The organism is Serratia sp. Tan611 (assembly GCF_905188235.1).
Classification (GTDB): domain Bacteria; phylum Pseudomonadota; class Gammaproteobacteria; order Enterobacterales; family Enterobacteriaceae; genus Serratia_B; species Serratia_B rhizosphaerae.
This window is the reverse complement of record NZ_LR994655.1, coordinates 2,007,607-2,064,535: the sequence shown is the minus strand read 5'-3', so window position 1 is coordinate 2,064,535 and position 56,929 is coordinate 2,007,607. Positions and strand designations below refer to the sequence as shown.

58 protein-coding genes and 1 tRNA gene (1 of these 59 cut by a window edge) are annotated in these 56,929 nt (G+C 55.2%); 25 read left to right on the top strand and 34 right to left on the bottom strand.

Features of this window, described 5'->3' with window-relative positions; all coding sequences use genetic code 11:
- The 3 genes from TAN611_RS09765 to TAN611_RS09755 form a co-directional block, all read right to left on the bottom strand.
- On the bottom strand, positions 1–219 hold the 5' portion of the coding sequence (locus tag TAN611_RS09765; RefSeq protein WP_105230746.1) for a YcfL family protein. The gene continues 171 nt to the left of window position 1, outside the view; the window shows 219 of its 390 coding nt (coding positions 1–219); the start codon lies at positions 217–219; its stop codon lies beyond the left edge, outside the window.
- A gap of 14 nt (positions 220–233) precedes the next feature.
- The gene (gene hinT / locus TAN611_RS09760; protein ID WP_015671968.1) at positions 234–584 is read right to left on the bottom strand and encodes a purine nucleoside phosphoramidase; all 351 of its coding nucleotides are present in this window, start codon (positions 582–584) and stop codon (positions 234–236) included.
- A 65-nt stretch (positions 585–649) separates the two neighbouring features.
- Positions 650–1,084: a helix-turn-helix domain-containing protein gene (locus tag TAN611_RS09755; protein WP_203067628.1), complete on the bottom strand. Its 435-nt coding sequence runs from the start codon at positions 1,082–1,084 to the stop codon at positions 650–652.
- A 99-nt stretch (positions 1,085–1,183) separates the two neighbouring features.
- Here TAN611_RS09755 and TAN611_RS09750 point away from each other — a divergent pair, with 99 nt between their 5' ends.
- Positions 1,184–1,930: an SDR family oxidoreductase gene (locus TAN611_RS09750; protein WP_187043285.1), complete on the top strand. Its 747-nt coding sequence runs from the start codon at positions 1,184–1,186 to the stop codon at positions 1,928–1,930.
- Between the two features lie 113 nt (positions 1,931–2,043).
- Positions 2,044–2,694: a metal-binding protein ZinT gene (gene zinT / locus TAN611_RS09745; RefSeq protein ID WP_197951895.1), complete on the top strand. Its 651-nt coding sequence runs from the start codon at positions 2,044–2,046 to the stop codon at positions 2,692–2,694.
- Positions 2,695–2,992: 298 nt separating this feature from the next.
- Here zinT and TAN611_RS09740 read toward each other — a convergent pair whose 3' ends face one another.
- From TAN611_RS09740 to yceD, 15 genes are all read right to left on the bottom strand, one after another.
- Positions 2,993–3,412, bottom strand: a complete 420-nt coding sequence (locus TAN611_RS09740; RefSeq protein ID WP_203067627.1) for a hypothetical protein — start codon at positions 3,410–3,412, stop codon at positions 2,993–2,995.
- A 572-nt stretch (positions 3,413–3,984) separates the two neighbouring features.
- The gene (gene ptsG, locus TAN611_RS09735) at positions 3,985–5,418 is read right to left on the bottom strand and encodes a PTS glucose transporter subunit IIBC (RefSeq protein ID WP_105230739.1); all 1,434 of its coding nucleotides are present in this window, start codon (positions 5,416–5,418) and stop codon (positions 3,985–3,987) included.
- A gap of 340 nt (positions 5,419–5,758) precedes the next feature.
- Positions 5,759–6,535, bottom strand: coding sequence for a metal-dependent hydrolase (locus tag TAN611_RS09730; protein WP_105230738.1), 777 nt, complete (start codon positions 6,533–6,535; stop codon positions 5,759–5,761).
- Between the two features lie 13 nt (positions 6,536–6,548).
- Positions 6,549–7,559 carry a DNA polymerase III subunit delta' gene (holB, locus tag TAN611_RS09725; protein ID WP_105230737.1) on the bottom strand — a complete coding sequence of 337 codons (1,011 nt, stop codon included), beginning with the start codon at positions 7,557–7,559 and terminating at the stop codon, positions 6,549–6,551.
- Entirely contained in the window at positions 7,559–8,197 is a 639-nt protein-coding gene (tmk, locus tag TAN611_RS09720) for a dTMP kinase (RefSeq protein WP_105230736.1), read from the bottom strand. Before tmk ends, holB begins: the two co-directional genes overlap by 1 nt.
- Positions 8,187–9,206, bottom strand: a complete 1,020-nt coding sequence (gene mltG, locus TAN611_RS09715; protein WP_105230735.1) for an endolytic transglycosylase MltG — start codon at positions 9,204–9,206, stop codon at positions 8,187–8,189. The genes tmk and mltG overlap by 11 nt, the downstream gene beginning before the upstream one ends.
- A gap of 12 nt (positions 9,207–9,218) precedes the next feature.
- Complete coding sequence (gene pabC, locus TAN611_RS09710; protein WP_105230734.1) at positions 9,219–10,016, bottom strand: aminodeoxychorismate lyase; 798 nt, start codon at positions 10,014–10,016, stop codon at positions 9,219–9,221.
- A 123-nt stretch (positions 10,017–10,139) separates the two neighbouring features.
- Positions 10,140–11,381: a beta-ketoacyl-ACP synthase II gene (gene fabF / locus TAN611_RS09705; protein ID WP_105230733.1), complete on the bottom strand. Its 1,242-nt coding sequence runs from the start codon at positions 11,379–11,381 to the stop codon at positions 10,140–10,142.
- A 79-nt stretch (positions 11,382–11,460) separates the two neighbouring features.
- Entirely contained in the window at positions 11,461–11,697 is a 237-nt protein-coding gene (gene acpP, locus TAN611_RS09700; RefSeq protein WP_015671952.1) for an acyl carrier protein, read from the bottom strand.
- A 154-nt stretch (positions 11,698–11,851) separates the two neighbouring features.
- Positions 11,852–12,586: a 3-oxoacyl-ACP reductase FabG gene (fabG, locus tag TAN611_RS09695; RefSeq protein ID WP_203067626.1), complete on the bottom strand. Its 735-nt coding sequence runs from the start codon at positions 12,584–12,586 to the stop codon at positions 11,852–11,854.
- A gap of 11 nt (positions 12,587–12,597) precedes the next feature.
- Complete coding sequence (gene fabD / locus TAN611_RS09690) at positions 12,598–13,527, bottom strand: ACP S-malonyltransferase (protein ID WP_187043289.1); 930 nt, start codon at positions 13,525–13,527, stop codon at positions 12,598–12,600.
- Between the two features lie 16 nt (positions 13,528–13,543).
- Complete coding sequence (locus tag TAN611_RS09685; protein ID WP_105230730.1) at positions 13,544–14,497, bottom strand: beta-ketoacyl-ACP synthase III; 954 nt, start codon at positions 14,495–14,497, stop codon at positions 13,544–13,546.
- A 6-nt stretch (positions 14,498–14,503) separates the two neighbouring features.
- Entirely contained in the window at positions 14,504–15,538 is a 1,035-nt protein-coding gene (gene plsX, locus TAN611_RS09680; RefSeq protein ID WP_105230729.1) for a phosphate acyltransferase PlsX, read from the bottom strand.
- 12 nt (positions 15,539–15,550) lie between these two features.
- Positions 15,551–15,718: a 50S ribosomal protein L32 gene (rpmF, locus tag TAN611_RS09675; RefSeq protein ID WP_015671947.1), complete on the bottom strand. Its 168-nt coding sequence runs from the start codon at positions 15,716–15,718 to the stop codon at positions 15,551–15,553.
- 16 nt (positions 15,719–15,734) lie between these two features.
- Entirely contained in the window at positions 15,735–16,256 is a 522-nt protein-coding gene (gene yceD, locus TAN611_RS09670; protein ID WP_105230728.1) for a 23S rRNA accumulation protein YceD, read from the bottom strand.
- 142 nt (positions 16,257–16,398) lie between these two features.
- Between yceD and TAN611_RS09665 the strand changes: the two genes are divergently transcribed.
- Positions 16,399–16,980: a nucleoside triphosphate pyrophosphatase gene (locus TAN611_RS09665; protein WP_145961135.1), complete on the top strand. Its 582-nt coding sequence runs from the start codon at positions 16,399–16,401 to the stop codon at positions 16,978–16,980.
- A gap of 3 nt (positions 16,981–16,983) precedes the next feature.
- On the opposite strand, the gene rluC is transcribed toward TAN611_RS09665, so the two are convergent.
- The gene (gene rluC, locus TAN611_RS09660) at positions 16,984–17,943 is read right to left on the bottom strand and encodes a 23S rRNA pseudouridine(955/2504/2580) synthase RluC (protein ID WP_105230727.1); all 960 of its coding nucleotides are present in this window, start codon (positions 17,941–17,943) and stop codon (positions 16,984–16,986) included.
- A gap of 665 nt (positions 17,944–18,608) precedes the next feature.
- Between rluC and rne the strand changes: the two genes are divergently transcribed.
- Positions 18,609–21,941 (top strand): ribonuclease E, encoded by a 3,333-nt coding sequence (gene rne, locus TAN611_RS09655; RefSeq protein WP_203067625.1) that lies wholly within the window; start codon positions 18,609–18,611, stop codon positions 21,939–21,941.
- A 52-nt stretch (positions 21,942–21,993) separates the two neighbouring features.
- Here the strand turns inward: rne and TAN611_RS09650 are convergent, their stop codons facing one another.
- Positions 21,994–22,281: a putative quinol monooxygenase gene (locus TAN611_RS09650; protein WP_105230724.1), complete on the bottom strand. Its 288-nt coding sequence runs from the start codon at positions 22,279–22,281 to the stop codon at positions 21,994–21,996.
- Between the two features lie 200 nt (positions 22,282–22,481).
- Between TAN611_RS09650 and pyrC the strand changes: the two genes are divergently transcribed.
- The 6 genes from pyrC to TAN611_RS09620 all read left to right on the top strand — a co-directional run bounded on the left by pyrC (position 22,482) and on the right by TAN611_RS09620 (position 26,811).
- Positions 22,482–23,531, top strand: coding sequence for a dihydroorotase (gene pyrC / locus TAN611_RS09645; protein ID WP_105230723.1), 1,050 nt, complete (start codon positions 22,482–22,484; stop codon positions 23,529–23,531).
- Between the two features lie 76 nt (positions 23,532–23,607).
- Positions 23,608–23,847: a DNA damage-inducible protein I gene (gene dinI, locus TAN611_RS09640; protein ID WP_105230722.1), complete on the top strand. Its 240-nt coding sequence runs from the start codon at positions 23,608–23,610 to the stop codon at positions 23,845–23,847.
- Between the two features lie 149 nt (positions 23,848–23,996).
- On the top strand, positions 23,997–24,275 hold the full coding sequence (locus TAN611_RS09635) for a hypothetical protein (RefSeq protein ID WP_105230721.1): 279 nt from the start codon (positions 23,997–23,999) through the stop codon (positions 24,273–24,275).
- A gap of 215 nt (positions 24,276–24,490) precedes the next feature.
- A complete protein-coding gene (gene bssS, locus TAN611_RS09630) occupies positions 24,491–24,745 on the top strand; it encodes a biofilm formation regulator BssS (RefSeq protein ID WP_015671938.1) in 255 nt (84 codons plus the stop codon).
- A 139-nt stretch (positions 24,746–24,884) separates the two neighbouring features.
- Entirely contained in the window at positions 24,885–26,000 is a 1,116-nt protein-coding gene (gene solA / locus TAN611_RS09625; protein WP_203067624.1) for an N-methyl-L-tryptophan oxidase, read from the top strand.
- 190 nt (positions 26,001–26,190) lie between these two features.
- Positions 26,191–26,811 carry a LuxR C-terminal-related transcriptional regulator gene (locus TAN611_RS09620; RefSeq protein ID WP_105230719.1) on the top strand — a complete coding sequence of 207 codons (621 nt, stop codon included), beginning with the start codon at positions 26,191–26,193 and terminating at the stop codon, positions 26,809–26,811.
- Between the two features lie 37 nt (positions 26,812–26,848).
- Here the strand turns inward: TAN611_RS09620 and TAN611_RS09615 are convergent, their stop codons facing one another.
- Positions 26,849–27,862: an AI-2E family transporter gene (locus TAN611_RS09615; protein WP_232251674.1), complete on the bottom strand. Its 1,014-nt coding sequence runs from the start codon at positions 27,860–27,862 to the stop codon at positions 26,849–26,851.
- Between the two features lie 483 nt (positions 27,863–28,345).
- On the opposite strand from TAN611_RS09615, the gene TAN611_RS09610 reads away from it, so the two are divergent.
- Both TAN611_RS09610 and TAN611_RS09605 read left to right on the top strand, forming a co-directional pair.
- Positions 28,346–28,900, top strand: a complete 555-nt coding sequence (locus tag TAN611_RS09610; RefSeq protein WP_105230717.1) for a cytochrome b — start codon at positions 28,346–28,348, stop codon at positions 28,898–28,900.
- 24 nt (positions 28,901–28,924) lie between these two features.
- Positions 28,925–29,503 carry a YceI family protein gene (locus TAN611_RS09605; protein WP_105230716.1) on the top strand — a complete coding sequence of 193 codons (579 nt, stop codon included), beginning with the start codon at positions 28,925–28,927 and terminating at the stop codon, positions 29,501–29,503.
- Between the two features lie 56 nt (positions 29,504–29,559).
- Here TAN611_RS09605 and TAN611_RS09600 read toward each other — a convergent pair whose 3' ends face one another.
- On the bottom strand, positions 29,560–30,615 hold the full coding sequence (locus tag TAN611_RS09600; RefSeq protein ID WP_105230715.1) for a rhodanese-related sulfurtransferase: 1,056 nt from the start codon (positions 30,613–30,615) through the stop codon (positions 29,560–29,562).
- 207 nt (positions 30,616–30,822) lie between these two features.
- Between TAN611_RS09600 and TAN611_RS09595 the strand changes: the two genes are divergently transcribed.
- The 5 genes from TAN611_RS09595 to TAN611_RS09575 all read left to right on the top strand — a co-directional run bounded on the left by TAN611_RS09595 (position 30,823) and on the right by TAN611_RS09575 (position 36,938).
- Positions 30,823–31,920 (top strand): NADH:flavin oxidoreductase/NADH oxidase, encoded by a 1,098-nt coding sequence (locus TAN611_RS09595; protein WP_105230714.1) that lies wholly within the window; start codon positions 30,823–30,825, stop codon positions 31,918–31,920.
- 261 nt (positions 31,921–32,181) lie between these two features.
- Positions 32,182–33,102 (top strand): Kdo(2)-lipid IV(A) acyltransferase, encoded by a 921-nt coding sequence (locus TAN611_RS09590; RefSeq protein WP_105230713.1) that lies wholly within the window; start codon positions 32,182–32,184, stop codon positions 33,100–33,102.
- A 106-nt stretch (positions 33,103–33,208) separates the two neighbouring features.
- Complete coding sequence (locus TAN611_RS09585; RefSeq protein ID WP_105230712.1) at positions 33,209–33,493, top strand: YciI family protein; 285 nt, start codon at positions 33,209–33,211, stop codon at positions 33,491–33,493.
- Positions 33,494–33,683: 190 nt separating this feature from the next.
- Positions 33,684–34,922, top strand: coding sequence for a multidrug efflux MFS transporter MdtG (gene mdtG, locus TAN611_RS09580; protein WP_105230711.1), 1,239 nt, complete (start codon positions 33,684–33,686; stop codon positions 34,920–34,922).
- Between the two features lie 462 nt (positions 34,923–35,384).
- Positions 35,385–36,938, top strand: coding sequence for a peptide MFS transporter (locus tag TAN611_RS09575; RefSeq protein WP_187043294.1), 1,554 nt, complete (start codon positions 35,385–35,387; stop codon positions 36,936–36,938).
- Between the two features lie 46 nt (positions 36,939–36,984).
- Here TAN611_RS09575 and TAN611_RS09570 read toward each other — a convergent pair whose 3' ends face one another.
- Positions 36,985–37,383: a VOC family protein gene (locus TAN611_RS09570; protein WP_203067623.1), complete on the bottom strand. Its 399-nt coding sequence runs from the start codon at positions 37,381–37,383 to the stop codon at positions 36,985–36,987.
- Positions 37,384–37,840: 457 nt separating this feature from the next.
- On the opposite strand from TAN611_RS09570, the gene TAN611_RS09565 reads away from it, so the two are divergent.
- Positions 37,841–38,218: a MysB family protein gene (locus tag TAN611_RS09565; protein WP_187043295.1), complete on the top strand. Its 378-nt coding sequence runs from the start codon at positions 37,841–37,843 to the stop codon at positions 38,216–38,218.
- Between the two features lie 47 nt (positions 38,219–38,265).
- On the top strand, positions 38,266–38,811 hold the full coding sequence (locus tag TAN611_RS09560; protein ID WP_203067622.1) for a GNAT family N-acetyltransferase: 546 nt from the start codon (positions 38,266–38,268) through the stop codon (positions 38,809–38,811).
- 5 nt (positions 38,812–38,816) lie between these two features.
- On the opposite strand, the gene TAN611_RS09555 is transcribed toward TAN611_RS09560, so the two are convergent.
- From TAN611_RS09555 to TAN611_RS09545, 3 genes are all read right to left on the bottom strand, one after another.
- Complete coding sequence (locus TAN611_RS09555; protein WP_232251673.1) at positions 38,817–39,014, bottom strand: YceK/YidQ family lipoprotein; 198 nt, start codon at positions 39,012–39,014, stop codon at positions 38,817–38,819.
- A 189-nt stretch (positions 39,015–39,203) separates the two neighbouring features.
- Positions 39,204–41,765, bottom strand: a complete 2,562-nt coding sequence (mdoH, locus tag TAN611_RS09550) for a glucans biosynthesis glucosyltransferase MdoH (RefSeq protein ID WP_105230705.1) — start codon at positions 41,763–41,765, stop codon at positions 39,204–39,206.
- Entirely contained in the window at positions 41,758–43,326 is a 1,569-nt protein-coding gene (locus TAN611_RS09545) for a glucan biosynthesis protein G (protein WP_172606289.1), read from the bottom strand. The genes mdoH and TAN611_RS09545 overlap by 8 nt, the downstream gene beginning before the upstream one ends.
- Positions 43,327–43,585: 259 nt before the next feature.
- On the opposite strand from TAN611_RS09545, the gene mdoC reads away from it, so the two are divergent.
- The 3 genes from mdoC to TAN611_RS09530 all read left to right on the top strand — a co-directional run bounded on the left by mdoC (position 43,586) and on the right by TAN611_RS09530 (position 47,300).
- The gene (gene mdoC / locus TAN611_RS09540; RefSeq protein ID WP_105230703.1) at positions 43,586–44,719 is read left to right on the top strand and encodes a glucans biosynthesis protein MdoC; all 1,134 of its coding nucleotides are present in this window, start codon (positions 43,586–43,588) and stop codon (positions 44,717–44,719) included.
- A 353-nt stretch (positions 44,720–45,072) separates the two neighbouring features.
- The gene (locus TAN611_RS09535) at positions 45,073–45,297 is read left to right on the top strand and encodes a hypothetical protein (RefSeq protein ID WP_105230702.1); all 225 of its coding nucleotides are present in this window, start codon (positions 45,073–45,075) and stop codon (positions 45,295–45,297) included.
- Positions 45,298–45,578: 281 nt separating this feature from the next.
- Complete coding sequence (locus TAN611_RS09530) at positions 45,579–47,300, top strand: potassium/proton antiporter (RefSeq protein WP_105230701.1); 1,722 nt, start codon at positions 45,579–45,581, stop codon at positions 47,298–47,300.
- Positions 47,301–47,763: 463 nt separating this feature from the next.
- Here the strand turns inward: TAN611_RS09530 and TAN611_RS23615 are convergent, their stop codons facing one another.
- From TAN611_RS23615 to TAN611_RS09510, 5 genes are all read right to left on the bottom strand, one after another.
- On the bottom strand, positions 47,764–47,895 hold the full coding sequence (locus tag TAN611_RS23615; RefSeq protein WP_015671916.1) for a hypothetical protein: 132 nt from the start codon (positions 47,893–47,895) through the stop codon (positions 47,764–47,766).
- Positions 47,896–47,964: 69 nt separating this feature from the next.
- Positions 47,965–48,468: a YlaC family protein gene (locus TAN611_RS09525; protein ID WP_203067621.1), complete on the bottom strand. Its 504-nt coding sequence runs from the start codon at positions 48,466–48,468 to the stop codon at positions 47,965–47,967.
- A 123-nt stretch (positions 48,469–48,591) separates the two neighbouring features.
- Positions 48,592–48,891, bottom strand: a complete 300-nt coding sequence (locus TAN611_RS09520; RefSeq protein WP_105230699.1) for a hypothetical protein — start codon at positions 48,889–48,891, stop codon at positions 48,592–48,594.
- 113 nt (positions 48,892–49,004) lie between these two features.
- Positions 49,005–49,099: transfer RNA gene (locus TAN611_RS09515), tRNA-OTHER, on the bottom strand.
- A gap of 160 nt (positions 49,100–49,259) precedes the next feature.
- Positions 49,260–49,874: a hypothetical protein gene (locus tag TAN611_RS09510; protein WP_105230698.1), complete on the bottom strand. Its 615-nt coding sequence runs from the start codon at positions 49,872–49,874 to the stop codon at positions 49,260–49,262.
- Between the two features lie 361 nt (positions 49,875–50,235).
- Between TAN611_RS09510 and proP the strand changes: the two genes are divergently transcribed.
- Positions 50,236–51,759, top strand: coding sequence for a glycine betaine/L-proline transporter ProP (proP, locus tag TAN611_RS09505; protein WP_105230697.1), 1,524 nt, complete (start codon positions 50,236–50,238; stop codon positions 51,757–51,759).
- A gap of 134 nt (positions 51,760–51,893) precedes the next feature.
- On the opposite strand, the gene TAN611_RS09500 is transcribed toward proP, so the two are convergent.
- On the bottom strand, positions 51,894–52,139 hold the full coding sequence (locus TAN611_RS09500) for a hypothetical protein (protein ID WP_232251653.1): 246 nt from the start codon (positions 52,137–52,139) through the stop codon (positions 51,894–51,896).
- A 409-nt stretch (positions 52,140–52,548) separates the two neighbouring features.
- Between TAN611_RS09500 and TAN611_RS09495 the strand changes: the two genes are divergently transcribed.
- Together TAN611_RS09495 and hemB are read left to right on the top strand one after the other, a co-directional pair.
- Entirely contained in the window at positions 52,549–52,767 is a 219-nt protein-coding gene (locus TAN611_RS09495; protein ID WP_105230695.1) for a hypothetical protein, read from the top strand.
- Positions 52,768–52,958: 191 nt separating this feature from the next.
- The gene (hemB, locus tag TAN611_RS09490; RefSeq protein WP_172606290.1) at positions 52,959–53,927 is read left to right on the top strand and encodes a porphobilinogen synthase; all 969 of its coding nucleotides are present in this window, start codon (positions 52,959–52,961) and stop codon (positions 53,925–53,927) included.
- Positions 53,928–53,964: 37 nt separating this feature from the next.
- Here hemB and TAN611_RS09485 read toward each other — a convergent pair whose 3' ends face one another.
- Positions 53,965–55,050, bottom strand: coding sequence for a substrate-binding domain-containing protein (locus TAN611_RS09485; protein ID WP_234008639.1), 1,086 nt, complete (start codon positions 55,048–55,050; stop codon positions 53,965–53,967).
- A 401-nt stretch (positions 55,051–55,451) separates the two neighbouring features.
- Entirely contained in the window at positions 55,452–56,654 is a 1,203-nt protein-coding gene (locus tag TAN611_RS09480; protein ID WP_203067620.1) for a BRCT domain-containing protein, read from the bottom strand.
- Positions 56,655–56,929 lie beyond the last annotated feature (275 nt).

Below are 56,929 nucleotides of genomic sequence, written 5' to 3'. Positions count from 1 at the left end.
CGGCTGCGTATTGCTGAGCACCGCGGTAGCGATCACTCTACCGGAGGCATCATTTACCACCGGCCTGTCGGCCAAAATGCCGGCGGTCAGCACCGATGGCTCCATCACCACCGTCTGTCGTTCATTAACCGCGATCCCCTGCGGGCTGCTGCAACCCATCAGTATCGCGGCGGGCAGCGCCAGCGCCATTAGGCAACGCAGCGGTTTGTGATAGCGCATGGCGGCTTCCTCAATCAGTGTGACAGCATAGGGCCGAGGGCATGGCCGCCCACCAGGTGCATATGAATATGATAGACCTCCTGGCCGCCGTGGCGATTGCAGTTGACGATCAGGCGGTAGCCATCCTCGGCGATGCCTTCCTGCTCGGCAATTTTCGCCGCCACGGTCATCATCCGCCCCAGCGCCGCCTCATGCTCGCTGGTCACGTCGTTCACCGTCGGGATCAGTACGTTCGGCACGATCAGGATATGCGTCGGCGCTTTCGGCGCGATATCGCGGAAAGCGGTCACCAGCTCGTCCTGATACACCACATCGGCAGGGATTTCACGGCGGATAATTTTACTGAAAATCGTTTCTTCGGCCATCTGGAATTCCTTGTTAGCGTTAAAGAAAAAGGTATACGCAGTATGAGTGACAAATTCTACCGCTTTCAACCTGATTGCGCACTTTCTACATCGAGTGGCGCAGAATCAGACAATCCCGGCGCAGCACCGCTAATTAACTGCGGCGCATGGCTGCGCATCCAGTCGGCCAGCGAATCCAGCGTCGGGCGCAGCGTCTTGCCCAGCGGGGTAATCTGGTATTCCACCCGCGGCGGCACCTGCGGAAATATTTGCCGCGTCACCAGACCGCGTCGTTCGAACTGGCGCAGCTGACGCGTCAGCTCCTTTTGTGCAATCGGCGCCACGGCGCGCTGCAGTTCCCCAAAGCGCACCGACGCATCCATCAGGATCAGGCGGTACAAAATCGGTATCGCCCACTTGCCGGACAACAGATTGACAAAATCCACCATCGGGCACGGCTGCCCCGCCGCCGGCAGCGCCGCCAAATTTTTTTCCTGCTCGCTATGCGCGGAACCCGTCATTTCATACCTCCCGGCGCCTTGGTATCCATTCGGTACCTACTATGCAAAGGATAGTTTTGCCGTAAATAATGCCAGCAAGCTCAGCAGGAGGAAACCGTAATGACACGATTAGCAGACAAATACGCGCTGATTACCGGCGCAACCAGCGGCATCGGGTTGGAAACCGCCCGTCAGTTTATTGCCGAAGGCGCCAACGTGGCGATAACCGGCCGTTCGTCACGCGGCCTGGAGGAAGCGCAACGGCAGTTGGGCGAAGCGATCGCGTTGCAAAATGACGCCGGGGATATTGCCCAACAGCGCCAGCTGGCGCAGCAGTTGGCACAGCGCTGGCCGCGTCTGGACGTGCTGTATATCAACGCCGGCGACGTCACCCACCAGCCGCTGGAGCGGTGGGACGAGCAGGGCTACGACCGTCTGATGAATACCAACCTCAAGGGGCCATTTTTCCTGATCCAGGCGCTGCTGCCGCTGCTGGCCAACCCGGCGTCGATTATTCTGTGCGGTTCGGTCAGCGCCCATATCGGTCTGCCGCAAAGCAACGTCTACGCCGCCAGCAAAGCCGCCCTGCTGTCGCTGGCGCGCACCCTGTCCGGCGAGCTGCATACCCGCGGCATCCGCGTGAACAGCCTCAGCCCCGGCCCCACCGAGACGCCGGCCTTCGGCAAGCTGGGGCTGCAGGATAAGGATGAACAAACGCTGAAGGACGAGATCCGCGCGCTGGTGCCAATCGGCCGGATGGGCACCAGCTGGGAGTTAGCCAAAGGTGCGGTCTTCCTCGCCTCTGATGAGTCGGCGTTTATGGTAGGCACTGAACTACAGATGGACGGCGGCGTGGGCAATTTATAGCCGCAGCGGCAGTCACCTCCGTCCGCCCTCTGAGTGTACAACGTCACCGTTGCGTCGATAATTGTTATGTTATATTGTAACTTTTCATTTTTTATATCGCTGGGAGATATACGGTGACGATTCATTTTGGCAAGTTGGCGCTCGCGCTGGGAACGCTGCTTATCAGCAGCCAGGCACTGGCGCATGCCCATCATTCACACGGTAAGCCGATGACGGACGTCGAGCTGAAGGCCGCCGCAGGCGTTTTTGACGATAAACAGGTGCAGGACAGAACGCTAAGCGATTGGGATGGCGTCTGGCAGTCGGTGTACCCTTATCTGCTAAACGGCGATCTCGACCCGGTATTTAAAAAGAAAGCGGAAAAGGACAAGAGCAAAACCTTCGCCAAGGTGAAAGCCTATTATCGCCAAGGGTACGCCACAGATGTGGACACCATAGGCATTGAAAACGGCGTGATGGAATTTCACCGCGGCGATAAAGTCAGCAGCTGCAAATACGATTATGCCGGCCATAAAATCCTGACCTATACGTCAGGCAAGAAAGGCGTGCGCTACCTGTTCGAATGCCAGGATGCCGGCAGCCAGGCGCCTAAATACGTGCAGTTCAGCGACCATACTATCGGCCCGCGCAAATCGGCCCACTACCATATCTTTATGGGAAATACCTCTCAGGAGGCGCTGCTGAAGGAGATGGATAACTGGCCGACCTATTACCCGTATCAACTGGAAGGGAAGCAGGTGGTGGACGAAATGCTGCATCACTGAAGGCTAAGGCCGGATGATGACCTGCCGGTTCACCGGGATTCAGGCAATCTAATTACGGTGTACGGTGCTGATTTCATGCTTAGTAACACAGGCTTTACGCATGGCGATCTCCTTCATTGGTAATGATGAGTATGCCGGAAGATCTCTCAATGTGAATGGTTCGATTATGCGGGATACTTACAATACCATCAGACTTTATCCCGCAGGACGCGTTCCCCACATCCCACTACGGGCGCGATCAGTTCAACCTCTCATTTAAGAAGAAGCCCCGCCTATCGCGGGGCTCTTTTCGTTATAGTCAATTACTAAGTATGTCATTCAAGCCAGCAATGAGACCGGGGAAATAGCTCTGATCGATGAGCATCCCTCCTTGCATGGTCCATAAGGTCAACATACTCGGGCAAACCTTGAAGTTGAAACCTATGGTGTCAGTATCTTTAGCCTGGACAATTTCACAGTTAAACGTTGGAACACGAGGAGAATAGTCGATCTCTTCAGGAAAGCGCCCTTGTGATAAAGACTGATAAAACTGCTCTAATTGATCGCGTAATGTCTTAATATCAAACAGACTAAACTCGCACTCGCATTGCAGGCTCATGCCCGATCCCTGCACCTCCAACCAGCAGATAATCAGATCTTGATTTCTGTCTTCAATTTCTTCCAATCTTTCAACGAACGTGAATCTAAACAGGGAATCGTCTGCTTTTATCTCAAACATAATCACTTTTCTCAGAGGAGGTTGTCGTAATGAAAGTGCGTAATCGTCCAGTCTTTTTCTCTGACGACCACGTGCAGTTTATAACGTGTACGTACATATTGAATCTGGTCGCCCACCTTGCGTTTAACCAGTCTGTTCATTTCTGCACGGTAAACAAATTGTCCTGTCACTCCATGAGGGTCGGGACGTCTAACACCATATCGGATAGCTTTCTCCTGGATTTGCAATGGTACAAAACGCCCAGGGTCTCTCATTCGTCGAGCAACGGTTTCCGTAACCTTTAGGTTTCGCGCCGACAGCCCTAACTTTAGGCGTCCACGTAGAAAACTCATCGTTGCATTACTGAGTTTCACAGAGATAGCGGCCTTCGTGCCAGCCTCGAGCAGTGCCCGCCCTGTACGAAGAATGCGAAATACACCAAACGCTATTAGTGCCAGATCGCCCTGCATTAACCACTTTCGTGCTCACCGCGGACACCATGTGGACACTGGAAATGGAAAGCATTAATAAATCAACTATATAATAAATAAAAAAGGGAGGCTTTCGCCTCCCTCCGTTGATGCCTGTCTGAATCAGTGATTACGGATATATTCATCCATATCGGTTTTCAGGTTATCGGACTTGGTGCCGAAGATGGCCTGAACGCCGGAACCGGCAACCACCACGCCGGCGGCGCCCAGTTTCTTCAGACCGGCCTGGTCAACCTTGGACACGTCGGCCACGCTGACGCGCAGACGGGTGATACAGGCATCCAGGTTAGTGATGTTGTCTTTGCCGCCGAATGCCTGCACCAGCGCAGCGGACATTTCCGTGCCGCCCTGCGCACTTTGGTCAGCAGAGCTGTCTTCACGACCCGGGGTTTTCAGATCCAGCTTGGCAATCAGCACGCGGAAGATGGTGTAGTACACCAGACCGTAAACGATACCGACGATCGGGAACAGCCAGATTTTGCTGCTGTTGCCGCTCAGTACGATAAAGTCGATCAGACCGTGTGAGAAGCTGGTGCCGTCGCGCATGCCGAGCAGAATACAGATCGGGAACGCCAGGCCGGCCAGAATCGCGTGAATCGCATACAGCACCGGCGCCACGAACATGAAGGAGAATTCGATCGGTTCGGTAATCCCGGTCAGGAACGAGGTCAGCGCCGCGGAGATCATGATGCCGCCCACTTTCGCGCGGTTTTCAGGCTTCGCCGAGTGCCAGATGGCGATAGCCGCCGCCGGCAGACCGTACATTTTGAACAGGAAGCCGCCGGACAGTTTACCTGCGGTCGGGTCACCCGCCATATAGCGTGGGATATCGCCGTGGAACACCTGGCCCGCCGCGTTGGTGAACTCGCCGATTTGCATCTGGAACGGCACGTTCCAGATATGGTGCAGACCAAACGGCACCAGAGAACGCTCAACAACCCCGTAGATGCCGAACGCCACTACCGGGTTCTGGTAGGCCGCCCACTGCGAGAAGGTCTGAATGGCGCTGCCGATTGGTGGCCAAATGAAGGAGAGCAGCACGCCCAGCACGATCGCCGCCAGGCCGGAGATAATCGGCACAAAGCGTTTACCGGCAAAGAAGCCGAGGTATTCCGGCAACTGGATACGGAAGAAACGGTTAAACATATAGGCCGCAATGGAGCCGGAGATAATCCCCCCAAGCACGCCGGTATCCGCCAGGTGTTTGGCGGCAATCTCTTCGGCCGGCAGATGCAGCACCAGCGGCGCCACCACCGCCATGGTTTTCACCATGATGCCGTAAGCCACTACCGCCGCCAGCGCGGAAACGCCGTCGTTATTGGTGAAGCCCAGCGCAACGCCGATGGCGAAGATCAACGGCATATTGGCGAACACGGAACCGCCCGCCTCCGCCATCACATGCGAGACTACCGCGGGCAGCCAGCTAAAGTTGGCTGAACCGACGCCCAGCAGAATACCTGCAATAGGCAGTACGGATACCGGCAGCATCAGCGATTTACCTACTTTTTGCAGGTTTGCGAATGCATTTTTGAACATAGTTGAGTGTGCTCCTGAGTAATAGGCTTAGCGACTTCTTGTTGCGCGATTTTCGCGCTGCAGAGGAGGAAGGAAACCCTCTACAATTCAGGGTGTCTGAGCACCCCTTGAATTTTTACGCAGAGTAAAATAAATACCTCGGACATTGTTTGATGGCAGTCACGTTTCAATCAATAACCCCTGTACTATTTCTGAAATTGGCGGTTTTTTGTAAAAAAAGGTGAATACGCATCCGTTAACGGGCCGAACGGGGGAGGAACCTTACCCGTTCAGCCGATTAATTACGAGAGTTAAAATAATTCCCGCGCATCGTGGCGGCAACCTAAGCCTAGGTCATGAATCAGAATTTGATGTGAAATAAGCGAGAAAAATTGGCGGTAGTGGCGGCGGCCAGCTCTTCCAGGCTTACGCCTTTCAGAACCGCCATATATTCAGCCACGTCGCGTACGTAGGCCGGTTGGTTTTCTTTGCCACGGTGCGGTACCGGGGCCAGATAAGGCGAGTCGGTTTCCACCAGCATACGATCCAGCGGCACATAGCGCGCCACATCGCGCAGCTGCTCGGCATTACGGAAGGTAACAATGCCGGAGAAGGAGATATAGAAGCCCAGATCCAGCAACACTTCGGCGGTCGCCCGGTCTTCCGTAAAGCAGTGCAGCACGCCGCCACACTCCTGCACCTGCTCTTCACGCAGAATCGCCAGCGTGTCTTCCCGTGCATCGCGGGTATGCACAATCACCGGCTTGTTCAGATCGCGGCCAATGCGGATATGCTGACGAAACGACTCCTGCTGCAGCGCCCAGTTATCCTTCTGGTAGAAATAGTCCAGCCCGGTCTCTCCCAGCGCCACCACCTGTTCCGCCGCCGCCAGCTGGCGCAGCTCGGCGTAGTCATAGCCCCCTTCCAGGTTTAACGGGTGCACGCCGCAGGAGAACGCCACGTCAGGGCGCTCGCCAATCAGTGCCGTCATCGAGCGGTAACCCGGCAAAGTGGTGGCGACCGCCAACACATAGCCCACGTCGCGCGCTTTGGCCTTCGCCAGCGCGTCGTCCACGTTTTGGTGCAGCGCCTGATAGTCCAGGCTGTCGAGGTGGCAGTGAGAATCGACTAACAACATAATTTTTAACTCTTTACAGCGAATGAGGATGAGTATAGCCGCTGGCTGTGAACATCTGTTCCCAGCCCAGCAGACGTTCGGTCAGCAGCAGTTCACGGTTAACGCCCACCACGCTGAGTAATTGATGCCGGCAGTGCAGCCACTGCTGCACGCTATGCTGCAGCGAGCTGCTGCTTAACCGCGCCGCCAACAGTTGCACCAGCTGCTGTTGATCCTGGTTGAGCACAAACGCCGCAGCGCCCTGCTGCCACTTCATAGCGTCCATCAACAGCGCACATAGCCAGTGCAGCCGCTCGGCGGCTTCATCGTGGTTCAACTGCGGCAACAGCTGCAGCATATCCTGCGACTGCAGCGCATTGCCAAGCGCCGTACACAGCGCGCTGCGCTGCTGCCAGCGTTCCGGCTGCAGCAGACGTTCGGCAGCCAGCGGCGCGCCGTCATGCAGGCGTAAAGCCGTCAGACGCTCCGTCTGAGTACCGGCCGCGCCCTGCCGCTCCAGCCATTGCAGGCTCAGCGCTTCATCAGGGCTGGACAGGTGCCAGTACAGACAGCGGCTGCGCAGCGTTGCCAACAGGTTGGACGGCTCGCGGCAGCTCAACAGAAAATAGGTGTGCGCCGGCGGCTCTTCCAGCGTTTTGAGCAACGCATTGGCCGCCGCCTCGGTCAGCTGTTCCGCCTGCGGCAACCACACAACTTTGGCGCCGCCCTGCTGCGCATGGGCATACAGGGTTTCACTCAGTTGACGCACCGGTTCGATACCCAGGCTGCTTTTCCCTTTTTCCGCCGCTAACACGTGATAATCCGGATGGCTGCCCGCCATCATCAGGCGACAGCTGTGGCACTCTCCGCAGCTTTTTTCCCCGTTGCGCCGCTGGCAAATCAGCCAGCGACTGATGCCGTAAACCAGCGCGTCGTCGCCGTTGCCGGCCGCCGCATGCAGCAGCAGCGCATGGTGGCCGCGCCCGCCGGCATATTGCCCGACGAGTTGCCGATAGGGCGTATTCAGCCACGGATACCAATTCATCAGGCCGTTTCCTGTTGCTGCAGCCACACGCTGACGCATTGACGAATGTCGGCGGTGACCTGTTCCAGCGTCTGCGCCGCATTCACGGTGACGATCGAATCATCCGCCGCGGCCAGTTGCAGATAGCGCTCGCGCGTGCGTTCAAAGAACGGCAGCGCCTCCTGTTCAATGCGGTCCAGCGCGCCGCGCGCCTGCGCGCGCTGCAGCCCAACCAGCGGTGGCAGGTCGAGATACAGGGTTAAGTCGGGGCGGAAATCACCCAGCACGGTATCCCGCAGCGACGCCATCAGCTGCGGGTCGACGCCACGACCGCCGCCCTGATAGGCCTGTGACGACAGGTCGTGACGATCGCCAACCACCCAGGCGCCGCGCGCCAGAGCCGGTTTAATCACCGTTTCTACCAGCTGCACCCGTGCCGCATATAACATCAGCACTTCCGCCTTGATGGTGGGCAGTTCGCCTTCATAGCCACGCTTAAACAGATCGCGCAGTTTTTCCGCCAGCGGCGTACCGCCCGGCTCACGGGTAAAGACCATGTCGTCGATACCGTGCTCGCGCAATACGCTGACCACCGTATCGCGTGCGGTGGTTTTCCCTGCGCCTTCCAGCCCCTCAATGACCACGAATTTACTTTTCATTCTTTTCCTTCACTAGCTGGCGATAAATCCGCACCGCCTTATTATGGCTGGCCAGATTGGTGGTAAAGGTGTGCCCACCCTTGCCGTCAGCAACAAAATAGAGATAAGGCGTTTTTTCCGGCTGTGCCGCCGCCGTCAGCGATGCCTGGCTCGGCATGGCGATCGGCGTCGGCGGTAGTCCGCTGATCGTATAGGTGTTATAGGCCGTCGGCGTATCCAGATCCTTACGGGTAATGGTGCCAGTATAGCGCGCGCCCATGCCGTAGATCACCGTCGGATCGGTCTGCAGCCGCATGCCGATGCGCAGGCGGTTGACGAATACCGACGCCACCTTGCCGCGCTCCGCCGCCACGGCGGTCTCTTTCTCGATGATGGAGGCCATGGTCAGCAGCTGCTCCGGCGTTTTATACGGCAGCGCCTTGTCACGTTTCTGCCAGGCGTCGTCCAGCGCTTTTTCCATCCGCACATGGGCTCGCTTCAGCAGAGCGATATCGCTCATGCCGGCGGTATAGGAATAGGTATCCGGGTACAGACGCCCTTCCGGATGCGCATCTTCCGGCATGCCCAGCGCAGCGGCGATTTCCGCCTCGCTTTTACCGGCCAGCGTATGCTTCAGGTATTTTGCCTGCTGCAGAATACTCATCCAGTCGCTCAGGCGCGATCCTTCGATAAAACGTGCGTTGAACTGTGCTTCTTTACCGCTGGCCAGCAACTCCAGCATCTGGCGTACCGTCATCCCCGGGGTGAAACGATAGGTACCGGCTTTAAACTCCGCCAGTTTCGGCTCAATCTTCAGCAACCACGGGAACCATTTGCCGCTGCGGATCAGTTTGTCGCGCACCAGCAGCCCTTCCAGCGCCACCCGTCCGGTACCCGCCGGCAGTTTAAAGATAGTCTCCTGCTTAATCGCCAGCGGCGTATCGGCAAAGCGTTCAACCTTCTGATAGCCCCAGAACAGCAGGGCCAAAATCACGACGACGAGCAGTGCAACAAACTTTACTTTCTTCATTAATCGGCCTGGTTAAATTTGGTGTCGTAAAAACTCATAAAGCTGGCGCGAATCATAGCGCCACAAATGGGCGGTATTGACCGGCAATAACGGCATCAGCGCGTTACTGATCAACACCTCTTCTGCCGCCGCCAGCGTTTCCGGCGGCTCGGCGACGTAATGCAGCGTATATTCGCTGTCCGTCAGTAACTCAATCACCCGGCGACGCATTAAACCCGCCACGCCCGACTGACTCAAATCGGGGGTATATACCGCTTTCCCCTTACGCCAGAATAAATTAGCCGCACAGCATTCCACCAGCAGCCCTGCGGTGTCAAGCACCAGCGCCTCGTCGGCGTCAGTCTGCTCAAGATGCGCACGGATCAACACCTGTTCCAGCCGGTTCAGATGTTTAATGCCCGCCAGCAGCGGGTTACGCGCCAGCGGCACCGGGCTTAGCGCCAGGCTGACGCCCTGCTCGCGCCACTGCAGGTAGTGCTGCGGATACGCACCGCATGACACGATACGGGTTGGCTGCTCACAGCCGGCAGGACTATAGCCGCGCCCGCCGACGCCCCGCGTCACGATGGTTTTGACCACGCCAAGCGGGATTGATTCTGCCGCCTGACGCATTTCCTGCTCTAGTGCCGCCCAGTCCAGCGACGGCAGCAGCAGGCGCTGTGATGCCTGCTGCAGGCGTTCAAGATGCCAGGACAGCAGATCTATCCGGCCATCAACCACGCGTGCGGTGGTAAAGCAGCCGTCGCCGAACTGTATACCGCGGTCGCCAGCCGCCAGCGCGTCACTCTGCGTTCCATTAATCCAGTACATAGCACTTTCCCCTGCTTCCCGTATCTCGGCGTACAGGATAACAGGCGCAGCGGGCCAGATCCCGGACGACAGACGTAAAAAAGCCCGGTATAAACCGGGCTTTTAATCTAGAGTGCAACCACGTTACACGCGACGGAAAATCAACGAGCCGTTGGTGCCGCCAAAACCGAAGGAGTTACACAGCGTGTACTCCATATCTTTGGTCTGACGCGCTTCATTCGGCACGAAGTCCAGATCGCAACCTTCATCCGGGTTATCCAGGTTGATGGTTGGCGGCACGGCCTGATCGCGCAGCGCCAGCACGGTGAAGATCGACTCAATCGCCCCCGCCGCCCCTAACAGGTGACCGGTCATGGATTTTGTCGAACTTACCATCACGTGTGCGGCATCGGCGCCAAATATCGATTTCACCGCCTCTGCCTCGGCCTTATCGCCTGCCGGGGTAGAGGTACCGTGAGCATTGATATAATCGATCTGTCCGGCATTCAGGCCGGCATCGCTCAGGGCATTCGCCATCGCCAATGCAGCGCCCGCGCCGTTTTCCGGTGGTGACGTCATGTGGTAGGCATCGCTGCTCATACCAAAGCCGACCACTTCCGCATAAATTTTAGCACCGCGTTTTTTCGCATGTTCGTACTCTTCGAGCACCATCATGCCTGCACCGTCGCCCAGAACAAAACCGTCACGGTCTTTATCCCAAGGGCGGCTGGCGGCCTGCGGATCATCATTGCGGGTGGAGAGCGCGCGTGCGGCGCCGAAGCCGCCTACGCCTAATGGCGTACTGGCTTTTTCCGCCCCGCCGGCCAGCATCACGTCGGCATCATTGTAGGCAATGATACGCGCCGCATGGCCGATATTGTGCACGCCGGAAGTACAGGCGGTGGCAATCGAAATGCTCGGCCCACGCATGCCATACATGATGGTCAGGTGGCCGGCAATCATATTAACGATGGTCGACGGCACGAAGAACGGGCTGATCTTGCGCGGACCGCCGTTAACCAGCGAACTGTGGTTTTCTTCAATCAAACCCAGGCCGCCAATGCCGGAGCCAATCGCGGCGCCAATACGGCAGGCGTTAGCCTCGGTGATGTCCAGCCCGGCGTCCTGCATGGCCTGCATGCCGGCAGCAATACCGTACTGGATAAACAGATCCATCTTGCGCGCATCTTTGCGGGAGATGAAATCTTCGCAATTAAAATTCTTTACTAGGCCGGCAAACTTGGTTGCATAGGCAGTAGTATCGAAATGGTCAATCAGGCTGATGCCACTCTGACCGGCAAGAAGTGCGTTCCATGTGGACTCGACCGTGTTGCCGACAGGAGACAACATGCCCAGTCCAGTCACAACTACTCGACGCTTAGACACGTTTGTCCTCCAAGGAGGGATAATATGACACTAGGATAGAAAAACTTAGGCGGTCGAGTGACCGCCTAGATATGTTCGCTTACTGCTGGCTAGCGTTGATGAAATCAATAGCTGCCTGAACAGTAGTGATTTTCTCAGCTTCTTCGTCTGGAATCTCGGTGTCGAATTCTTCTTCCAGTGCCATTACCAGTTCAACGGTGTCAAGAGAATCGGCGCCCAGGTCTTCAACGAAAGAAGCGCTATTTACCACTTCGTCCTCTTTAACACCCAGTTGCTCAACAATGATTTTCTTAACGCGTTCTTCGATAGTGCTCATACTCTTAAATTTCCTATCAAAACTCGCTTTCGCGATGGTTTTCGTAGTGTATAAAATGTTGAAAAAGATGCAACTAAATCCCGGCTGGTCAAACCACGATTTTACGCTATTTTGCGGTTTTTACCTCAAATAACGCAAATGGTTTTCGCATTTTTTAGACCATGTACATGCCGCCATTGACATGTAAGGTCTCACCGGTGATATAGCCAGCCTCATCAGAGGCTAAAAATGCAACAGCGCTGGCGATTTCTTTAGCATCCCCCAGACGATTAGCCGGTACAGATGCCAAAATGCCTGCACGCTGTTCTTCTGTCAACGCCCGTGTCATGTCCGTTTCAATAAAACCGGGCGCCACGACGTTGACCGTAATGCCACGAGAAGCAACTTCACGTGCCAAGGACTTGCTAAAGCCGATCAGGCCGGCTTTAGCCGCCGCATAGTTTGCCTGCCCTGCGTTCCCCATGGTGCCAACCACGGAACCGATGGTGATGATACGGCCAAAACGCTTTTTCATCATAGCTCGCATTACCGCTTTTGACAGACGGAATACGGAAGTCAGATTGGTGTCCAGGATATCCTGCCACTCATCGTCCTTCATACGCATCAGCAGATTATCACGCGTAATACCGGCATTATTCACTAAAATGTCGATTTCGCCAAATTCTGCGCGAATAGATTCTAAAACGCTGTCGATAGATTGCGTATCAACCACGTTCAATTTGAACCCTTTACCGCTCGCGCCCAGATAGTCGCTGATGGCTTCAGCGCCTTTGTCACTGGTCGCCGTGCCGATCACCTTGGCGCCGCGCGCAACAAACGATTCCGCAACAGCACGGCCAATACCGCGGCTGGCGCCGGTGACCAGAACAACTTTTCCTTCGAAGCTCATTGTTTTCCTCTTTATTGTGCAAGCGCCGCCGACAGAGTGGCGGGATCGTTGATCGCCGCCGCCGTCATCGTGTCAACGATGCGCTTGGTCAGGCCGGTGAGCACCTTGCCCGGGCCGACTTCCAGCAGAGAGCTCACGCCCTGCGCTGAGATAAATTCTACGCTTTCCGTCCAACGCACCGGGCTGTACAGCTGGCGCACCAGCGCGCTGCGGATCGCCTGCGGATCGGTTTCGATCTTCACGTCGACGTTGTTCACCACCGGGATCTGCGGCGTATTGAAGGTCACCGCCTCCAGCGCTACGGCCAGTTTGTCGGCCGCCGGCTTCATCAGCGCACAGTGGGAAGGCACGCTGACCGGCAGCGGCAGCGCGCGCTTGGCGCCGGCCGCTTTACAGGCCGCACCTGCGCGTTCGACCGCTTCTTTATTACCGGCAATCACCACCTGACCCGGCGAGTTGAAGTTAACCGGAGACACCACCTGCCCTTCGGCCGCATCGGCGCAGGCTTTGGCGATGGCGTCATTGTCCAGGCCGATAATTGCGTACATGGCGCCGGTGCCTGCCGGCACCGCTTCCTGCATCAGTTTGCCGCGCAGCTCGACCAGACGCACCGCCTCCTGGAAATCCAGAACGCCGGCGCACACCAGCGCAGAATATTCGCCCAGGCTGTGGCCCGCCATCAGCGCCGGCGCTTTACCGCCCTGCTGCTGCCATACGCGGAAAATCGCCACCGAGGCGGCCAGCAGCGCAGGCTGCGTCTGCCAGGTTTTATTCAGCTCTTCAGCCGGGCCCTGCTGCACCAGTTGCCACAGATCGTAGCCCAGCGCAGCAGATGCCTCGCTGAACGTCTGCTCAACAACGGGAAATTCAGCGGCCAGTTCGGCCAGCATGCCAACGGTCTGCGACCCCTGGCCCGGAAAAACAAAAGCAAATTGCGTCATTTTTATTTCCTGTCAATCAGAAACGAACCAGCGCCGAACCCCAGGTAAAGCCGCCGCCGAAAGCTTCAAGCAGCACCAGCTGGCCGCGCTGAATACGTCCATCGCGCACGGCTTCGTCCAGCGCCGCAGGTACCGAGGCGGCGGAGGTGTTGCCGTGTCTGTCGAGCGTCACCACCACTTTGTCCATCCCCATACCCAGTTTTTTCGCCGTCGCGCTGATGATGCGCAGATTGGCCTGATGCGGCACCAGCCAGTCCAGCTCGCTGCGGTCCAGGTTGTTGGCGTTCAGCGTTTCATCGACGATATGCGCCAGTTCGGTGACCGCCACTTTGAAGACTTCATTGCCCGCCATGGTGACATACGCCGGCTTGTCTTTATCCTGACGGTCTTTGTACGCCAGCGTCAACAGATCGCCATAATGGCCGTCCGCATGCAGATGGGTGGACAGGATGCCCGGCTGCTCGGAAGCCCCCAGCAGCACCGCGCCCGCGCCATCGCCGAACAGGATGATGGTGCCGCGGTCTTCAGGATCCAGCGTACGCGACAGCACGTCAGCGCCAATCACCAACGCATGCTTCACCGCACCGTTTTTGATGTATTGATCGGCCACGCTCAGCGCATAGGTAAACCCGGCGCAGGCCGCCGCAAGATCGAACGCCGCGCAGTCTTTAATGCCCAGCATATTCTGAATCTGGCAGGCAGAGCTCGGGAAGGCGTGGCTGGATGTGGTGGTCGCCACAATAATCAGACCGACATCTTCCTTGGCCACGCCGGCCATCGCCAGCGCATTGGACGCCGCCTCGAAGCCCATGGTCGCCACGCTTTCATCAGCGGCGGCGATACGACGCTCACGGATACCGGTACGCGTTACAATCCACTCGTCCGAGGTATCCACCATTTTTTCTAAATCAGCATTGGTGCGCACTTGTACGGGTAAATAACTCCCCGTACCGAGAATCTTTGTATACATGTACGATCAGTCACTCTTGGGTAATACAGCCTCAAGGCGCGCCGCAATCCGGTTGGGGATTTGCCGCTGCACCGCCTGCACAGCCTGTTCAATAGCTACCGCAAACGCCTTTTGGTTCGCAGCGCCGTGGCTCTTGATTACGGTGCCCCGCAATCCTAACAGACATGCACCATTATACTGGTCGGGGTTCAGGTGGCCGAAGCGTTTCGCCACCCGTTTTTGTAACCAACGGCCCAACAATTTTAACCACCACGCCTGCCTGCCACCGTCGCCTGACGATTTCAGCAGCGATAAAAATAGCCTTATTACGCCTTCCATTGTCTTCAGCGTAACATTGCCGACAAAGCCGTCGCAGACCATAACATCGGTTTTACCTGTGAGCAGATCATTGCCTTCCAGATAACCAATATAGTTGATTGTCGGAGTTTTTCTTAATACAGCGGCGGCTTCGCGAATATTATCTAAACCTTTGCTCTCTTCTTCGCCGATATTCAGCAGCGCCACGCGCGGCTGTGAGATACCGACCACCTCTTCCGCCATCACGGCGCCCATCACGGCAAACTGCACCAGCATCGTGCTGTCGCATTCCACATTCGCGCCCAGATCGAGCACCACTGTTTTACCATGTTGCTGATGCGGAAGCACCGTCATCAACGCCGGACGCTCAATGCCGTCCAGCGGCTTGAGCAACAGTTTGGCCAGCCCCATCAGCACGCCGGTATTGCCGGCGCTGACGCACGCCTGCGCTTCACCGTTTTTTATCAGCTCCAGCGCCACGCGCATAGACGTGCCGCGGCTGGCGCGGATCGCCTGAGAAAGCTTGGCGTCGCCGGCGATTACCGATGTAGCGGGCACGACGTGCAGACGCTCCAGCAAATGCGGATCGGCTTTGGCGAGTAAGGGAGAGATTGCGTCGGGATCGCCGACTAGCAGAAGATGGAGTTGTAAATTAGAGGCCAGTGCCTGCAATGAAGCAGGCACTGTGACGCAGGGACCGAAGTCCCCGCCCATAGCATCTAACGCCAGGGTTAGACGAGTCAAGGTATCGCTAACTTAGCCGATAACCTTGCGACCGCGGTAGAAACCGTCGGCAGTGATGTGGTGACGACGGTGGGTTTCACCAGATGCTTTGTCTACAGACAGGGTAGTCGTAGTCAGCGCATCGTGTGAACGACGCATGCCACGCTTGGAACGGGTTGGTTTGTTCTGTTGTACGGCCATGGACCTTACTCCTCGATTACTTACGCTTTAAACTGGCTAATACGGCAAACGGATTCGGTTTCTCCGCCTCTGCAGGCAGTTTGCCAAATACCATGTCCGCTTCGGACACTTCACAGTGTTCAGATTCATGTACCGGAACGACAGGCAGTGAAAGAATAATTTCGTCTTCAATCATTGCCAACAGATCGACTTCGCCAAACTCGTCAACTTCGATCGGTTCGTACGCTTCCGGTAATGCCTCAGCCTGCTCATCATTGACGACCGGGCTAAAACAATATGTTGTGTGTACATGATGCTGGAACGGCTCGCCGCAGCGCTGACACGATAACGTGACCGTGACATCTGCCTGACCGGTGATAACCGCCAAACGCTGGTTGTCGATATCAAACGACAATTCAGCGACAACATCGCTGTCCACACTGACCACGGACTCGGCAACACGAGTAACCTGCTCAGGCGCATAGACACCAACATAGTCCAGGCGTTTCTGAGCGGTACGTACCGCATCAATGGTCAAGGGTAATTTTACCTTTTGCATAGGGCGCGCATATTAACTTTGTAACGACATAGAGTCAAAGAAAAAGGCCGTGAAAACGGCACCTTTCACCAATATTCGCTTCCGCAGCGGCCGACAGTTTAAAATGCTGCCACCATTTACGCTACGGTTTACGAAAAAAATTATGCAACAACTTCTTCTGGCCTCCACCTCCCCTTACCGCAAAATGCTGCTGGAAAAACTGCATTTGCCCTTTATCACCGCCGCGCCGCAGGTGGATGAAGCCCCCCTGCCGGGCGAAAGCGCCGAAGCGCTGGTGTTGCGGCTGGCCGCCGCCAAGGCACAGGCGTTGGCGGACGCCTACCCCGATCGCCTGATCATCGGTTCCGATCAGGTGTGCGTGCTGAACGGACAGATTACGGGCAAGCCGCACAGCGAGCAGCAGGCCTGTGAACAGCTGCGCCAGGCCAGCGGCAATATCGTCACCTTCTATACCGGCCTGGCGCTGTACAACAGCCGCACGCAGCATCTTCAGGCGGTCTGCGAGCCGTATCAGGTGCATTTCCGCCCTCTCGGCGCGGAGGAGATCGCCAACTATGTGCGTATCGAACAGCCGCTGAACTGCGCGGGCAGTTTCAAAAGTGAGGGGCTGGGCATTGCCCTGTTCGACAAACTGACGGGCCGCGATCCCAACGCGCTGGTCGGGCTGCCGCTGATTACCCTGTTGGAGATGTTGCGGGCCGAAGGGATCAGCCCGCTGGCATAATGCTTACTGCTGCGCCTGTTTGCGCAGCTGCTTCAGGCAGTGGCGCAGTTGGTCATCCATCGGCGCTTCAATACGCAGCGTTTCGCCGCTGGCCGGATGTTCGAAGCGCAGCGCCGCCGCATGCAGGAACAGCCGTTTCAGACCGGTCGGCGCCAGCTGACGGTCAAACTCCCGGTCGCCGTAGCGATCGTCACAGGCGATCGGGTGGCCGGCGTGCAGCGTATGCACGCGGATTTGGTGGGTGCGCCCGGTGATCGGGCTGGCCTTGACCAGCGTGGCGAACGCGAAGCGCTCCTCGACCTTGAAGCGGGTTTCGGACGGTTTGCCTTCACTGCTGACCCGCACCACCCGTTCGCCGCTTTGCAGAATATTCTTCAGCAGCGGCGCCTGCACCGCTTTGCAGTGGGACTGCCACTGGCCGCGCACCAGCGCCAGGTAATCCTTCTGCATGGTTTTTAGCCGCAACTGCTCATGCAGCGCACGCAGCGCCGAGCGTTTTTTCGCCACCAGCAGCACGCCGGAGGTATCGCGATCCAGCCGATGCACCAGCTCCAGGAAGCGTGCCTCCGGACGCAGCGCGCGCAGCCCTTCGATCACGCCGAAGCTCAGGCCGCTGCCGCCGTGCACCGCCGTGCCGGACGGTTTGTTCAGCAACAGCACATGGTCGTCTTCATACAGGATGCAGTCGGCCAGCGCCGCCACTTTATCCAGTTTGGCGGACACCGGCGCCTCTTCGCGCTCGGCCACGCGCACCGGCGGTACGCGCACCACGTCGCCGGCCGCCAATTTATATTCCGCCTTGATGCGCCCTTTGTTGACCCGCACCTCGCCCTTGCGCACGATGCGGTAAATCATGCTCTTCGGCACGCCTTTCAGGCGGGCAAGCAGAAAATTGTCGATTCTCTGACCCGCTTCGTCGTCAGAAACCGTGATGAATTGTACTGCAGGATTGTTCGTTTTCATGGGGCGGGATTCTAAATACAGCAGGTAAATAGCGCCACCTCTTTTTATATGCTTAACTGTCAGTCTGAGTGCGGAAGTCGCCGCGGTGAACAATAAGGCAGCAAGCCGGTTTGATCGTTTGCGATTTCTTCCGCAGTTAAGGCAAAGTCACCTTGCTATAACGGTATCAGCAGTGGAATAATGAGTTCGCTTTCCGCGTTGATTCTCGTTAAAGCAGAGTAAAATGCGGAATTACCAAGGTTTGTCTGATAACGCAAAAACGCAGCAATGGCGTAAGACGTAATGCGATATCAAACAATTAGCGGGCTGCGGGTTGCAGCTTGGCCGGCAAATGGAATGTGATCTGTCGACGTAAATCAGAGGCTATTCCCCGAGTAAAAGTGCTGTTTTTCACAAAGAAAAACAGGCTTACCGAGATAATGCGCCCCTATGCAGGCGACAACCGGGAGGTTGACGACTTTGCGAGAAGACACGGGGTTTTCGGTTTTAACCCGGCCATAGAGGTTATGCCCAAATAATTCAGGTGGCGCTAAAGCGGCGACCGCGCACACGTCCGGCAACATGGGCGGATGCGAGAGAAGGCCGCGACGCAAGGCAACCTGAACGATGACGGATATATTGCCCGCAGCTCTGTCGATAATGTAAAAAATAACGAGTAAGTTAAGATGAAAAGAATGTTGATTAACGCAACTCAACAGGAAGAGTTGCGTGTTGCCCTTGTAGATGGACAGCGGCTGTACGATTTGGATATCGAAAGCCCGGGTCATGAGCAGAAAAAAGCGAACATTTACAAAGGCAAAATCACCCGTATCGAACCAAGTCTTGAAGCAGCGTTTGTTGACTACGGCGCAGAACGACATGGTTTCCTTCCTCTTAAAGAAATCGCCCGCGAATACTTCCCTAACAGCTATTCCTCCCATGGCCGCCCCAACATCAAAGATGTGCTGCGCGAAGGCCAGGAAGTGATCGTACAGGTTGATAAAGAAGAACGCGGCAACAAAGGCGCCGCTCTGACCACCTTTATCAGCCTGGCCGGCAGCTATCTGGTGTTGATGCCGAACAACCCGCGCGCCGGCGGTATTTCCCGCCGCATCGAGGGCGATGACCGCACCGAACTGAAAGAAGCGCTCTCTTCACTGCAACTGCCCGACGGCATGGGCCTGATCGTCCGCACCGCCGGCGTCGGCAAATCCGCCGAAGCGCTGCAGTGGGACCTGTCGTTCCGTCTCAAGCACTGGGAAGCCATCAAGAAAGCCGCCGAAGGCCGCCCTGCACCGTTCCTGATTCACCAGGAAAGCAACGTTATCGTCCGTGCCTTCCGCGATTACCTGCGTCCTGACATCGGTGAAATCCTGATCGATAACCCGAAAATTCTCGATCTGGCGAAAGAACACATTGCCGCGCTGGGACGCCCGGACTTCAGCAGCAAAATTAAAATGTACAGCGGTGAAATCCCGTTGTTCAGCCACTACCAGATTGAGTCGCAGATCGAATCCGCTTTCCAGCGTGAAGTGCGCCTGCCTTCCGGCGGTTCCATCGTTATCGACACCACCGAAGCGCTGACCGCGATCGACATCAACTCCGCACGCGCCACCCGCGGCGGCGATATCGAAGAAACCGCATTCAACACCAACCTGGAAGCGGCGGATGAGATTGCCCGTCAGCTGCGCCTGCGCGACCTTGGCGGCCTGATCGTCATCGACTTTATCGACATGACGCCGGTACGCCACCAGCGCGAAGTAGAGAACCGCCTGCGTGATGCGGTGCGTCAGGATCGCGCACGCATTCAGATCGGCCGTATTTCCCGCTTCGGCCTGCTGGAGATGTCCCGTCAGCGCCTCAGCCCGTCGCTGGGCGAGTCCAGCCACCACGTCTGCCCGCGCTGTAACGGCACCGGCACCGTGCGTGACAACGAATCGCTGGCGCTGTCCATCCTGCGTCTGATTGAAGAAGAAGCGCTGAAGGAAAACACCAAAGAGGTGCACGCCATCGTGCCGGTTCAGGTTGCTTCTTACCTGCTGAACGAAAAACGTGAATCCGTCAGCGCCATCGAAAAACGTCAGGCCGGCGTGAAAGCCGTCATCGTGCCGAACGATCAGATGCAAACCCCGCATTACTCAGTACTGCGCGTGCGCAAAGGTGAAGAAACGCCAACCCTGAGCTATCTGCTGCCGAAGCTGCATGAAGAAGAGATGGCGCAGCCGCCGGAAGAGATCCCGATGGAACGTAAGCGTCCGGAACAACCGGCGCTGGCTTCCTTCTCTCTGGCCGCCGATGCGCCGCCGCCGGCGGCTGAACCCGCCACGGCGAAGAAACCGACCGCCAGCCAGCCGGCTGCGCCAGCCGCAACGCCAGGCCTGCTCAGCCGCTTCTTCAGCGGTCTGAAATCGCTGTTCGCCGGTGAAGAGCCGCAGCCCGTCGCGGAAGAGAAACCGGTTGAAACCGCGAAAAGCAACGGCGGCGAGAACCGTCGTCAGGATCGTCGTAATCAGCGTCGTCAGGGCTCTGGCCGTAAAGAGCGCGGTGAACGTAGCGAGCGCAATGAGCGTGGTGAGCGTAAGGAGCGCGGTGAAGGCCGTGAGCGCGACAACCGTGAAGGACGCGAACGCGATAACCGTGAAGGACGCGAACGCGATAACCGCGATACGCGTGACGAGCAGCGCCGCAATCGCCGTAACGCCGCGAATAACGCGCCGGTAGCCAGCGATGCGCCGGTTGATGAAGCCGCAAAAGCGCAGCGCGAAGAGCAACAGCAGCAGCGCCGCGAGCAGCGCGCCGAGCGTCAGCGTCGTCGTCAGGAAGAGAAGCGCCAGGCACAGCAAGAAGCGAAGCAGCAGGAGAAGGCCGCCGTCGCACCGGTAGCCGCCACTGAAGAAGATAAGGAAGAGCGCCATCAGCAACCGGCTCAGCGTCGTCAACGCCGCCAGCTGTCGCAGAAGGTGCGTATCCTGTCAGCAGAAGAAGAACTGCAGCGCGCTGCGGAAGAGCTGCTGGCGCCAAAAGCACCGGCGGAAACCGCTGAGGAAGCCAAAGCGCCTGCGGCAGACGACAGCGTTAAACTGCTGCCGGAAACCGTAGCCACCACCGGCGAAGAAGACACGCAGGAAAACCGTAACGGTGAAAACGGCATGCCGCGCCGCTCACGTCGTTCACCGCGTCATCTGCGCGTGAGCGGCCAGCGTCGTCGTCGTTACCGCGACGAGCGTTATCCGACCCAGTCGCCGATGCCGCTGACGGCTGCGTTTGCCTCTCCGGAAATGGCGTCTGGCAAGGTCTGGATCGGTTACCCTGTCACAACAACTGCGCAAGCGGTTGAAGAGACTGAGGTTAAGCGCCAGCCTAGCGTCACAGCCGAACAACAGCCGGTAGCGGAAGTTGCCGCCAGCGTTGCTGCGCCGGCAATCGTCGCCGCCCAGAAAGAGGTTCAGGCTCCAGTCGCCGCCGCTAACGTCGAACCGGCTGAAAGTGCGCCAGTTGCCGCGCCACTGCAGGAAGAGGCCAAAGCGCCGCAGCCGGCAGCCGTTGAGGCACCGGCCGACGTCGCCAGCGATGTTCAGCCTGCGGCTGAGGCCACACCGGCCCCGGCTCAGCCTGAAGAGCAGCCTGTGCCTGCCGCCGCTGAACCGGCAGCCGACGAAACTGCCGTTGAAGAAGCTGAAGAAAAAGCGGTAGCTGCAGAGAAGACCGTTGAGGAACCGACCATTGCGGCGCCAGCCGAAGCGGTCGTCAGCGAACCAGCTCCGCAGACGGCAAGCGATGAGGCAGCGGCAGCCCCTGCGCCAGTCATCGCGGCTCAGCCGGCAGAGACGCGTTACAAGCACATCGCCAGCGCACCGATGACCAAAGCGCCTGCCCCGGCTTATCAGCCGGAAGCGCCGAAGCACAGTGACTGGCAGCGTCCGGCCTTTGATTTTGAAGGCAAAGGCAGCGCCGGTGGCCACTCGGCGGTAAACCAGGCCACCGCCCCGGCCACCAAGCCACAGCCGGTTAACGATTAAGTTAAACCGTGAAAAAAACCCGCCGATTGGCGGGTTTTTTATTGCACGATATTCAGGCTATTTTTTTCAGCTGCTTGATATCCAGCAAATCCAGCTTGCCGTCAATCTGGCGGACAAAATGCTGGAAGTGTTCGGTGGCATTATGTTTGTTCAGTGCCTCGGCGCTGGCCCAGCGCTCAAAGAATACAAAGGTGCCGGGTTTATCCAGCTCGCGATGCAGATCGTACTGCAGATTTCCCAGTTCCTGGCGGCTGGCATCGATAATCTGATGCACTGCTTCATTAACGTCATCAATAAACTCCGCTTTAGCCTGCAAAGTGGCAACCACGCGAATTTCCATTTCATCCTCCTGTAGGAATAAAAAGTAGCAAAAATCATCGTCAACACGATTACTATGCGCCCGTTTCCCTATTGTTTTCAACTTTGGTTAACAAACAGATGCATCAGAAACGCTTTCCGCTTATGCTTATACCCCGGCGTGAATAACCCCCATTATTCGCTTTTACTTAGACGTATTTCTGACCGCCGGAGCCTTGCACCATGACAGCACAACCTCAAGCCATGAAAATTCGCCGCCCTGACGACTGGCACATCCATCTGCGTGATGATGAGATGTTGAAAACGGTCCTGCCCTATACCAGCCAGGTATTCGGCCGCGCGATTGTAATGCCGAATCTGGCTCCGCCGATCACCACCCTTGACGCCGCACAGCGTTATCGCGACCGCATTCTGGCGGCGGTGCCTGCGGAACACAATTTTACCCCGCTGATGACCTGCTACCTGACCGACACCCTGTCGGCCGACGTGCTGACAGAAGGGTTTAAGCAAGGTATTTTCACCGCCGCCAAACTCTATCCTGCTAACGCCACCACCAACTCTAACCACGGCGTCAGCGATGTAACAGGCATCTATCCGCTGTTTGAACAAATGCAGAAAATCGGTATGCCGCTGTTAATCCACGGTGAAGTTACCGATGCCGACGTAGATATCTTCGACCGCGAAGCCCGCTTTATCGCCCAGGTTATGGAGCCGATTCGCCGCAGCTTCCCGGAGCTGAAGATCGTTTTCGAACATATCACCACCAAAGATGCAGCCGAATATGTACAGGCCGGCGATCGTTTCCTGGGCGCCACCATCACGCCACAGCACCTGATGTTTAACCGTAACCATATGCTGGTTGGCGGCATCCGTCCGCACCTGTTCTGCCTGCCGATCCTCAAGCGCAATATCCATCAGGAAGCGCTGCGCAAGGCGGTAGCCAGCGGCTCCGACCGTTTCTTCCTCGGCACCGATTCCGCACCGCACGCCAAGCACCGCAAAGAATCCAGCTGCGGCTGCGCCGGCGTGTTCAATGCGCCAAGCGCCATGCCGGCCTATGCCACGGTGTTTGAGCAGTTAGGCGCGCTGGAGCACCTGGAAGCCTTCTGCTCACTCAACGGGCCGCGTTTCTACGGCTTGCCGGTCAACGAAGACTTTATCGAGCTGCAACGAATCCCTTCCGTTCAGCCTGAAGAGATTGCTCTGGGTAATGAATCCATCGTGCCATTCCTGGCCGGTGAAAGCGTTAACTGGACGGTGACCGCCAGCTAATCTTTTTTAATTCACCCTCTTGCTCCCGAATCTCATTAACTGTATAAATAAACAGTAGATAACTTCGGGGGCAATTATGCGTGTTGAAGTAACCATAGATAAGACCAGGCCGCTGCCGCCGGGGGCAATTGAAGCCCTGAACGGCGAATTGAGCAAACGGATTAACCGTCAGTTCCCAGATACGGTGGTTCAGGTCAGGTATTCCGGCGCCAACGGGCTATCCGTACTCGGCGGCGTCAAAACAGATAAAGATCTGATCGCCGAGATCCTCCAGGAAACCTGGGAAAGCGCCGACGATTGGTTCAGTGCCGAATAATACTGCAATGCTGTTTTTGCCGGAGGTCGCTCTCCGGCTTTTTTATGCCTGCAATCGGCAAAGCGAGTTGAAATGTGCTGGCATAAAAATGCCATCTGATCTGTAATAAGGGTGAGTGCGGGCGCTATTACTACAGGAGGTCTCTTTCCATGGCCCTGGACAAAGAAAAATCAGAAGAAGCAATGACCTTCGGCGAACTGCTGACGGTTATTGCCGATCAAAAACGGCGCCTTAGCGTGCTGGAAGTCGCCTTCTCCTATCTGGCCTTCGGGCTGGATGACAAAGCTAACCAATTGCTGATCCATAGCCTGAAGCTGGAAGCGCAAAACCAAAATCGCGATGCCGAAACGCAACAGCACTTCGCCCAGCTGGCAGCCGAACTGGAAAAACATCTTCAGCCTCCCGCCGTTTCTCCTGCAGCAGAATAAACTGCCGTTCTACGGCTTGTCGTTCCATAAAACGGCAAGCCGCCCCTCTTTTTTGCTGAATTATTGCGCAAATAAGCGATTATTTGACAAATTTTCGCAGGAAAAGCCCGCGGCAGTCAGCCACCAAGCGTATACTGTAAAAGCTCCTCATGAAGATGAGCCGCATCGATCCTCGTTAGTCACTCGCGTTAGTTACTACTCAATAAGGGGTCTTTATGGACAGAAATGATGAAGTTATTCAGACACACCCGCTTGTTGGATGGGATATCAGCACCGTTGACGTTTACGACGCCATGATGATACGCCTTCATTACCTGTCTTCGCTAGACCAAACGCCCGAGGAAGCCCAAGTAGACAGAACGCTTTGGTTAACCACAGATGTCGCCCGACAATTGATAAATATCCTAGAGGCGGGCATCGCAAAAATTGAATCAACGGAATACCAGGATCTTGACCGTAAGAAACACTGATTCATTAAGCCAAACGTCCTAAGCGCCGGTGCTCATTCCCGGCGCTTTTTCTTTATCTGCCGCCGACAACGGGTGCATTGGCGCGCCCAACCTTTTATCATGCTGGGTTCAGCAAAGCGCAACAGTGAGGATAGGTTACGTGGAATATGATTTAATCGTCGTCGGCAGCGGTTCCGTTGGCGCCGCCGCCGGCTACTACGCCACGCAGGCAGGATTGAAAGTGCTGATGGTCGACAGCGAAATCCCCCCGCACAGCAACGGCAGCCACCACGGCGATACGCGTATTATTCGCCATGCCTACGGCGAAGGTGAAAAATATGTCCCGTTATTGCTGCGCGCACAGGCGCTGTGGAATGGTCTGACGCGGGACAGCGGCGAGCAGCTGTTTCACGCCTGCGGCGTCCTTAACCTGGGGCCCAAAGACGCCGAATTTATCGCCAACGCCCGACAAAGCGCACGTACTTTCCGCCTGAATACTCAGTTGCTGAGCGCCGATGAGGTACAACAGCGCTGGCCGGAGTTCAGCGCACCGGCGCACTATGTCGGCGTCTTCGAACCGGATGCTGGCTTTCTCCGCTCCGAGCAGGCCATTAGACAATATATTCGCCTGGCGAAAGAGGCCGGTTGCAGTCAGCTGTTTAACTGCCCGGTAACAGCGGTTAACACCATTGACGGCGGCGTTGAAGTCACTACGGCAGAAGGTAGCTATCAGGCGAAAAAGGTTCTGATCGCCGCCGGTACCTGGGTCAAAGCGCTGTTGCCGCAGCTGCCTATCACGCCGCTGCGTAAAGTATTTTCCTGGCATCAGGCCGACGGACGCTACAGCGAACCCAACCGGTTCCCGGCCTTTACCGTTGAAGCACAGGACGGTTGCCACTATTACGGTTTCCCCGCTGATAACGACGGTCTGAAGGTCGGCAAGCACAATGACGGCCAGCCGATTGAGACACCGCAACAGCGCAAGGCGTTCGGCAGCATCGCCAGCGACGGCAGCGAAGTGTTTAATTTCCTGCGCCAGCATCTACCCGGCGTCGGCGTGTGTCTGCACGGCAAAGTCTGTACCTATGACATGAGCCCGGATGAAGACTTTATTATCGATACCGTGCCCGGCAGTAAAAATATGATGGTAATCACCGGGCTCAGCGGCCACGGCTTTAAATTCGCCAGCGTGCTGGGTGAAATCGCCGCGCTGTTTGCGCAGGATAAAACCATCCCATTCGATCTGGCGCCGTTCTCGCTGCAGCGTTTTAACTAAAGACGCCAACACAGTCGCAGCCTTTGTCCGCATCGGCTGCGGCCTTTCCCTCTCATCCTCGCCCCTTTAAATCTATCCACGGAAAAAACTCACGCAACAATCCGGATTTCCGAATTGATTGCCGCTGACGTCCCCCCTATTTTAACCTTGAAGTACCCGGTATTATTTGCCCGATCACAAGGATGTCAGCATGAAACTACTCGTCGTGGACGAATGCGGTTATACCCGTCTCGGTATTGCCAGCTATCTGGCCGACAATGCCGCCAATACCGTTACCTGCTGTGCTACGCTCAGCGCTGCGGTACAATGCCTCCCCAGCTGTAACCCTACGCATATTCTGCTGAATCTGACCAACTACTGCCGGCCAAATCAAGACGACCCATGGTTACAAACATTAATCGACGGCAGTGCCGGGGCCGTGCTGTTTATTTACCTCGACACTCCCTATCCTTACAGCGATCGGCCGATGCGCATTGCCGATAATGCGTTTCTGTTCAATAAGGGGGCACTGCCCAAAGCACTGCGCATCCTGCGCGATACGCCGAATGCGTTAATGGAAAGCAGTCTGCACTCGCTGTTCAGTCCGCAGGAGTTGACGGTAATGAAGTACTGGATGGCCGAGGTACCAAACTATCGGATCGCCCGTAAACTGCAGATCAGCGCACATACCGTTTATGTGCATAAACGCCATATCACAGAGAAGATTAACGCCCGTAACCGGCTTGAGTTTTATTCGCTGTACAACATACTGCGTTTTTTTTATCCCCCTGATGCGGCCGGCCTGCGCACCATGGTGCGGATGGCGGGCTGAGAAGCTCCCAGCCGCGCCAAAGGCGCTAACACCGCACTTATTCTGCCTGGCGATCCGGAGCGTGCTCATCCCGGCCATCGCCCAGGATTACCGCTATTTTCCGGCCGTTTTCACTGGCTTCCAGTGCAATGCGCGCAATGATGGTGAGCGGCACCGACAGCAGCATCCCCACCGGTCCCAGTAGCCATCCCCAAAAAATCAGAGAGAGAAAGACCACCAGCGTCGACAGACCAAGACCGCGCCCCATCACCCGCGGCTCGAGGATGTTGCCAATCACCAGGTTGATCAGCACAAAACCGCCGGCCACCACCAATGCATCGCCAAAACCGTTAAATAACAGCGCGGTAATCAACGGAGGCACGGCGGCGATCACCGAGCCGATATTGGGAATAAAGTTGAGCAGGAAGGCCAGCAACCCCCAGATAAACGCAAAGCGCACCCCGATAATCGCCAAAAAGACCCAGACAATAATACCGGTCGCCAGGCTAATCGCCGTTTTAATCACCAGATAGTGCGTCACCCCCTGCACCGCCCGCTGCAGGTTGGCGATGCCCTGAGTGGGCCTGCTCAATACCTGCCGCAGCTTCGCCGGCAGCAGCTGCACTTCAAACAGCATAAATACCACCGTCATCAGCAGCAGGAAAATGTTGGTCATGGCGCCGGAAAGGTGACTCAGCATGCGCGTCACCAGATTCATCGTGGCGCTGGGATCGATATAATGCACGATCGCCTCCGCCGAAATCACGATGTTGAAACGGTCCGCATAGCGCTGCAATTCATGCATTTTCTCCGCCATCATGCCACGATACTGCGGCAGCGAACGGGCAAACTCATTCAGCGACGCCCCCATCATGCCGATGAACATCACCAGGACTATCACCACCAGCGTCACCAACAGCATCACGCCCAAAATACGCGGCACCCGCCATCGCTCCATGCGGGTAACCAGCGGGTTTAGCACGATGGTTAAAAAGATCGCCAGCAAAAACGGCACCACAATTTCCGAAGAGGTTTTAATCCCGGCAAGGATCACCACGATCATCGCCAGCATAATCGCCAGACGTAACGGGCGATCGATGAATAAATTCCGGCTCAAGATAACATCCTTTCTTTTCCCGATAATGCGCAGACACGGCGCAAGCCATTGAAGGATTGATTTTAACAAACTCTGCATCAGGCGGCGGGGTAATCATCAGTATTTATAATATCATCCGCACAGAAAATCAGCGGGCGCAGGACAGCGGTGGCAACGTATCTCCGGCCGAAAAAGCGCGTTGCCGAATGCCCCTGCAGAATTTACGCAACATGACAAAAACTGACAATAAAATAGAAAATCGTTTTATTTCAATTCACAAACGAGAATTCACCGTCTCTTTTTCCTTACCGGTTCAACGATTCCTTTGATTAATTTATCCGATCTTGTGCAAATCCACTGACTAATATTATTAAGTCGTAACATAGTTAAATTTATTATTGATTTTATGTTTTTTCATGTTAAATATTGCAGCCGGCAATAAGGAATTAAGGAAGTCCGATGCTTTGGAAAAATACCCCCGACCGTTTCGGTCATCTGTTTATTTTGATCCACTGGCTGGTTGCTCTTGTGGTGTACGGCATGTTTGCGCTTGGCTTATGGATGGTCACGCTGGGCTATTACGACGTGTGGTATCACCAGGCGCCGGAGATCCATAAAAGTATCGGCGTATTGCTGTTTATCGTGATGGTGGTGCGCGTTGTCTGGCGTCTGATTTCTCCACCGCCAAAACCGCTGGCCAGCTATTCCCGCATTACCCGCGTCGGTGCCGTACTGGCGCATCTGGCGCTGTACGTCATTCTGTTCGCTATTCTTATCAGCGGCTATCTGATATCCACCGCCGACGGCCAGGCGATCAGCGTGTTCGGCTGGTTCGATGTTCCCGCCAGTATCAGCGGCATGGGTGCACAGGCCGATACCGCCGGTACGATTCACCTTTATCTGGCCTGGACCGTTGTCGTACTGTCGGTACTGCACGCTCTGGCCGCGCTTAAGCATCACTTTGTGGATCGTGATGTCACTTTGAAACGGATGCTGGGTCGCAGCGCCGATTAACCTCTTGGAATAATGGAGATAACCATGTTGAAAAAGACCGTATTAGGCCTGACCGCAGGCGCACTGTTACTGAGCGCCGGTTCCGCGCTGGCCGCCGACTACAAAATCGACAAGCAGGGGCAGCACGCCTTCGTTCAATTCCGCATCCAGCATCTCGGCTACAGCTGGCTGTACGGCACCTTCAAAGATTTTGACGGCGCCTTCACTTTCGATGAGAAAGACCCTTCCAAGGATAAAGTCAGCGTCACCATCAACACCGCCAGCGTAGACACCAACCATGCGGAACGTGATAAGCACCTGCGCAGCGCCGAATTCCTCAACGTGGAAAAAAACAAGCAGGCGAAGTTTGAATCCACCGAAGTGAAAAAAGACGGCGAAGGCTACGCCGTAGTCGGCAATCTGACCCTTAACGGCGTCACCAAGCCGGTTACGCTGGACGCCAAGCTGATTGGCCAGGGCAACGACCCATGGGGCGGCTACCGCGCCGGCTTTGAAGCCAACGGCAAAATCAAGCTGAAAGACTTCGGCATTACCACCGATCTCGGCCCGGCCTCACAAGAGGTTGAACTGATCATCTCCGTCGAAGGCGTTCGCGAAAAGTAATAAAAAACAAGGGCGCGGTATAACCGCGCCCTTCTGTTATCCCCATCCGGCCAGGATTATTCGTCTTCCGGCGCCGGAATATGCATGGTGGTCTGCAACAGCCCTTTCGATTTGTTGAAGATCTTCACGCCGTTCTCCCGCCCGGCGCGGCGCGCGCGCTGCTCTTCGCGGGGCAGTTTCAACTCTTCACGACAGATCTCGCTGCAACAGCCCTCAAACTTGGCGGCACAGCTCGGGCACTGGATAAACAGCAGATGGCAGCCGTCATTTTTACAGTTGGTGTGGCTGTCGCACGGCGCGCCGCACTGATGGCAGTGAGCGATAACATCATCCGAAATTCGCTCACCCATACGCTCGTCGAACACGAAGTTCTTGCCGATAAACTTCAGCGGTAACCCCTGCTCTTTTGCACGACGGGTGTACTCAATGATGCCGCCTTCCACGTGATAAATATTTTTAAAGCCTTTATGCAGCATATAGGCGCTGGCTTTTTCACAGCGGATGCCGCCGGTGCAGTACATGACAATATTTTTGTCTTTCTGCTCCTGCAGCATTTCCACCGCCATCGGCAGCTGATCGCGGAAGGTGTCGGAAGGCACTTCGATAGCATTTTCAAAATGCCCCACTTCGTACTCATAGTGGTTGCGCATATCGACAAACAGCGTATTCGGATCGTCAATCATCGCATTGACCTGATCGGCCTTCAGGTACTCACCCACGTTAGAGGGATCGAAGCTGCCGTCGTCGATACCGTCGGCAACAATGCGCTCACGCACTTTAAGGCGCAGTACCCAGAAGGATTTACCGTCATCTTCCAGCGCGATGTTCAAACGCACCTGATCCAGCGCCGGATGTGCAGCAAACAGCGCCGTTTTAAACGCCTCAAAATTATTCTGCGGCACGCTGATCTGTGCGTTGATGCCCTCTTTCGCCACATAAATGCGGCCAAACACCTTCAGTTTTTCAAACTGAATGTACAGGCTGTCGCGAAAGGCTTTGGGATCATCGATGGTAAAATACTTATAAAAAGAAACCGTGGTGCGCGGCTCGGTTTCAGCCAGCATGCGCGCCTTCAGTTCCTCATTGGAGATTCGGTTATGTAACACTGGCATGGTGTACGTTCCTGTTCTTTCTGAGGTGAGTTATTGCCGCGCCCCCCTTCCGGGGCCGCGCGCGGCGCACATCATACCTGAAAATATCCGGCAGCACATCATGAACTGCCCGGCCATCTTTGCGGCTGCTAAACTTGATGCAGTTCACAAATCCACATGTGGATAGTGTGAGCACGCTATTCAATGCGACCTGAAAAGAGGATATCAATGAGCCAGTTATTCAAACCGATTTCCCTTGGGAAACTCAGCCTGCCGAACCGCATCATTATCGCGCCGATGTGCCAGTATTCTGCCGAACAGGGCGCCGCGACGCCGTGGCATACCATGCACCTCGGCAGCCTGGCCATGTCCGGCGCCGGCCTGCTGATTGTCGAAGCAACGGCGGTATCGCCGGAAGGGCGCATTTCGCCGCAGGACCTGGGGTTGTGGGACGACGCCACTGAACAGGCATTGGCCGAGGTCGTCAATGCGGTCAAACAGCACGCCACTATGCCGCTGGGCATTCAGTTAGGCCACGCCGGACGTAAAGCATCCACCGCAGTGCCCTGGGAAGGCGGCGGCCAGATAGGCCAGGCAAACGGCGGCTGGCAAACCATCGCTCCCTCCGCAACGCCGTTCCATCCCGATGACGAAGCACCGGAGGCGATGAGCCTGTCGCAAATCGCCCAGTTGAAGCAACAGTTCGTCGACGCGGCCAAACGCGCCGATCGCCTGGGCTTTGAGCTGATTGAGCTGCATGGCGCCCACGGTTATCTGCTGCATCAGTTCCTATCGCCGCTGGCCAACCAGCGCGATGACCAGTATGGCGGCTCACTGCCCAACCGTATGCGGCTGCTGCTGGAGATTTTTAGCGAGGTACGTGCGGTATTCCCGGCGCACAAAGCCGTCGGCGTACGCATCTCCGCCAGTGACTGGGTACAGGACGGCTGGGATGAGCAACAGTCGGTAGCGCTGACCAAGGCGCTGAAAGAGCTGGGCTGCGACTATATTCACGTCTCCAGCGGCGGCCTGTCACCGCAGCAGCAAATTCCCGTCGGCCCGAATTATCAGGTGCCCTTCGCCGAGACCATCAAGCGCGAGGGTGGCCTGCCGACCATCGCCGTTGGTTTAATCACCGAACCGGAGCAGGCCGAGGCGATCGTCGCCACCGGCCAGGCCGATATGGTGGCGCTGGCGCGCGGCATTCTGTACAACCCGCGCTGGCCGTGGCACGCTGCGGCCAAGCTGGGTGCAAAAGCCAGCGCGCCGCCGCAGTACTGGCGTTCAGAGCCTCACGTGCTGAAAGGGCTGTTCAGCAACGGCTAAGCGCGCTCCCCTGAGGCAACATCATTCGGCCGTTAGTCAGGCTAATGGCCGAATTCTCCCCCCTCCGCTATCGCCAAACGCGGGAAAATACGCCACAGAGCGCACCATAACCTAATTCAGGATTTTCCTGTCACGCCAGAAAATGCCACAATAACTGCCATTACCGGCAGAAAATGATACGCGTGCACAGAGTCCATTCGGGCAACGGACCATGCTAATTCGCTGTTATGACACCAATAATTACCAAAAAGCTGAGAATACATGACACAACTTCCTTCGTTTAATCGTTCCCTGCTGCATCCGCGTTATTGGCTAACCTGGTTTGGCATTGGCCTGTTATACCTGCTGGTACTGCTGCCTTATCCCGTCATCTACCGCCTCGGCACCTCGCTAGGCCGTTTCTCCATGCGTTTTCTGAAGCGCCGCGTGGTCATCGCGCAACGGAATCTGACGTTGTGTTTCCCGGATATGCCGCAGGCGGAGCGTGATGCGCTGGTAGTGAAGAATTTTGAGTCGGTCGGCATGGGCCTGTTTGAAACCGGCATGGCCTGGTTCTGGCCGGACTGGCGCATCAAACGCTGGTGCCGTCCTGAAGGGCTGGAACATATCCAGCAGGCACGCGACAACCAACAGGGCGTTTTGCTGATCGGCCTGCATTTTTTAACGCTGGAATTGGGCGCCCGTATTTTCGGTATCTATAACCCCGGCATCGGCGTTTATCGCCCGCATGACAATAAGTTGTTGGACTGGCTGCAAACCTGGGGACGGATGCGGTCCAACAAATCGATGCTGGACCGCAAAGATATTAAAGGCATGATCCGCGCGCTCAAACAGGGCGATATCATCTGGTATGCACCGGACCACGACTACGGCCCGCGCAGCAGCGTCTTCGCTCCGCTGTTTGCCGTAGACAACGCCGCCACCACCACCGGCAGCTATATGCTGGCGCGGATGGGCAAACCGGCGATTATCCCCTTCGCTCCACGTCGTCTGCCGGATGGCCAGGGTTATGAGTTACTGATTCAGCCAGCGGTGGAAGATTTCCCACTGGACAGCGAACTGAGCGCCGCCACCCGGATGAACCAGGTGGTGGAACACGGCATTCTGCTGGCGCCGGACCAATATATGTGGCTGCACCGCCGTTTTAAAACCCGCCCGGAAGGTGAACCCTCGCTGTATTAAACATGACCCGCCTGACGGCGGGTTTTTTTATGCCTGATGGCTTGAGCCGCGGGCGAAACAGTGTGAAGGTAAAGGTTTCGAACCTACGCTAACCGTGGAGCGCATCATGTATATTGTCAGTCTGACCTACCATCGCCCGATTGAAGAAGTCGACAGCCATCTTGAAGGGCATATCGCCTGGTTGAAAAAATATTTCGCCCAAGGGGATTTTATTGCCGCAGGGCGTAAAAACCCGCGCAACGGCGGCGTAATCCTCGCCAAACAGATGGCACGTTCACAGCTGGACGCCATTCTGGCGCAGGATCCGTTTACCGCGGTGGCGAACTACGAGGTGACCGAACTGGCGGTAACCGCCGCCGGCGAAGATTTCAGCAACCTGCTCAACCTGTAATTCTCCCTCCCGCGCCGCTCAGCGCGGGATCGCACCCTGTTTTATTTTTGAAACTTTATTTTATTTTTCCGCCTCTCCGTCCCGAACACATTTGAAGTCCGCGCATCGAAGGCGCATACTGAGCAGGCTAACTTTTTTGCCTTGGCCGCAGCGCCATCGCCTGCCTCTTCTTCTGCTGTTACGGTAACCCATGGCCCCGGTATCAGAACCTATTAACTGGAAACGCAACCTCTTCGTCGCCTGGCTCGGCTGCTTTCTTACCGGCGCCGCCTTCAGCCTGGTCATGCCCTTTTTACCACTCTACGTCGAATTGCTTGGCGTCTCCGGGCATGAGGCGCTGAACCTGTGGTCCGGGCTGGTGTTCAGCATTACCTTCCTGTTTTCCGCCGTCGCCTCGCCTTTCTGGGGCGGACTGGCCGACCGGCGTGGGCGCAAACTGATGTTGCTGCGCTCCGCGCTGGGCATGGCCATCGTGATGGCGCTGATGGGTATGGCGCAAAACATCTGGCAGTTTCTGGCGCTGCGCGCGGTGCTCGGCCTGCTCGGCGGCTTTATTCCCAATGCCAACGCGCTGATCGCCACCCAGGTGCCGCGCAACCGCAGCGGCTGGGCGCTGGGCACCCTCTCAACCGGCGGTGTCAGCGGTGCATTGATCGGTCCGTTGATCGGCGGCCTGTTAGCCGACCAGTACGGCCTGCGCCCGGTGTTCTATATCACCGCCGCCGTCCTGTTTATCTGCTTTATGCTGACGCTGTTTTTCGTCAGGGAACAGTTCACCCCGGTACAACGGAAAGATATGCTGCACGCCCGTCAGGTGTTTGCCTCGCTGAAAAACCCCAGATTGATTTTGGCGCTGTTCGTGACCACCATGATTATTCAGATCGCCACCGGCTCTATTGCACCGATCCTGACGCTGTACGTGCGCGATTTGGCCGGCGATATCCATAACCTGGCGTTCGTCAGCGGGCTGATCGCCTCCGTGCCCGGCGTTGCCGCGTTAATCAGCGCGCCGCGTCTGGGGAGGCTGGGCGATCGCATCGGGCCGGAACGTATTCTCGTCTGTATGCTGCTGTTCTCCGTATTGCTGCTGATCCCTATGGCTTTTGTGCAGACGCCATGGCAGCTGGCGGTGCTGCGTTTCCTGCTTGGTGCCGCCGACGGCGCCCTGCTGCCTGCGGTTCAGACGCTATTAATCTACAACAGCAGCAATCAGGTGGCCGGGCGCATCTTCAGCTATAACCAATCCTTCCGTGACGTCGGCAACGTCACCGGCCCGCTGCTCGGCGCGGCGGTTTCCGCCAGCTACGGTTTTCGGGCGGTATTCGGCGTGACGGCGCTGGTGGTGATGTTCAACGCGCTCTATTCGTGGCGCTGTCTGCAGCGTCGTCCCAAACGCCCGCAGGAAAAACAGCTGCAAGAAGAACCATAATCCGCAGCCCGCACTATTTTTTATCATTAGCGGCCATTTTCAGCACTTTCATTATTCATGGCGTTTCGTCGCCGCTGATCGCCAGCCGCGATAAAGAAACCACCTATCCAATTGTTTATAAAAACAATTAAAAAAACTGCTCAATAAACGCCCTGTCAATCACATTTACCGCTTTGCCAACATAAAAACTAAAAAAGTAGATGTTTGTCGACTTTTCATCTAATAAATGGGATACAGGTACTAGACAAAACCAACAGTCGATTATCAAATGGCTGAATAATATCACGCAGAGTGCCTGCACTCTGCTAAGTGAAGAAAGGGTCGCGACGCTTTCCACGGCATACGGGCGTTGCGGCCGCGGTTTTGTCCGGTAACCCGCTTTTGCGGAATTATCACGCTTAACAACATATACATACCACACTATAAGCCGGTGCAATCGGCAGACTTTATTGGGAATACGTTATGCAATCCTCTAGCAACCAACAAGAAAGCCGGACCTTTTTCGGCCATCCATACCCGCTCGGTTCACTGTTCTTCACCGAAATGTGGGAACGCTTTTCGTTTTACGGCATTCGCCCGCTGCTGATTCTGTTTATGGCCGCCACGGTTTATGAAGGCGGAATGGGACTGGCGCGCGAAAACGCGTCGGCTATCGTCGGTATCTTCGCTGGTAGTATGTACCTGGCCGCACTGCCCGGCGGCTGGCTGGCCGATCACTGGCTGGGGCAGCGCAAAGCCGTCTGGTACGGTTCGATTCTGATCGCCCTCGGCCACCTGTCGATAGCCCTGTCCGCTATTATGGGTAACCCGCTGTTCTTTATCGGCCTGATGCTGATCGTGCTGGGCTCCGGGCTGTTCAAAACCTGTATCTCGGTGATGGTCGGTACGCTATATAAGAAAGGCGACGCCCGCCGCGACGGAGGGTTCTCGCTGTTTTATATGGGCATCAATATGGGCTCATTTATCGCGCCGCTGATTTCCGGCTGGCTGATCAAATCGCACGGCTGGCACTGGGGCTTTGGCATCGGCGGTATCGGTATGCTGGTGGCGCTGGTGATTTTCCGCATCTTCGCCGTGCCGGCAATGAAACGCTACGACAAAGAAGTGGGGCTGGATTCTACCTGGAACAGTCCTGTCGTGAAGAAAAACGGCGTGGGCGCCTGGCTGGGAGCCATCGCGCTGGTTATCGTGGCGCTGACCATGCTGGTCGCCAACGGCACGATCGTGATTAACCCGGTGGCCGTCGCCAGCATGCTGGTTTACGTCATCGCCGCTTCGGTGACGCTCTATTTTATTTACCTGTTTGCCTTCGCCGGTTTGAACCGCAAAGAACGCGCCCGCCTGTTGGTGTGCTTTATCCTGCTGGTTTCGGCCGCCTTCTTCTGGTCCGCCTTTGAGCAGAAGCCGACCTCGTTCAACCTGTTCGCCAATGACTACACCAACCGCATGATCGGTGATTTCGAAATCCCGGCGGTCTGGTTCCAGTCCATCAATGCGCTGTTTATTATCCTGCTGGCGCCGGTATTCAGCTGGCTATGGCCGGCGCTGGCGCGTAAGCAAGTCCAACTGAGCAGCATCACGAAATTTGTGATTGGCATTCTGTTCGCCGCCGCCGGTTTCGGGCTGATGATGATGGCCGCCCAGCACGTTCTGAGCAACGACGGCGCCGGCGTATCTCCTATGTGGCTGGTGGGCAGTATTCTGATGCTGACGCTGGGAGAACTGTGCCTGAGCCCTATCGGGCTGGCGACCATGACGCTGCTGGCGCCGGAGAGAATGCGCGGGCAGATGATGGGCCTGTGGTTCTGCGCCAGCGCGCTCGGCAACCTGGCGGCCGGCCTGATCGGCGGCCATGTGAAAGCGGACCAGCTGGACTCACTGCCGGAGCTGTTTGCCCGCTGTTCCATCGCGCTGCTGATTTGCGCCGCCGTGCTGACTCTGCTGATTGTGCCGATTCGCCGCATGCTGGCCAATACCAAAACCAGCAGCGAGCAGCAACCGGCCACCAGCGTCTGATCGCTCTGAGTTTTCGCACCGGCCGGCGCATTACGCGCCGGCTTTTTTATGCCTGCCACGTCTGCCGTTGCAGTACGACACGATAACCATCCAGATCGGCGAAAGTCTGACCGTTAATATCCCAGTACGGGTTATAGGCGCTAACCCGGTTAAAGCCCGCCGCCAGCATTTGCCGGCACTGCGCCTGCCATTCGGAGGCATCTGGCAGGTAGAACACCAATAAATTGTCCTTGCTTGGCGCATGCCCCGCCGATTCCCCGCGATGATGGGTAAACTCGAGGTGATAGGCATGGTGCGGATGCCCCAGCATCACACCGTCAAAACCCTGACGATCGTAAAACTCCCCTAACCGGCTAAATCCCAGGCCATCGCAATACATGGCCGCAATAGGCTGCAGCCGATCGGTGGGCCGTGCTATACGCAGAACGGTATTTTTGGGCAGCATGGTTTCTCCTCAGTAAATACTCCGTCACCGGCCTGATGGTATTAACAAAAAACCGCAAGTGAGTGATTATTGTCGCCAGACTACTATGCTCAGGTAAATAATGGCTGTTCGGGAAGGCGTTTATCTGGAAAATCTCACCTTTCATCCGTCAAATGACACTAACGTTCGAAAAAAACAAAATTAACTTCAATAACCATTTTAATCAAAGCATTACATAAAATATCTTGATTCCAGCTCAGCCATCTCTATTAAGTACGAATGAACGCAGCTCATTTTTTCCTTTATTCCCCCTCTCATTACACCCTTACCCAATATAACGTCGCCAGCGGTAACATAAAAAATAATGCATAAAAAATTTGCATCCTGCGCGACGGCGACAACAATTAATTTTGACGCCTGTCATCCAGCTTCAGCCCCTGAAGCTCGCCAACCCAACACACTGTGACCGGAGACGATTATGGACCTGTATGACACGCTGGAAGAAGCGATTGAAGCAGCGCGCGAAGCCTTTATTGAGTCCACCGACGGGGAAGATGACGAACCGCCGGCGGCGCAACAGTTCAATTTGCAAAAATACGTGATGCTGGATGGTGATATCATGTGGCAGGCGGAGTTTTTTGCCGAAGAAGGCGCGTCGACGGAGTGCCTGCCGCTGCGCAGCGGCGCCGCCGCCCAGGCCATTTTTGCCGGCGACTATGACGACATAGAGATCCGCGAAGAGTGGCTGGACGAAAACACCCTTTATGAATGGGACGACGACGATTTCCAACTGGAACCGCCGTTAGATACCGAAGAGGGGAAAACCGCAGCCGACGAATGGGATGATGACCGCTAACACGTCCATAAGCACTCAGCGGCTGCGACAGAATTGAAGGAGCGACAATGTTCATCAGACCGGCCCAGCCCGCCGATTACCCCGCCATTCTCGCGCTGCAGGCGCAAAACGTGCCGGAGCATCTCAGCGCTGAACGGCGGCGACAAGGATTTATCGTTTCGAAAATGGATGAAGCCCAGCTTGCGCACATCAATACGGAGCTAGGCATTCTGGTGGCGGACGCGGAAGGACAACTGGCCGGCTTTGTCTGCCTGACGCAGGCGCATATGCAGCCTCGCCCTGAGGTCGTCGACGCCATGCTGGCCGCACTGGACGCACAGCACTTTGACAACCGGCCGATTCAGCAGCAGCGCTATTTTCTCTACGGCCCGGTTTGCCTGGACCAACGCTGGCGCGGCAAAGGGGTGCTGAAAAAACTGTTTGCGGCGGTAAAAAACCATACGCGGGCGTCGTTCGATCTGGGTATTTTATTTATTGACGACGCTAACCCGCATTCGCTCGCCGCCCATCAGCAAGGTCTGGGTATGACGGTGGTAACGACATTTACCTGCCGGGGCAAGCGCTATTCCCTGCTGGCATTCGCCACCCGCTAGGCAGGCTACTCATAAGGCCCGTGCTGCGCGTCAAACGGTAGCATAAAGGTATCCACCACCATCGACAGCGGCACATCAATCACCGTCAGATAGCGCCAGGGCGTGTCACGCAGGTCCCACTGTACGCCCGGGTAATATTGATGGCCATGGCCGGCACCGGGCACCGTACGGCTGATAATACTGCCGCAGCCGGACAGCGTCATGACGCCCAGCGTTAATAACGCCACCCGCAGCAAGAAACCTGTTTTCACTCTCTTAACCTATCCGTCGCCTGATAATACCGGCGCGCAGTGTAACATGATGACCGGCACACAGAATGTCAGCATTATGTAAGCGCCATAAAAAAAGGACGCGTAACAACGCGTCCTTTCGTTAGGCATCCAAACCGGCGCTTAGCGCTGCCCGGCCGGATGAGCCTGCGCATTATGCGGTAACTGCTGATAATACGTCCGCCAGCCCTCACCTTCCGGCTGCTGCCAAACGCGCTGATGCAGGCGGGAGAGTGCCACCGGATCGCTGAGCAATTCCAGACGCTTCAGTTTTTCCAGTTTTTCCGGACCAACCTGCATCGCCTCATTGACCCGCTCCTCACGAGCACGCTCAATCGCCGCGCGCAGATGGTGACGCGCCGTCGCCATCGCTGTTGCCAACGCATTGAAGGACGGGTTCACCACCGCGTGCATAAAGCCGTCACGCAGCGCACGAGCGCGGTTCTGCTGCAGATACTCCTCGGTCGCCACCAGCACTTTCGGCGGCGAGTACTCTTCCGGGATCAGGAACAGCTTGCCACGCTTGCTCTTCAGGCCGAGCGTCGCGCGGCTGGAGAGCACCGACACGAACGGCGACAGAATCAGCGAGAATACGATCGGCGCCAGCCACCACAGGAAGCGCAGATCCAGCCACGCCATGCCGCCGGCCCAGACCAGACCCAACAGCATTTGCGAACCGTGACGTTTGAACGCTTCGCCCCACGGCGTATCGTCATCGTCACGCTGCGGCGAATTCCACACCACTTCCCAGCCGAGGAAGGCGCTGACCACAAACACGGTATGGAACAGCATGCGCACCGGCGCCAGCAGCACCGAGAACAGCATTTCCATCAGCATCGAGATCAGCAGGCGGAATGCACCGCCGTATTCTTTCGCGCCCTTCGCCCAGATCAAAACGACGCTGAGCAGCTTCGGCAGGAACAACAGCACCAGCGTGGTGGAGAACAGCGCTATCGCCAGCTCCGGACGCCACTGCGGCCATACCGGGAACAGCTGTCTCGGCTGCAGGAAGTACTGCGGCTCCATCAGCGTATGCACCACCTGCAGCGCCGTCGACAGGGCCAGGAACATAAACCACAGCGGCGCAGACAGGTAAGACATCACGCCGGTCAGGAACACCGCGCGGTGCACCGGGTGCATGCCTTTCACCAGGAACAGGCGGAAGTTCATCAGGTTGCCGTGACACCAGCGGCGGTCGCGCTTCAGTTCATCCAGCAGGTTAGGCGGCAGCTCTTCATAACTGCCCGGCAGATCGTAGGCGATCCAAACCCCCCAGCCGGCACGGCGCATCAGCGCGGCTTCGACAAAGTCATGGGACAGAATCGACCCGGCGAACGAACCTTCACCCGGCAGCGGCGCCAGCGCACAGTGCTCGATAAACGGCTTGACGCGGATGATCGCATTGTGGCCCCAGTAGTGGGACTCACCCAACTGCCAGAAGTGCAGACCGGCGGTAAACAGCGGCCCGTAGACACGCGTCGCAAACTGCTGAACGCGCGCATACAGCGTATCCATACCGGAGGCTTTCGGCGCAGACTGAATGATGCCGGCGTTCGGGTTGGCTTCCATCAGACGCACCAGCCCGGTGAGGCACTCGCCGCTCATCACGCTGTCCGCGTCCAGAATCACCATGTAGCTGTAATCACCACCCCAGCGACGGCAGAAATCATCGATGTTGCCGCTTTTACGCTTCACACGACGACGACGACGGCGGTAGAAAATACGCCCGTGGCCGTCAACATCGCGACACAGTTCCATCCAGGCTTTCTGTTCCGCGACGCAGATATCGGGATCGTAACTGTCGCTCAGCACATAAATATCGAAATGATCCAGCTGCCCGGTCGCCTTGACCGACTCGTAAGTCGCACGCAGACCGGCGAAAACGCGTTCAACGTCTTCATTACAGATCGGCATAATCAGCGCGGTGCGGTGTTCTGGGTTAATCGGCTCATCGCCCTTGATGGTGGAGGAGATGCTGTATTTATCCTTGCCGATCAGCAGCTGCAGGAAGCCCATCAGCGCCGTCCAAAAGCCCGCCGATACCCAACAGAACAGAATGGCGAACAAAATCAGGATGCCGGTTTGCAGTACATAAGGCAGCAACTGCAGCACCGACTGCATCAGATCCTGGTCGAGCATGGCGATCGGGTCGATCAGCGCCCAGCCCTGATACGGCAGAATGGTTTTCATATACCAGGTGGCGATACCGGTTTGCACCAACATCAGCACCAGCAATACATAGCGGCGCATGGAGCCCGCGATACGCCAGCGGTTTTCCGCGTCGGCCTCTTCTTTGCTGGCGTGACGATTGTGCGGCGATCGGCCCAGCAAAGAGTCCCAAAAGCGCGCCACCGGGTTGGTGCGCCAGGCTTCCGGAAACATGCTGGTGCGTTTGATCGGCGGCGTCGCTTTCAGAATGGCGCGCCCTTCCGCATCGGTATCAAAGTTTTCGTCGTCAACCGCATCCGGCCAGGCGTTTTCAATGCGGCTTTTAACCGAAGCCAGCGCGATATCGTCTTCCGGCAGCGTGGCGACGTTAGCGTCTTCAGCACCCATCTGGCGGTGCAGCGCTTCCAAAGACTGGCCGCCATCGGCGGCCAGTTGCTGATTGAGCGCCTCTGACCGCTCAGCGGTCAGAGGCATTGCCGCAAGATAATCCTGGGCAGTTTGAGTAGACTTATTCATTGGCAGGTAGCTGATAGCTCCAGGTTTCCGACAGGGTCTTATCACCATTAACCAGTGCTGCACGCATTTCTACAGGTTTCTTGTCGTCTTTCACTTTCACACGCAGCGTCAGACGCCAGCCTTTAGTCACTGGGTTATAGCGAACGTTGTTTTCCACCATTTCACCGTTATCACCGACACTCACCTGTGAAGCCACCGGCGTTTTCTCATCCAGGCCTTTCAGGACCGGACCGACGAAGTCCACCAGGAAAGCAACGCTGCCGTCCGGCTCGCGAATCAGGTTGGACTGCTTCACATCGCCGGTGGAGCGCATGGTCTGGCTCACATAGGCAATATCCTGTGAATGCAGTTTGTCCTCATCACGGGTGAAGTGCAGGCGATAGTTCAGCGCCAGCGGCGTTTTGGCATCCGGCAGCACGTCCGGCGTCCAGAAGGCCACGATATTATCGTTGGTTTCATCAGCGGTCGGGATCTCCACCAGCTCAACCTTACCCTTGCCCCAATCACCGCGCGGTTCAATCCAGCCGCTCGGACGCTGATCGTAACGATCGTCCAGATCTTCATAGTCTTTGAAGTCGCGACCGCGTTGCAGCAGACCAAAGCCTTTCGGATGCTCGACGGTATAGGTGCTGACGGACAGGTGCTTCGGATTATTCAGCGGACGCCAGATCCATTCGCCGTTGCCGGCATGGATCGACAGACCGTTGGAATCATGCAGCGCCGGACGGTAGTTCATCATCGGCGATGGCTGGTTCGGCCCGAACAGGAACATGCTGGTTAATGGCGCAATACCCAGCTTGCCCACTTTATCACGCAGGAACACCTTGGACTGTACGTCCACCACAGTGTCGCGGCCCGGATAGACCACAAAACGGTAGGCGCCGGTAGCGCGCGGTGAATCCAGCAGCGTATAAATCACCAGGTGTTTGTCGCCCGCCTTCGGCCGTTCGATCCAGTATTCGCGGAAGCGTGGGAACTCTTCGCCGGAAGGCAGCGCGGTGTCGATCGCCAGACCGCGGGCGGACAGACCATACACCTGATCTTTACCCACCACGCGGAAATAGCTGGCGCCCAGCATGCTCATGATTTCATCGTTCTTATCCGCACGGTTGATCGGATACAGCACTTTGAAACCGGCAAAGCCCAGGTTCTTCACCGACTCGGGATCGTGTTTCACCGAGCCGAAGTTGAAGTAATCCGGGCTATATTTAATCTGTTTGACCGTGGTCGCGGTGACTTCGTTGATTTTCACCGGCGTGTCGAAGTACATGCCCTGATGATAAAACTCAAGCTTGAACGGGGTTTTCAGCTTGTTCCAATACGCTTTATCGTGATTGAACTGGATCTGTTGGTAGTCCGCAAACTTCATGTCGCGGAACTGAGAAGGAAGGTTGCTCTTCGGCGCTTCAAAACGCTTTCCTGCCAACTCCTGCGCCTGCTTGGCGACATCATCAAGCGTAAAGGCCCACGCCTGCGAGCTGAACAGCGTTAACAACACGGTGGCACCTAACCAACGAACGCTCACGGCGCGTGGTTGTCTGGATAAAATATTAACTGGCACATCCCCCCCTATTCGTGTGCTCAAATCATTTAAAATCCATATTAATGGATTATTCAGCTATCCGACAACATGATAAATGATTGGTTCATGTTTATGGCTCAGAGTTTAGGCAGCTGACGAAGCCCAGCGTAGCAAGCCTGCGCGCAAGACGCTATGGAAAATTATGAGGTGATATAGTAGGGTCTGAAATGAGATTTAACCCATGCTTGATTAATAAGCAGGTTAAAGAAGACTCAATAAAAACTATCTGCGGTATCTTATGACTAACGGAAACAACCAGCGCGAGTTTTTCCTGGATTCTATCCGGGCATATTTAATGTTGCTCGGCATCCCTTTTCATCTTTCTCTGATTTACTCCAGCCATACCTGGTCGGTGAATAGCCTCACGCCATCATTTTCATTAACGGTGTTGAACGATGTCATCCACGCTTTCCGTATGCAGGTGTTCTTCATCATCTCCGGCTACTTCTCCTTTATGTTGTACCAGCGTTATGAACGTAAACGCTGGCTCAAGGTGCGGCTGGAGCGGGTGGCCATCCCGCTGTTAAGCTCCATCCCCTTAATTACCCTGCCGCAGTTTTTCCTGCTGAAATATGCGACGCATAAACTGGACGGCTGGGACGGGTTTGACCTCTATCAGAAAATTAACGTTGCCGTTTGGGAGTTAGTGTCCCATTTATGGTTTTTATTAACGCTGTCGCTGCTCACCTGCGCCGCTTTTTACCTGTTCCGGAAAATTAAGGCGATAAAAACGCCTATCGCGCCGTTCCCGATAAATAATATGAACAGTTTAGGAAAGATCTCACTGTACTTCTTTATCTACGGGATAGCCTATTCGGCGGCGCACCGGATTATTTTAATTACCGCTCCGCAACTACCCGGCAACGGTCTATTCAATTTTGTGGTGATGGAAACGCTGTTCTACCTGCCGTTCTTCCTCCTCGGCGCCTATGCCTTCAAATACGCCTGGTTAAAAGAGATTTTCCTCACCCCTTCACCCAAGGCGGTGCTGGGCGCGCTGTTGCTGTTTATCGCCTATATGCTGAACCAGAAGCTGCTGGCTCATAGCGACCTGATGTTTGAAGTGGAAGTCCTGATCAAGATCGTGCTGGGCATCCTGATGACCAACGTGGTGTTTTCATTCGGCCACCGGCTGTTGAACTATCATTCGCCACGTATCACCTATCTGGTGAACGCTTCCTTATTTATCTATCTGGTGCACCACCCGTTGACGCTGCTGTACGGCGCTTTCGTTACGCCATATATCAGTAATAATATTGTGGGATTCTTGGTGGGCCTGGTATTTGTCTTCGGCCTGGCTTTTATATTGTATGAAGCGCATAAGCGCGTACCGCTGCTGCGTTTCCTGTTTTCCGGCAAACCACAGAAGTAAGCCGAGGCGCATTTTCAAGAATCATCCTAATCTCGGCAACGTTCTCCCTGCCACAACATGGGGTTTATTACCCCATGTTGTTCCTCACCTCACCTCTCCCTCCCTAAATTCGTTAAACGGCATATAATTTACTTTCGCAGCTATCGATGACCAAAGCGCACGCATTGCTCGCAGGCCGGCTGACAATTACGGCACAGTAAGCGTGCAAACGGCGAACGCCGCTGCGTAGTAAATGGAAATCCACATCCCTGCCTCACGGTAGCGATTGGGCTCACTGAACCCTAAGGGAAAGCGCCGTCGCCGAGACAGCGTCAGCAGCATCTCCCTTCCGTCACGACAGAGAGGATTTTTCAATGACCGACCCAAACACCACGGCCCAAGACGCCGCACCAGCCAATGCCACATTACTTAAAATCCTGGGCAGGCTGCTCTCCGCGCTGGACGCCTCGATAAGCGGCAAGGATCGCAGCATACTGGTGCACGACCTGTCCCACTTCAATCTTGATGGCGTTTCCGAAGCGGAAAGGAAGCTGGCGGCGGAATTAATCAAACGCGCCCTACAATCCCTCGACCATTAATGCAGCTCTAGTCGCAAACCATTAAACCTGATTCAGGTTTAATGGTTTTGCCGCCCGCCGTGCTTTTATTAGCAAACCTGGCTTTCCAATCATCTGATATAGCTATATAAAAGTCCGAACACCGACAATTTTGGCTGGTTTATCCTATTTCCCCTAAAAAAAAGCAATAATCACTAAACAGCCGCAAATCATCCTTAGCGTTTTACCCTGAAAACAGGCTATCATTAACCTGCCGCACGCAGCCGCGTACCGCCTTACCCCAGCCAAAGGAGAACGTTATTTTGGATGCCAGCACGATCAACAACCTGTTTATCATCGGCGCTGTGTTGGTAGGAGCCAGTATCCTGCTCAGTTCATTCTCTTCACGCCTCGGCATCCCTATTCTGGTTATTTTCCTGGCGATTGGCATGCTGGCCGGCGTTGACGGCCTCGGCGGCATCCCTTTCGACAATTATCCGGTTGCTTATCTGGTCAGTAACCTGGCCCTGGCCGTCATTCTGCTGGATGGCGGCATGCGCACCCGCGTCAGCTCCTTCCGCGTCGCCTTATGGCCCGCCCTATCGCTGGCGACCGTCGGCGTGGTGATTACCGCCGGCCTGACCGGCCTGGCCGCCGCCTGGCTGTTTAATATCGATCTGATTCAGGGGCTGCTGATCGGCGCGATTATCGGCTCAACCGATGCCGCTGCGGTGTTTTCACTGCTCGGCGGGAAAGGTTTGAACGAACGCGTCGGCTCCACGCTGGAGATTGAATCCGGCAGTAACGATCCCATGGCCGTGTTCCTCACCATTACCCTGATCGCCATGATCTCCGCCGGTGAAACCATGATCAGCTGGGACTTCCTGCTGCATCTGCTGCAGCAATTCGGCATGGGTATCGTCTTCGGCCTTGGCGGCGGCTGGCTGCTGCTGGGGCTGATCAATCGCATTAAATTACCGGAAGGGCTATATCCTCTGCTGGCCGTCAGCGGCGGTATCCTGATTTTCGCCCTGACCACCGCGCTCAACGGCAGCGGTATTCTGGCGGTGTACCTGTGCGGTCTGACATTGGGCAACCGCCCTATCCGCAACCGGCACGGTATTGTACAAACCTTCGACGGGCTGGCCTGGCTCAGCCAAATCGGCATGTTCCTGGTGCTGGGGCTGCTGTTGACGCCAAGCAACCTGCTGCCAATCGCCATCCCCGCGCTGCTGCTCTCGCTGTGGATGATTCTGTTCGCACGCCCGGTGTCGGTATTTATCGGCCTGCTGCCGTTCCGCAACTTTACCCTGCGTGAACGCATCTTTATCTCCTGGGTGGGGCTGCGCGGCGCGGTGCCGGTTATTTTAGCGGTATTCCCGATGATGGCCGGCCTGCCCAATGCGCACCTGTTCTTCAACGTGGCCTTTTTCGTCGTGCTGGTCTCGCTGCTGCTGCAGGGCACCACGCTGACGCTGGCGGCGAAAAAAGCCAAAGTGGTGGTTCCGCCGGCGCTGGCGCCAATCTCGCGCGTCGGGTTGGATATACACCCGGAAAACCAGTGGGAGCAGTTCGTTTATCAGCTCTCAGCGGAAAACTGGTGCGTCGGCGCCGCACTGCGCGAGCTGAAAATGCCGCAGGGCACCCGTATCGCCGCCCTGTTCCGTGGTAAAGAGCTGCTGCACCCCAGCGGCAGTACGCGGCTGCGCGAGCAGGATATTCTGTGCGTTATCGGCCATGAACACGATCTGCCGGCGCTGGGCAAACTGTTTAGCCAGGCCCCGGCCGTTACGCTGGACGAACGTTTCTTCGGCGATTTTATTCTGCAGTCGGACGCGCGTTTAAGCGATATCTCCCAGGTTTACGGGCTGAATCTGCAAGATGGTATCGATGAACAGCAAACGCTGGGCCAGTTTGTGATACAGATGATCGGCGGGGAACCGGTAGTCGGCGACCAGGTCGAGTGGGATGGATTGACCTGGACCATTGCAGAAATGGACGGCAATATCGTCAGTAAGATCGGGGTAAAAATCGACGCCGATTAACCTTCCCGCACCGGTGGCGCGCTTCCGCGCCGCCGTTTTCCGCCATCCTCTCCCGACCATCAGCATGCTTAGCCCGTCTGACAACCAAATGGGGAACTTCTGACCGTAAGTAAGTTCTTAATCAACAGTGGTCGGCCTGCCCGACTGCTGCAAAGAACGATAAAACGACGGGATAGGTATCACGTGAATAACGGGAAAAAGTTCGTTTCAGCAATGCTGGTTTTAGCATTAGTATTGGTTGGTTTGAACCTGGGCATTGCCGATTTGGTTCATAAACTTATAGTTGGATAATTTATCGTGGCACAGCACGGGAAAGACAAAGATATTTTAGGTAAGGTGTTGCTCAGCGTTTCAGCGCTCTGCCTCGCCGTGGTTATCGGTTTTCTGGTCTGGGCGTTCATCCTTGACTAAACCGCCGCCAATAAAAAAACCGCCGCGGCGGTTTTTTTATTGGCAATGGCGATTAAATTTTGCAGCCTTCGCAGTCCGCCTCATCCTCAAGGATGTCAGGCACTTCACTGGCCTTCTCCGCCGCTTTTTTTTCTGCTTTCGCGAGTTCGGCGTCAATATCAAAATCAAAAATCTCATCACTCATCGCAACTTCCTCATGCTTCTTTACAGGCTCAAACGCTGAGTATAATCGACCTCGGTGTCGACGCAACCCTTAGTTGACCAGAGCAACCGATGCGGCGGGCGTATGCAGTTTTTTACCGTAGGCCAAATCATAGACGTCATAGAAATCGACCTCGCCCTTGTTGGCTAAAATTTCGCGTACGCGCGCTTTCAAAAGCGGGCTAATCGACGGTTCCGCCAGCAAATCAGCCACCGCATGGGACGGCAGTGCGCGGGTAAAGTACCACTCGCCATTATAACAAACGCGTAAATCAAGCACGCCGATATCTTCAAAGCGGTAAACGGGCTTGATCTCCATCAGCAACATGGCAAACATAAACAGCACAAAAGCGGTAAAGCCAAGCAGCGCCCCAAGCCCTAAATAGGGCACCGGATACATCACGGCAATCACGGCGAAATAGCCGGCGAACATCGCCAGACACAGATAGCGGTGATTACGGGCAAATTCGCTGTTGAAACGCGGCTTACCGTCACGCCCTTCCCGCTGGTTGATCAGCTCGATCTCTTTCATCAGAATGTTTTTTATCGCGTCCATAATTTACTGCCTTAGCCTGAGAGCAAAATGGCTATCAATCGTTACCCTTCACGCTAACACAAGTACAGTTTCCCCAGGTATAGCAGTTAAGCAATTAAAAACCGGCAACTGTTATAGGTGGAGCTAACGCGGCTGCGAGGCTTTGCCCTGGGCAAACATAAACATCCGCTGCGCAACGTCATCCGCCTGTTTGATCCTGTCCTGTTGCACGGCGTTGCCGCGTTGGATCGCACGTGCATAGGCAATTTCATGGGCGCGATCGATCATGCCGATAACATTATCACGCAACGATTTATCCAGATTACCCAACAGGGTCGTCAGGATCGCCTGGTAAGCATTGGATTCCGCAGTCAGCGCCTTCTCCCGCGCTTCCAGCACGGCGATACGTTGCATCAGTTCCTGCAGTTGAGCGGATTCAGACATATCGACCTCCGGTTATCAGACAGAAAGCCTGCCTTAATAACAGTCTAGCAAAGGATCAATATGCGAAAAGTAACGGTGGACGGTGGACGGTGGACGCCTAAAGAGCGGGAAGATGGCGCGCTATGCAGGACTCGAACCCGCGTCTATCAATTTTGTAGCCAATAAAGCATGTTAAAACCAATCACTCTGCCAACTGAGTTAATAGCGCACTCCCCTATGCTTTGGCGACATTATCCATAACGTCGCCGTGGGTACAAGACAAATCACTGGCAGAGGGATGTTTTACAGATAAATCTCAGTATATAGTCAAACCTGGCATAACTATTCACTGAGAAAAACATCGGGGTCGGCCATTACCGCAAGCGGCGTCACATCTGGCGGGGTTTCGCCAGATACTGGCAGGTAGCAAACAGGCAGAATGCATAGCCGACCAATTCGCACCCCTCTTCCACCATATTTTTTACCACCCGGTCATAACCATCCAGCAGTAAACCTTCCCATAACAGGTGCATGCCGAACAGACGGGAAAACACCAGAATACACAGTAAGCCGGCACACATCATGCCGTAGCTCGGATGGTTAAAGAAATGGGCTAACCCATGCAGCGCCGAAGCAGCATGGCGAACCGCGTATCCCAGACAGAGCACCGTGCTCAGCAGAGCAAACCACACCCAGGCGCCGTGATGCAGATAATCGAACACAAAATCCAGTTCGCGAATCAACATGCACAGAAAGAAGCCGCCAATCAATACCCTAGCAGCGCGATACTCGACATGGCGACGAGCGGAGACAAAGAAACCGACCGCGATAGCGGCAAGAAACAGTTCCTGCATCAGCTCCGTCAACGACATTTCATAGACAAAGTTATGTAGCCAATAAACATCAATAAAAATCAGCCCCATCAGCACGGCCAGCGTTGCTGAATAGAGCAGAAAGAAAGAGAGTTTTTTTACAATAATATTGAGGTTAGTACGGTACTGCATAGTCACTTCCGTTATTATATTCACGCGGGGTATGTTACCTGCCGTAACCTCTTTTACCTTGGCTATTCATGCGCTTGCTGCCGATCTTGCGTAATTATTTATACGTCCGTATTGATAAACAAAATTGCTAGATTTGATCCCCATCACATATAACGTTAAGCTATATATGGATTTTTATTAATCACACAAGTGACATATCAATGGGGAAATAGGTCAAATTTCAACAAAATAGTCAGTTTAATGATTGAGGGACTCCAAAGTGCCAACGGCACACTAAAATTAGAAGAGTTAATGTCTGGGCAGAAAAACGTGAACGGGAACGGTTGATTCACGTTCAACTCAATATTTAAGGGATGATGCTATGAAGCTAAGAAGAAAACGACATAAACCGCTACATATTAACGACATAACCATTATTGACGACAGCAAGCTGAAAAAAGCCATTACCGCCGCCGCGCTCGGTAACGCGATGGAGTGGTTTGACTTCGGGGTTTACGGCTTTGTTGCCTATGCCCTAGGACAGGTGTTCTTTCCCGGCGCCTCTCCCGGCGTGCAGATGATCGCCGCGCTGGCGACCTTTTCGGTACCGTTCCTGGTACGCCCGTTGGGCGGCGTGTTCTTTGGCGCCATGGGGGATAAGTTCGGTCGCCAAAAGGTACTTTCCGTCACCATCATTATTATGGCGATCAGCACCTTCTGTATCGGGCTGATCCCGTCCTATGCCAGCATCGGCATCTGGGCGCCGATCCTGCTGCTGCTGGCCAAACTGGCACAGGGCTTCTCGGTGGGTGGTGAATATTCCGGTGCGGCCATCTTCGTCGCCGAATATTCACCGGACCGCAAACGCGGCTTTATGGGCAGCTGGCTCGATTTCGGCTCTATCGCTGGTTTCGTGCTTGGCGCCGGCGTCGTGGTGCTGATTTCCAGCATTGTCGGCGAAGCCAAGTTCCTCGACTGGGGCTGGCGTCTGCCCTTCTTCCTCGCGGCGCCGCTCGGCATCATCGGCCTGTATCTGCGTCACGCACTGGAAGAGACGCCTGCGTTCCAACAGCATGTCGACAAAATGGAACAGGGCGATCGTGACGCGCTGCAGAATCCGCCGCGCGCCTCCTTTAAAGAGATCGCGACCAAACAATGGCGCAGCCTGCTGGTTTGCGTGGGGCTGGTTATTGCCACCAACGTCACCTATTACATGCTGCTGACCTATATGCCGAGCTATCTGTCGCACAACCTGCACTATTCGGAAAGCCACGGCGTCCTGATTATCATCGCCATCATGATCGGCATGCTGTTTGTACAACCGGTGATCGGCCTGACCAGCGACCGCATCGGCCGTAAACCGTTTGTGATCGGCGGCAGTATCGGCCTGATGTTACTGGCGATCCCCTGCTTTATGCTGATCAACAGCGGCGTCATCGGTTTGATTTTTGTCGGCCTGCTGGTTCTGGCGGTGCTGCTTAACTCCTTTACCGGCGTTATGGCATCAACACTGCCGGCCATGTTCCCGACACATATCCGCTATAGCGCACTGGCTATTTCGTTCAACATCTCCGTACTGGTTGCGGGCGCAACGCCAACCGTTGCCGCCTGGCTGGTCGAGTCCAGCGGCAATCTGTATATGCCGGCCTATTATCTGATGGTGGTCGCCGTCGTCGGCCTGCTGACCGGCCTGTATATGAAAGAAACCGCCAACAAACCGCTGCGTGGTGCAACGCCGGCCGCGTCAGACCGTTCCGAGGCCAAGGAGCTGTTACAGGAAACCTACGATAATATCGAACAGAAGGTTGAAAACATCAGCGATGAAATTGGCGATTTGGAAGAACAAATCAAAGCGCTTGAAAAAAGGAAACAGGCGCTGATCGATCAGCATCCAAAGCTGGACTAATCGTCAGCAACAAAAAACCACCTCAAACGAGGTGGTTTTTTTATGTTGCTCGCCGCACATTACCAAGCTGGTAACGCAGGTTAAACCCGCAGCGCAGAATTAATGATAAAATGGTTTTTCTTTTCGCTATTTATTCAACGCGCATGAACGCCGACGGTTTCCAGAGCAACGCGATAATATTTTTGAATATCTTCCGGCTGGCGCTCAATTTCCTGCACCAGATATTTCATAATATTATCTTTATTCACCATGCGTTGTGACGAAATCAAATGCAACACGCTCTCACCGAAAATAACCATCAGCTTTTCCCGGTAGATTTTGGCATTATCTTGCGGCATCCCGTACAGACTGTAATCAACCATTTTTAAATTTTCTCTCAAAACAAACGCCGCTGGACTATCCTGTAGTAGATATCATTATCCAGCGATTACAACAGGATAAAAAAGGAAAATATTTCACACAGTTAGTCGAACAATAAGAGTTTTCCTAGCAAACGGCAAGCATATAAAGCCCTGACGCTAATGTTTAAGATTTTTCGCACCCCACATGCTTACCGCTATATTTAACCACAATAAAAACAATGAATTCTAATTATTGTAGCGGCCGTCTAATAATCCATGCGCAACAATCATGCCGATATTTCGCATTATAAATATTATAAATGCGACAAACTTCACGTTTTTTTGGCAGATTACCGATTTTATCTTGCCTATGGCCATCCAGAAAGCTAGCTTGCTACAGCCGACTTGGTAAACCATTACTTTTAACAATATGAAATAAAAGGTTATTATGTCGATTACCGTTAAAAGCAAGAAAGAAGCTAAAGTTGCCATCTCGACAGGGAAAGCAAAACGCATCAGGCTCGATTATGCGGTTAGCGCTGATGATGTTTCAGAGCTGACGATGATATGCCGTGAGAAAGGCGCAAATATCATCAAAGACAATGATAATTTTATCATTGCCATGGGCAACCCTAGCATGCCTAAAGTGGCCAGCTTCCCGTTCTGAGCCCCTATTATCACCTCGCCCCGTTCGGGGCGTTGTTTATCCCCGCCCGCCTTCAAGTTCATCTCCCCGCCACAGCGTGAAACAGTCAAAAAATGCGGCTCGGCTTGAAAAATTGAAGCGCTTCATTTATTTTTCTCCGACATCAGCGCATGTTTCCTGCATGCGATAAAGCGCTTCACAAAGAGGTTATTATGAATTCCCTGCCAACCCGCCTGCGCCGCCTGAGAAGTTCCGAGGCGCGTCGCTCCCTGTTCCAGGAAGATGAATTACGGCTGTCCGACCTGGTGTTGCCTATCTTCGTTGAGGAAGGCACCTCGGAATATCTGGAGCTGAACGCACTGCCGGGCATCAAACGCATCCCTGAATCCAGACTGGCTTTTGAGCTGGAAAAATACGCGAAAAGCGGTATTCGAAGCATTATGACATTCGGGGTATCTCACCATAAAGACGATATCGGCAGCGATACCTGGGACGAGAACGGTCTGGTGTCGCGTATGGCCCGTATCTGCAAAGATACCGTGCCGGAAATGATCCTGATGTCGGACACCTGTTTTTGCGAATACACCACCCACGGCCACTGCGGCGTAGTCCACGACCACTCCGTCGACAATGATGCAACGCTGCTGAACCTGCAGAAACAGGCAGTGGCGGCGGCACATGCCGGCGCGGACTTTATCGCCCCTTCTGCCGCAGCGGACGGCCAGGTTCAGGCCATCCGTCAGGCGCTGGACGAAGCCGGCTTCGGCAATACCGGCATTATCTCTTATTCCACCAAGTTCGCCTCTTCCCTGTACGGGCCATTCCGCGAGGCCGGCGGCAGCGAACTGAAAGGCGATCGTAAAACCTACCAGATGAACCCGATGAACCGGCGGGAAGCGCTGCGCGAGTCGCTGATTGACGAAGCCGAAGGCGCTGACGCGCTGATGGTTAAACCGGCCAGCTATTACCTGGATGTCATCCGCGATATCCGCAACGCCAGCACTCTGCCGGTTGCGGCCTATCAGGTCAGCGGGGAGTACGCGATGATTAAATTCGCCGCTGCCGCGGGCGCGATCGATGAAGCTCAGGTGGTACGCGAGTCGCTGTCGTCAATCAAACGCGCCGGCGCGGACTTTATCTTCTCTTACTTCGCCGCCGATCTGGCGCAGCAAGGGCTGTAAACGGCACGGCATAACGGCGCGGCCCCACGTCACGCCGTTATGTCGTTTCCCTCGGCGCCGCAAGGCTTTGCCGGAAGATCAGAGAACACGCCAATTCGGCACGCCCGGTAAACGTTGTTTGCTCCACCATGCTGACAATGCGCCGGGCGGCCAATGTGCCAATATCGCGCGACGGCACGTCAATGGTCGTTAATGCGGGCTGCGTCAGCGCAGAAAACTCAATGTTGTCCATCCCGGTTACCGATATATCCTGCGGCACCCGCCAGCCAGCCTGCTCAAGCTCATTAAGCACGCCCAGCGCCTGTACATCTGTCATGCACAAAATGGCCGTCGGTGGTTTACCATCGGCCAGGAGTCGCCGGGCAGCCTCTCGCCCGCCTTCAATGGTGAATGGCGCCTCAACTATCCGCGACTCGTCTAACCGTAACCGGCGTTCTTTCATCGCCTGCACAATGCCGCCAACGCGCTGACGACTTCTGTTATTGTTTGCCTGGCTGCCGCAGACCACGGCGATAGTCTGATGACCCAGCGCAATCACCTCCTGCGCCATCCGATATGTTGCATGCCAGTTGTCGAAACCGATACTGACACCATAAGGAGGCTCATCCATCTGCCAGGTGAGAACCAGCGGCAGCTGGCGCTGGCGCAGCAGCTCATAAACCCGTTCCTCATGCGTAGAACCCACCAAAACGATGCCCTCAACGCCGCGTTCCACCAGCGTTTTGATCACGTCAAACTCGCGCTCGGCCTGATATTCATGCGTTGCCAAAATGACCTGATAATTCATCGACCACAGCGTTGCCTGTAAGGTCTGTAAGGCATCGACAAAAGCCTGGTTATACATCGTGGGGAAAACGGCGCCGATGGTATAAGTGCGCCGGGAGGCCAGCGCACGCGCAGCCCCGTTGCTCACATAGCCCAGTTGCTCAACGGCAGAACGAACGCGCTGCAGCGTCGCAGGTTTGACCCTTTCGGGAACCGATAACGCCCGTGAAGCACTGCCCAGCGAAACGCCGGCCAGCTCGGCGACCTCGGCAAGGGTCGGGCGCTTAACGCTGTTTTTAATTGAAGAAGACATGAAAACCACTTGCACCAGGGCAGGAAGACAAAAATTATACCCCATCGGCTAAAGTGATGACCAGCCGGTGAGTTCGCACCGCCGGTGCATGTTATTCTCGGGGCAGATTAGGAAAGGTAAACCGTTTTTGACGGGAATGATTAAATCGTCGTACAAAGAACCAATGGAGTAAGGTTGCTGACATTCCCTGTCATACTTTGTACGACGAGCGGTAACATAACATCATCAATTACAAATTAATACATAAATTCAATGGGAATAATCCTAATAACAAACAAAATCAACCATACCCGCTACACTCTCTGCCATGCGCTATGTGCCATACTCCCCGGCAGAAAGGGCTGCGTCCTGAAGCACAGAATGCCGGCACCAGCCGGAAGCCGGGTCAATAAGATAATAGCGTCAACCTCATATAAAGCGGCGCCGTTACCGATGCAGGCAGCCCTTTATACGCCGTCTTCCCCCAGGATATCTATCCTCGCCGGCGCATGCCCTTTCTCTTTTTTCCAGTAATATCCCGTTTGCAACAGGGCGATAAACTCATCCTGAGTTAAAGACAGCGTTTCAACCCGCTCAACCCGCTCCTGATCCGGCGTCGGACGTAACACATCAATAACCAGCGTCCCCGGATCGTAAGACTGGCTTTCAATGCGCAGAGGCAGGCGGTCAAATACTTTAGGTTCGGTAATCAGATGTTCCGGAACAAAATCGCCGGAAAAAAGGCCATCCAGCGTCGCAACCGTTTCATAACCCGCAAAGCACTCAAACCGGACCTTTAAAATAGCGGCATGTTTGAGTTTTAAAAATGCTGGCCAGTCCGAATAACCGAGTTTATCGCTATAGAACGCATCACCGCGATGAAACTCGTAGCGATTCCCCTGCGTCCAGGTTTCATACTTATAGCCATCAAAGACCGCCGTCGTTTGTTTGATATCTAATGCCTCTTTGAACACGGACTTCACGGCAAAGCGCCAGCCGACCGCATAACCGTCGACAAATTGCGCAATTAAAATATTGCTGCGCGGCAAGGACCTTAGCGTATTAAACGTAGCGGCCATGTTCTCCTTCAGAGCCTGCAACTTATCGAGGTCGGTTGCGTCATTTTCAGTGTGTATGCTGTCAACTTCTTCGGATTTATAGGGAATTTCCCCGGTTGCCATAAAATGCCGGAACTGATCGCCGCTCAGAACCAGCGCACCTTTGGCATTTGCTTCCTCGATTTTTCGCCAGCCCGCATTAGCGCCACAGCACAGAAACGTCAGCTTAGCCGTCACACCGCTTCTCACTTTAAGCCGAGACGAAGCGGCAAGAGCGGTAAGCTCATCCTTTTCCTGTTTATTAAACCCCGTAAAACAAATTTCCAGACTGCCGTTTTGTGATAATTGGCTGCGTGAGATAGGCGCCGGCTCAACGCTATCGCGGCATCCCGATGCCAGGTCGAACGCCTCCAGTTCAGCTTGAGTATCAAACATTGTCACAATGCGCTCTTTTCTGAATGTTCGATAACTGCGGCGACTGACCGAATACCCCTGAATATAATCGCCTTTGTTGACCACGTTCATGACCGCATGCTTAGACACATTCCCTTCCGCATTCGAATAAAGAAAAAATGCTTCCCTATTGTTTGTTTTCTTCAGGTCAAACATCATTATCACCTATCATTATCTTCCCGGATCACACTGTCCTTTTCCGATTGGCATTACGTCCAATCGATTTTCATTAAGGTTAGTTATTCAATAAATAAATTTAATAACCTGGCAATCTTAACCCATATTAACCGGAAGTAAACAGCACACGATTTGTACGCAAAAAAACAGATGGAAAATAAAAACCATGACAATGATATAGTGACATGCCTTGGGAGGATAAAAGCATTAATTAACCATAAAATAAATATAACAACACAAAGCAATTCACTTGGATT

Excerpts from the sequence above, each read along its gene's own strand:
- hinT (WP_015671968.1), bottom strand. The coding sequence starts at position 584 with ATGGCCGAAGAAACGATTTTCAGTAAAATTATCCGCCGTGAAATCCCT.
- TAN611_RS09755 (WP_203067628.1), bottom strand. The coding sequence starts at position 1,084 with ATGACGGGTTCCGCGCATAGCGAGCAGGAAAAAAATTTGGCGGCGCTG.
- TAN611_RS09750 (WP_187043285.1), top strand. The coding sequence starts at position 1,184 with ATGACACGATTAGCAGACAAATACGCGCTGATTACCGGCGCAACCAGC.
- TAN611_RS09740 (WP_203067627.1), bottom strand. The coding sequence starts at position 3,412 with ATGTTTGAGATAAAAGCAGACGATTCCCTGTTTAGATTCACGTTCGTT.
- ptsG (WP_105230739.1), bottom strand. The coding sequence starts at position 5,418 with ATGTTCAAAAATGCATTCGCAAACCTGCAAAAAGTAGGTAAATCGCTG.
- TAN611_RS09730 (WP_105230738.1), bottom strand. The coding sequence starts at position 6,535 with ATGTTGTTAGTCGATTCTCACTGCCACCTCGACAGCCTGGACTATCAG.
- holB (WP_105230737.1), bottom strand. The coding sequence starts at position 7,559 with ATGAATTGGTATCCGTGGCTGAATACGCCCTATCGGCAACTCGTCGGG.
- tmk (WP_105230736.1), bottom strand. The coding sequence starts at position 8,197 with ATGAAAAGTAAATTCGTGGTCATTGAGGGGCTGGAAGGCGCAGGGAAA.
- mltG (WP_105230735.1), bottom strand. The coding sequence starts at position 9,206 with ATGAAGAAAGTAAAGTTTGTTGCACTGCTCGTCGTCGTGATTTTGGCC.
- pabC (WP_105230734.1), bottom strand. The coding sequence starts at position 10,016 with ATGTACTGGATTAATGGAACGCAGAGTGACGCGCTGGCGGCTGGCGAC.
- acpP (WP_015671952.1), bottom strand. The coding sequence starts at position 11,697 with ATGAGCACTATCGAAGAACGCGTTAAGAAAATCATTGTTGAGCAACTG.
- fabG (WP_203067626.1), bottom strand. The coding sequence starts at position 12,586 with ATGAGCTTCGAAGGAAAAGTTGTTCTGGTCACCGGCGCCAGCCGCGGT.
- fabD (WP_187043289.1), bottom strand. The coding sequence starts at position 13,527 with ATGACGCAATTTGCTTTTGTTTTTCCGGGCCAGGGGTCGCAGACCGTT.
- TAN611_RS09685 (WP_105230730.1), bottom strand. The coding sequence starts at position 14,497 with ATGTATACAAAGATTCTCGGTACGGGGAGTTATTTACCCGTACAAGTG.
- rpmF (WP_015671947.1), bottom strand. The coding sequence starts at position 15,718 with ATGGCCGTACAACAGAACAAACCAACCCGTTCCAAGCGTGGCATGCGT.
- yceD (WP_105230728.1), bottom strand. The coding sequence starts at position 16,256 with ATGCAAAAGGTAAAATTACCCTTGACCATTGATGCGGTACGTACCGCT.
- TAN611_RS09665 (WP_145961135.1), top strand. The coding sequence starts at position 16,399 with ATGCAACAACTTCTTCTGGCCTCCACCTCCCCTTACCGCAAAATGCTG.
- rluC (WP_105230727.1), bottom strand. The coding sequence starts at position 17,943 with ATGAAAACGAACAATCCTGCAGTACAATTCATCACGGTTTCTGACGAC.
- rne (WP_203067625.1), top strand. The coding sequence starts at position 18,609 with ATGAAAAGAATGTTGATTAACGCAACTCAACAGGAAGAGTTGCGTGTT.
- TAN611_RS09650 (WP_105230724.1), bottom strand. The coding sequence starts at position 22,281 with ATGGAAATTCGCGTGGTTGCCACTTTGCAGGCTAAAGCGGAGTTTATT.
- pyrC (WP_105230723.1), top strand. The coding sequence starts at position 22,482 with ATGACAGCACAACCTCAAGCCATGAAAATTCGCCGCCCTGACGACTGG.
- dinI (WP_105230722.1), top strand. The coding sequence starts at position 23,608 with ATGCGTGTTGAAGTAACCATAGATAAGACCAGGCCGCTGCCGCCGGGG.
- TAN611_RS09635 (WP_105230721.1), top strand. The coding sequence starts at position 23,997 with ATGGCCCTGGACAAAGAAAAATCAGAAGAAGCAATGACCTTCGGCGAA.
- bssS (WP_015671938.1), top strand. The coding sequence starts at position 24,491 with ATGGACAGAAATGATGAAGTTATTCAGACACACCCGCTTGTTGGATGG.
- TAN611_RS09620 (WP_105230719.1), top strand. The coding sequence starts at position 26,191 with ATGAAACTACTCGTCGTGGACGAATGCGGTTATACCCGTCTCGGTATT.
- TAN611_RS09615 (WP_232251674.1), bottom strand. The coding sequence starts at position 27,862 with ATGCTGGCGATGATCGTGGTGATCCTTGCCGGGATTAAAACCTCTTCG.
- TAN611_RS09610 (WP_105230717.1), top strand. The coding sequence starts at position 28,346 with ATGCTTTGGAAAAATACCCCCGACCGTTTCGGTCATCTGTTTATTTTG.
- TAN611_RS09605 (WP_105230716.1), top strand. The coding sequence starts at position 28,925 with ATGTTGAAAAAGACCGTATTAGGCCTGACCGCAGGCGCACTGTTACTG.
- TAN611_RS09600 (WP_105230715.1), bottom strand. The coding sequence starts at position 30,615 with ATGCCAGTGTTACATAACCGAATCTCCAATGAGGAACTGAAGGCGCGC.
- TAN611_RS09595 (WP_105230714.1), top strand. The coding sequence starts at position 30,823 with ATGAGCCAGTTATTCAAACCGATTTCCCTTGGGAAACTCAGCCTGCCG.
- TAN611_RS09590 (WP_105230713.1), top strand. The coding sequence starts at position 32,182 with ATGACACAACTTCCTTCGTTTAATCGTTCCCTGCTGCATCCGCGTTAT.
- TAN611_RS09585 (WP_105230712.1), top strand. The coding sequence starts at position 33,209 with ATGTATATTGTCAGTCTGACCTACCATCGCCCGATTGAAGAAGTCGAC.
- mdtG (WP_105230711.1), top strand. The coding sequence starts at position 33,684 with ATGGCCCCGGTATCAGAACCTATTAACTGGAAACGCAACCTCTTCGTC.
- TAN611_RS09575 (WP_187043294.1), top strand. The coding sequence starts at position 35,385 with ATGCAATCCTCTAGCAACCAACAAGAAAGCCGGACCTTTTTCGGCCAT.
- TAN611_RS09570 (WP_203067623.1), bottom strand. The coding sequence starts at position 37,383 with ATGCTGCCCAAAAATACCGTTCTGCGTATAGCACGGCCCACCGATCGG.
- TAN611_RS09565 (WP_187043295.1), top strand. The coding sequence starts at position 37,841 with ATGGACCTGTATGACACGCTGGAAGAAGCGATTGAAGCAGCGCGCGAA.
- TAN611_RS09560 (WP_203067622.1), top strand. The coding sequence starts at position 38,266 with ATGTTCATCAGACCGGCCCAGCCCGCCGATTACCCCGCCATTCTCGCG.
- TAN611_RS09555 (WP_232251673.1), bottom strand. The coding sequence starts at position 39,014 with ATGACGCTGTCCGGCTGCGGCAGTATTATCAGCCGTACGGTGCCCGGT.
- mdoH (WP_105230705.1), bottom strand. The coding sequence starts at position 41,765 with ATGAATAAGTCTACTCAAACTGCCCAGGATTATCTTGCGGCAATGCCT.
- mdoC (WP_105230703.1), top strand. The coding sequence starts at position 43,586 with ATGACTAACGGAAACAACCAGCGCGAGTTTTTCCTGGATTCTATCCGG.
- TAN611_RS09535 (WP_105230702.1), top strand. The coding sequence starts at position 45,073 with ATGACCGACCCAAACACCACGGCCCAAGACGCCGCACCAGCCAATGCC.
- TAN611_RS23615 (WP_015671916.1), bottom strand. The coding sequence starts at position 47,895 with ATGAGTGATGAGATTTTTGATTTTGATATTGACGCCGAACTCGCGAAA.
- TAN611_RS09525 (WP_203067621.1), bottom strand. The coding sequence starts at position 48,468 with ATGGACGCGATAAAAAACATTCTGATGAAAGAGATCGAGCTGATCAAC.
- TAN611_RS09520 (WP_105230699.1), bottom strand. The coding sequence starts at position 48,891 with ATGTCTGAATCCGCTCAACTGCAGGAACTGATGCAACGTATCGCCGTG.
- TAN611_RS09510 (WP_105230698.1), bottom strand. The coding sequence starts at position 49,874 with ATGCAGTACCGTACTAACCTCAATATTATTGTAAAAAAACTCTCTTTC.
- proP (WP_105230697.1), top strand. The coding sequence starts at position 50,236 with ATGAAGCTAAGAAGAAAACGACATAAACCGCTACATATTAACGACATA.
- TAN611_RS09495 (WP_105230695.1), top strand. The coding sequence starts at position 52,549 with ATGTCGATTACCGTTAAAAGCAAGAAAGAAGCTAAAGTTGCCATCTCG.
- hemB (WP_172606290.1), top strand. The coding sequence starts at position 52,959 with ATGAATTCCCTGCCAACCCGCCTGCGCCGCCTGAGAAGTTCCGAGGCG.
- TAN611_RS09485 (WP_234008639.1), bottom strand. The coding sequence starts at position 55,050 with ATGGGGTATAATTTTTGTCTTCCTGCCCTGGTGCAAGTGGTTTTCATG.
- TAN611_RS09480 (WP_203067620.1), bottom strand. The coding sequence starts at position 56,654 with ATGATGTTTGACCTGAAGAAAACAAACAATAGGGAAGCATTTTTTCTT.